The 56,606-nt window shown below is 68.3% G+C and carries 54 protein-coding genes and 1 tRNA gene (2 of these 55 only partly in view); 22 read left to right on the top strand and 33 right to left on the bottom strand.

All coding sequences use genetic code 11. From position 1 onward, the window contains the following. Positions 1-581 carry the 3' end of a thiol reductant ABC exporter subunit CydC gene (gene cydC / locus ACFQZV_RS05280; RefSeq protein WP_378751254.1) on the top strand. Its footprint begins 1,042 nt before the window's first position, so 581 of the gene's 1,623 nt are visible here — the last part of the coding sequence; the start codon falls outside the window, past its left edge; the stop codon is at positions 579-581. On the opposite strand, the gene ACFQZV_RS05275 is transcribed toward cydC, so the two are convergent. From ACFQZV_RS05275 to modA, 4 genes are all read right to left on the bottom strand, one after another. Then, the gene (locus ACFQZV_RS05275) at positions 578-1,186 is read right to left on the bottom strand and encodes a GNAT family N-acetyltransferase (protein WP_378751098.1); all 609 of its coding nucleotides are present in this window, start codon (positions 1,184-1,186) and stop codon (positions 578-580) included. The two genes, cydC and ACFQZV_RS05275, sit on opposite strands and share 4 nt — an antisense overlap. A gap of 109 nt (positions 1,187-1,295) precedes the next feature. Further along, positions 1,296-2,384: a sulfate/molybdate ABC transporter ATP-binding protein gene (locus ACFQZV_RS05270; RefSeq protein ID WP_378751100.1), complete on the bottom strand. Its 1,089-nt coding sequence runs from the start codon at positions 2,382-2,384 to the stop codon at positions 1,296-1,298. Continuing rightward, positions 2,381-3,184: an ABC transporter permease gene (locus tag ACFQZV_RS05265; protein WP_378751102.1), complete on the bottom strand. Its 804-nt coding sequence runs from the start codon at positions 3,182-3,184 to the stop codon at positions 2,381-2,383. The genes ACFQZV_RS05270 and ACFQZV_RS05265 overlap by 4 nt, the downstream gene beginning before the upstream one ends. Then, positions 3,181-3,942, bottom strand: coding sequence for a molybdate ABC transporter substrate-binding protein (gene modA, locus ACFQZV_RS05260; protein ID WP_378751104.1), 762 nt, complete (start codon positions 3,940-3,942; stop codon positions 3,181-3,183). Before modA ends, ACFQZV_RS05265 begins: the two co-directional genes overlap by 4 nt. Positions 3,943-4,063: 121 nt before the next feature. Between modA and ACFQZV_RS05255 the strand changes: the two genes are divergently transcribed. From ACFQZV_RS05255 to ACFQZV_RS05230, 6 genes are read left to right on the top strand one after another with little or no spacing between them, the layout of a single operon-like run. Beyond that, complete coding sequence (locus ACFQZV_RS05255) at positions 4,064-5,170, top strand: ThiF family adenylyltransferase (protein ID WP_378751106.1); 1,107 nt, start codon at positions 4,064-4,066, stop codon at positions 5,168-5,170. After that, positions 5,167-6,399 carry a molybdopterin molybdotransferase MoeA gene (locus ACFQZV_RS05250; protein WP_378751108.1) on the top strand — a complete coding sequence of 411 codons (1,233 nt, stop codon included), beginning with the start codon at positions 5,167-5,169 and terminating at the stop codon, positions 6,397-6,399. Before ACFQZV_RS05255 ends, ACFQZV_RS05250 begins: the two co-directional genes overlap by 4 nt. Then, positions 6,396-6,872, top strand: coding sequence for a cyclic pyranopterin monophosphate synthase MoaC (gene moaC / locus ACFQZV_RS05245; protein ID WP_378751110.1), 477 nt, complete (start codon positions 6,396-6,398; stop codon positions 6,870-6,872). Before ACFQZV_RS05250 ends, moaC begins: the two co-directional genes overlap by 4 nt. Continuing rightward, positions 6,869-7,501 carry a molybdenum cofactor guanylyltransferase gene (gene mobA / locus ACFQZV_RS05240; protein WP_378751112.1) on the top strand — a complete coding sequence of 211 codons (633 nt, stop codon included), beginning with the start codon at positions 6,869-6,871 and terminating at the stop codon, positions 7,499-7,501. The genes moaC and mobA overlap by 4 nt, the downstream gene beginning before the upstream one ends. Next, entirely contained in the window at positions 7,498-7,764 is a 267-nt protein-coding gene (locus tag ACFQZV_RS05235) for a DUF6457 domain-containing protein (RefSeq protein WP_378751114.1), read from the top strand. The genes mobA and ACFQZV_RS05235 overlap by 4 nt, the downstream gene beginning before the upstream one ends. After that, on the top strand, positions 7,764-7,997 hold the full coding sequence (locus tag ACFQZV_RS05230; RefSeq protein ID WP_378751116.1) for a MoaD/ThiS family protein: 234 nt from the start codon (positions 7,764-7,766) through the stop codon (positions 7,995-7,997). Before ACFQZV_RS05235 ends, ACFQZV_RS05230 begins: the two co-directional genes overlap by 1 nt. 57 nt (positions 7,998-8,054) lie before the next feature. Here ACFQZV_RS05230 and ACFQZV_RS05225 read toward each other — a convergent pair whose 3' ends face one another. The 7 genes from ACFQZV_RS05225 to ACFQZV_RS05195 form a co-directional block, all read right to left on the bottom strand. Beyond that, the gene (locus tag ACFQZV_RS05225) at positions 8,055-8,483 is read right to left on the bottom strand and encodes a molybdenum cofactor biosynthesis protein MoaE (protein WP_378751118.1); all 429 of its coding nucleotides are present in this window, start codon (positions 8,481-8,483) and stop codon (positions 8,055-8,057) included. Then, positions 8,480-8,956: a MogA/MoaB family molybdenum cofactor biosynthesis protein gene (locus tag ACFQZV_RS05220; protein ID WP_378751120.1), complete on the bottom strand. Its 477-nt coding sequence runs from the start codon at positions 8,954-8,956 to the stop codon at positions 8,480-8,482. The genes ACFQZV_RS05225 and ACFQZV_RS05220 overlap by 4 nt, the downstream gene beginning before the upstream one ends. A 17-nt stretch (positions 8,957-8,973) precedes the next feature. Then, positions 8,974-11,274, bottom strand: coding sequence for an FdhF/YdeP family oxidoreductase (locus tag ACFQZV_RS05215; RefSeq protein ID WP_378751122.1), 2,301 nt, complete (start codon positions 11,272-11,274; stop codon positions 8,974-8,976). 41 nt (positions 11,275-11,315) lie between these two features. After that, a complete protein-coding gene (locus ACFQZV_RS05210) occupies positions 11,316-12,875 on the bottom strand; it encodes an SDR family oxidoreductase (RefSeq protein ID WP_378751124.1) in 1,560 nt (519 codons plus the stop codon). 75 nt (positions 12,876-12,950) lie between these two features. Further along, on the bottom strand, positions 12,951-14,843 hold the full coding sequence (locus ACFQZV_RS05205; protein ID WP_378751126.1) for a helicase HerA-like domain-containing protein: 1,893 nt from the start codon (positions 14,841-14,843) through the stop codon (positions 12,951-12,953). A 9-nt stretch (positions 14,844-14,852) separates the two neighbouring features. Beyond that, positions 14,853-15,533 (bottom strand): phosphatase PAP2 family protein, encoded by a 681-nt coding sequence (locus ACFQZV_RS05200; RefSeq protein ID WP_378751128.1) that lies wholly within the window; start codon positions 15,531-15,533, stop codon positions 14,853-14,855. Positions 15,534-15,597: 64 nt separating this feature from the next. Beyond that, positions 15,598-16,935 carry a multidrug effflux MFS transporter gene (locus ACFQZV_RS05195; RefSeq protein ID WP_378751130.1) on the bottom strand — a complete coding sequence of 446 codons (1,338 nt, stop codon included), beginning with the start codon at positions 16,933-16,935 and terminating at the stop codon, positions 15,598-15,600. Between the two features lie 130 nt (positions 16,936-17,065). Between ACFQZV_RS05195 and ACFQZV_RS05190 the strand changes: the two genes are divergently transcribed. Beyond that, the gene (locus tag ACFQZV_RS05190) at positions 17,066-17,494 is read left to right on the top strand and encodes a hypothetical protein (RefSeq protein ID WP_378751132.1); all 429 of its coding nucleotides are present in this window, start codon (positions 17,066-17,068) and stop codon (positions 17,492-17,494) included. Here the strand turns inward: ACFQZV_RS05190 and ACFQZV_RS05185 are convergent. The 4 genes from ACFQZV_RS05185 to ACFQZV_RS05170 form a co-directional block, all read right to left on the bottom strand. Further along, positions 17,484-19,877, bottom strand: a complete 2,394-nt coding sequence (locus ACFQZV_RS05185) for an HAD-IC family P-type ATPase (protein WP_378751134.1) — start codon at positions 19,875-19,877, stop codon at positions 17,484-17,486. The genes ACFQZV_RS05190 and ACFQZV_RS05185 overlap by 11 nt on opposite strands. A 79-nt stretch (positions 19,878-19,956) precedes the next feature. Then, entirely contained in the window at positions 19,957-20,895 is a 939-nt protein-coding gene (locus tag ACFQZV_RS05180; RefSeq protein WP_378751136.1) for a carbohydrate ABC transporter permease, read from the bottom strand. Further along, entirely contained in the window at positions 20,895-21,875 is a 981-nt protein-coding gene (locus ACFQZV_RS05175) for a carbohydrate ABC transporter permease (RefSeq protein ID WP_378751138.1), read from the bottom strand. The genes ACFQZV_RS05180 and ACFQZV_RS05175 overlap by 1 nt, the downstream gene beginning before the upstream one ends. A gap of 124 nt (positions 21,876-21,999) precedes the next feature. Continuing rightward, on the bottom strand, positions 22,000-23,364 hold the full coding sequence (locus tag ACFQZV_RS05170) for an ABC transporter substrate-binding protein (protein WP_378751140.1): 1,365 nt from the start codon (positions 23,362-23,364) through the stop codon (positions 22,000-22,002). Between the two features lie 216 nt (positions 23,365-23,580). Here ACFQZV_RS05170 and ACFQZV_RS05165 point away from each other — a divergent pair, with 216 nt between their 5' ends. Next, the gene (locus tag ACFQZV_RS05165) at positions 23,581-24,627 is read left to right on the top strand and encodes a LacI family DNA-binding transcriptional regulator (protein ID WP_378751142.1); all 1,047 of its coding nucleotides are present in this window, start codon (positions 23,581-23,583) and stop codon (positions 24,625-24,627) included. Further along, positions 24,617-27,619 (top strand): alpha-mannosidase, encoded by a 3,003-nt coding sequence (locus ACFQZV_RS05160; protein WP_378751144.1) that lies wholly within the window; start codon positions 24,617-24,619, stop codon positions 27,617-27,619. Before ACFQZV_RS05165 ends, ACFQZV_RS05160 begins: the two co-directional genes overlap by 11 nt. Before the next feature lie 77 nt (positions 27,620-27,696). Here the strand turns inward: ACFQZV_RS05160 and rplL are convergent, their stop codons facing one another. Next, the gene (rplL, locus tag ACFQZV_RS05155; RefSeq protein WP_378751146.1) at positions 27,697-28,089 is read right to left on the bottom strand and encodes a 50S ribosomal protein L7/L12; all 393 of its coding nucleotides are present in this window, start codon (positions 28,087-28,089) and stop codon (positions 27,697-27,699) included. 44 nt (positions 28,090-28,133) lie between these two features. Next, a complete protein-coding gene (rplJ, locus tag ACFQZV_RS05150; RefSeq protein ID WP_378751148.1) occupies positions 28,134-28,649 on the bottom strand; it encodes a 50S ribosomal protein L10 in 516 nt (171 codons plus the stop codon). A gap of 298 nt (positions 28,650-28,947) precedes the next feature. On the opposite strand from rplJ, the gene ACFQZV_RS05145 reads away from it, so the two are divergent. The 3 genes from ACFQZV_RS05145 to ACFQZV_RS05135 all read left to right on the top strand — a co-directional run bounded on the left by ACFQZV_RS05145 (position 28,948) and on the right by ACFQZV_RS05135 (position 31,984). Further along, positions 28,948-29,616, top strand: coding sequence for a YqaJ viral recombinase family protein (locus ACFQZV_RS05145; RefSeq protein WP_378751150.1), 669 nt, complete (start codon positions 28,948-28,950; stop codon positions 29,614-29,616). 216 nt (positions 29,617-29,832) lie between these two features. After that, positions 29,833-31,533 (top strand): MDR family MFS transporter, encoded by a 1,701-nt coding sequence (locus tag ACFQZV_RS05140; RefSeq protein ID WP_378751152.1) that lies wholly within the window; start codon positions 29,833-29,835, stop codon positions 31,531-31,533. Further along, positions 31,517-31,984, top strand: coding sequence for a MarR family winged helix-turn-helix transcriptional regulator (locus tag ACFQZV_RS05135; protein WP_378751154.1), 468 nt, complete (start codon positions 31,517-31,519; stop codon positions 31,982-31,984). The genes ACFQZV_RS05140 and ACFQZV_RS05135 overlap by 17 nt, the downstream gene beginning before the upstream one ends. Before the next feature lies 1 nt (position 31,985). On the opposite strand, the gene ACFQZV_RS05130 is transcribed toward ACFQZV_RS05135, so the two are convergent. After that, a complete protein-coding gene (locus tag ACFQZV_RS05130; RefSeq protein WP_378751156.1) occupies positions 31,986-32,279 on the bottom strand; it encodes a Dabb family protein in 294 nt (97 codons plus the stop codon). Positions 32,280-32,572: 293 nt separating this feature from the next. Here ACFQZV_RS05130 and ACFQZV_RS05125 point away from each other — a divergent pair, with 293 nt between their 5' ends. Next, positions 32,573-33,604 (top strand): NADP-dependent oxidoreductase, encoded by a 1,032-nt coding sequence (locus ACFQZV_RS05125; protein ID WP_378751158.1) that lies wholly within the window; start codon positions 32,573-32,575, stop codon positions 33,602-33,604. Here ACFQZV_RS05125 and ACFQZV_RS05120 read toward each other — a convergent pair. Then, the gene (locus ACFQZV_RS05120; protein WP_378751160.1) at positions 33,591-34,493 is read right to left on the bottom strand and encodes a LysR family transcriptional regulator ArgP; all 903 of its coding nucleotides are present in this window, start codon (positions 34,491-34,493) and stop codon (positions 33,591-33,593) included. The two genes, ACFQZV_RS05125 and ACFQZV_RS05120, sit on opposite strands and share 14 nt — an antisense overlap. A 73-nt stretch (positions 34,494-34,566) precedes the next feature. On the opposite strand from ACFQZV_RS05120, the gene ACFQZV_RS05115 reads away from it, so the two are divergent. Next, the gene (locus tag ACFQZV_RS05115) at positions 34,567-35,223 is read left to right on the top strand and encodes a LysE/ArgO family amino acid transporter (protein ID WP_378751162.1); all 657 of its coding nucleotides are present in this window, start codon (positions 34,567-34,569) and stop codon (positions 35,221-35,223) included. Between the two features lie 134 nt (positions 35,224-35,357). Further along, positions 35,358-35,636: an acylphosphatase gene (locus tag ACFQZV_RS05110; protein WP_378751163.1), complete on the top strand. Its 279-nt coding sequence runs from the start codon at positions 35,358-35,360 to the stop codon at positions 35,634-35,636. A gap of 68 nt (positions 35,637-35,704) precedes the next feature. Here ACFQZV_RS05110 and rplA read toward each other — a convergent pair whose 3' ends face one another. The 6 genes from rplA to ACFQZV_RS05080 all read right to left on the bottom strand — a co-directional run bounded on the left by rplA (position 35,705) and on the right by ACFQZV_RS05080 (position 39,175). Then, entirely contained in the window at positions 35,705-36,394 is a 690-nt protein-coding gene (gene rplA, locus ACFQZV_RS05105) for a 50S ribosomal protein L1 (RefSeq protein WP_378751165.1), read from the bottom strand. Between the two features lie 14 nt (positions 36,395-36,408). Further along, a complete protein-coding gene (gene rplK / locus ACFQZV_RS05100; protein ID WP_378751167.1) occupies positions 36,409-36,840 on the bottom strand; it encodes a 50S ribosomal protein L11 in 432 nt (143 codons plus the stop codon). A 118-nt stretch (positions 36,841-36,958) separates the two neighbouring features. After that, positions 36,959-38,053, bottom strand: coding sequence for a transcription termination/antitermination protein NusG (gene nusG, locus ACFQZV_RS05095; RefSeq protein WP_378751169.1), 1,095 nt, complete (start codon positions 38,051-38,053; stop codon positions 36,959-36,961). Positions 38,054-38,110: 57 nt separating this feature from the next. After that, positions 38,111-38,398: a preprotein translocase subunit SecE gene (secE, locus tag ACFQZV_RS05090; protein WP_378751171.1), complete on the bottom strand. Its 288-nt coding sequence runs from the start codon at positions 38,396-38,398 to the stop codon at positions 38,111-38,113. Positions 38,399-38,439: 41 nt separating this feature from the next. Next, a tRNA-Trp gene (locus ACFQZV_RS05085) sits at positions 38,440-38,512 on the bottom strand. Between the two features lie 171 nt (positions 38,513-38,683). Further along, positions 38,684-39,175 (bottom strand): Lrp/AsnC family transcriptional regulator, encoded by a 492-nt coding sequence (locus ACFQZV_RS05080; RefSeq protein ID WP_378751173.1) that lies wholly within the window; start codon positions 39,173-39,175, stop codon positions 38,684-38,686. Positions 39,176-39,295: 120 nt separating this feature from the next. Between ACFQZV_RS05080 and ald the strand changes: the two genes are divergently transcribed. Next, positions 39,296-40,420: an alanine dehydrogenase gene (ald, locus tag ACFQZV_RS05075; RefSeq protein ID WP_378751175.1), complete on the top strand. Its 1,125-nt coding sequence runs from the start codon at positions 39,296-39,298 to the stop codon at positions 40,418-40,420. 5 nt (positions 40,421-40,425) lie between these two features. Here ald and ACFQZV_RS05070 read toward each other — a convergent pair whose 3' ends face one another. The 6 genes from ACFQZV_RS05070 to gabT form a co-directional block, all read right to left on the bottom strand. Then, on the bottom strand, positions 40,426-40,863 hold the full coding sequence (locus ACFQZV_RS05070; RefSeq protein ID WP_378751177.1) for a pyridoxamine 5'-phosphate oxidase family protein: 438 nt from the start codon (positions 40,861-40,863) through the stop codon (positions 40,426-40,428). A gap of 95 nt (positions 40,864-40,958) precedes the next feature. Next, positions 40,959-42,320: an NAD-dependent succinate-semialdehyde dehydrogenase gene (locus ACFQZV_RS05065; RefSeq protein ID WP_378751179.1), complete on the bottom strand. Its 1,362-nt coding sequence runs from the start codon at positions 42,318-42,320 to the stop codon at positions 40,959-40,961. A 30-nt stretch (positions 42,321-42,350) separates the two neighbouring features. Beyond that, on the bottom strand, positions 42,351-43,916 hold the full coding sequence (locus tag ACFQZV_RS05060) for an APC family permease (RefSeq protein WP_378751180.1): 1,566 nt from the start codon (positions 43,914-43,916) through the stop codon (positions 42,351-42,353). Then, positions 43,913-44,800, bottom strand: a complete 888-nt coding sequence (locus ACFQZV_RS05055) for a universal stress protein (RefSeq protein ID WP_378751182.1) — start codon at positions 44,798-44,800, stop codon at positions 43,913-43,915. Before ACFQZV_RS05055 ends, ACFQZV_RS05060 begins: the two co-directional genes overlap by 4 nt. After that, a complete protein-coding gene (locus ACFQZV_RS05050) occupies positions 44,797-46,158 on the bottom strand; it encodes a flavin monoamine oxidase family protein (RefSeq protein WP_378751184.1) in 1,362 nt (453 codons plus the stop codon). The genes ACFQZV_RS05055 and ACFQZV_RS05050 overlap by 4 nt, the downstream gene beginning before the upstream one ends. 125 nt (positions 46,159-46,283) lie before the next feature. Then, the gene (gene gabT, locus ACFQZV_RS05045) at positions 46,284-47,639 is read right to left on the bottom strand and encodes a 4-aminobutyrate--2-oxoglutarate transaminase (protein WP_378751186.1); all 1,356 of its coding nucleotides are present in this window, start codon (positions 47,637-47,639) and stop codon (positions 46,284-46,286) included. Between the two features lie 98 nt (positions 47,640-47,737). On the opposite strand from gabT, the gene ACFQZV_RS05040 reads away from it, so the two are divergent. The 3 genes from ACFQZV_RS05040 to ACFQZV_RS05030 all read left to right on the top strand — a co-directional run bounded on the left by ACFQZV_RS05040 (position 47,738) and on the right by ACFQZV_RS05030 (position 52,080). Next, positions 47,738-49,249 (top strand): helix-turn-helix domain-containing protein, encoded by a 1,512-nt coding sequence (locus ACFQZV_RS05040; RefSeq protein WP_378751188.1) that lies wholly within the window; start codon positions 47,738-47,740, stop codon positions 49,247-49,249. A gap of 349 nt (positions 49,250-49,598) precedes the next feature. Further along, positions 49,599-50,477, top strand: a complete 879-nt coding sequence (locus ACFQZV_RS05035) for a DUF559 domain-containing protein (RefSeq protein WP_378751190.1) — start codon at positions 49,599-49,601, stop codon at positions 50,475-50,477. 235 nt (positions 50,478-50,712) lie between these two features. After that, complete coding sequence (locus ACFQZV_RS05030; RefSeq protein WP_378751192.1) at positions 50,713-52,080, top strand: NAD(P)/FAD-dependent oxidoreductase; 1,368 nt, start codon at positions 50,713-50,715, stop codon at positions 52,078-52,080. 10 nt (positions 52,081-52,090) lie between these two features. On the opposite strand, the gene ACFQZV_RS05025 is transcribed toward ACFQZV_RS05030, so the two are convergent. Continuing rightward, positions 52,091-52,867 (bottom strand): alpha/beta fold hydrolase, encoded by a 777-nt coding sequence (locus tag ACFQZV_RS05025; protein ID WP_378751194.1) that lies wholly within the window; start codon positions 52,865-52,867, stop codon positions 52,091-52,093. 52 nt (positions 52,868-52,919) lie between these two features. Here ACFQZV_RS05025 and ACFQZV_RS05020 point away from each other — a divergent pair, with 52 nt between their 5' ends. Further along, the gene (locus tag ACFQZV_RS05020; RefSeq protein ID WP_378751196.1) at positions 52,920-54,197 is read left to right on the top strand and encodes a peptide synthetase; all 1,278 of its coding nucleotides are present in this window, start codon (positions 52,920-52,922) and stop codon (positions 54,195-54,197) included. A 17-nt stretch (positions 54,198-54,214) separates the two neighbouring features. Here the strand turns inward: ACFQZV_RS05020 and ACFQZV_RS05015 are convergent, their stop codons facing one another. Then, positions 54,215-55,684 (bottom strand): helix-turn-helix domain-containing protein, encoded by a 1,470-nt coding sequence (locus ACFQZV_RS05015; protein WP_378751198.1) that lies wholly within the window; start codon positions 55,682-55,684, stop codon positions 54,215-54,217. Positions 55,685-55,863: 179 nt separating this feature from the next. On the opposite strand from ACFQZV_RS05015, the gene aceB reads away from it, so the two are divergent. Next, positions 55,864-56,606, top strand: the 5' end (the start) of a protein-coding gene (aceB, locus tag ACFQZV_RS05010) for a malate synthase A (RefSeq protein ID WP_378751200.1). Its footprint extends 925 nt past the window's final position; only the first 743 of its 1,668 coding nucleotides appear in the window; it begins with the start codon at positions 55,864-55,866; its stop codon lies off the right edge, out of view.

Raw genomic sequence — 56,606 nt, 5'->3', positions numbered from 1 at the left:
ACCTCGAGATCTCCCCGGGCGAGCGCCTCCTCGTCGTGGGATCCAGCGGCGCCGGCAAATCCACCCTCGCCCACGCGCTGGTGCGATTCCTCGCCGTGGAGGGCGGCTACGAGATCGGCGGACGATCGGTCGACGACATCGCCGGCGACGACGTCCGCCGCACGGTCGGTCTGTGCGAGCAGCATCCGATGCTCTTCGACGAGGACATCCGACAGAACCTGCTGTTCGCCCGAGACGACGCCACCGACGCCGACCTCGAGGACGTTCTCGAGCAAGTCGGTCTCGGACCATGGCTGCGTGAACGCGGGGGTCTGGACGCCCGCGTCGGCGAGCGCGGATCGCTCGTGTCGGGCGGTCAGGCGCAACGGATCGCGCTGGCGAGGGCGCTGCTGCGCGGGTTCCCGGTGCTCGTGCTCGATGAACCGACGGCCGGGGTCGACCCCGCGGCATCCGACGCGCTCCTCACCGATCTTCTCGGAGCGATCGACGACGCACGGGCCGTCGTGCTGATCTCGCACGTCACCGTCCCCGACGGCCTCGTCGACCGGGTCGTGCGGATCGAAGACGGGCGGATCGCCTAACCCTCGTCGCCCAGACGCATGCCGAAGGACTGCACGCCCGGGTGCCCGCCGATCGGCACGAAACCGAGCCGAGGGTAGAACGCCAGCGCCCCGACGTTGTCGGTCGAGGTCGACAGGTGCAGGCCCTCGACGCCGCGCTCACGCAAGGCCTCGACGAGTGTGGCGATGAGGCGCCGCCCCCACCCCTGCCCTTGCGCCCCGGGCAACAGGTCGATGTGCAGGTGCGCGGGATGGCCGAGACTGTACGGCTCGGCGCCCGCTCGGCGGCCGTACGCATAGATCAGGACGCCGTCCTGCCGGGACGTCTCCCGTTCGGGACGCGGCCACGCCGTGGCGCGACTCGGCCACCACTCCCGCGCGAACCAGTCCTCGAAGGCATCGGTGTCATCGGTGGCGACCACGTAGCCGAGCAGCCGTTCGTCATCGCCTTCGACGACGAACGCGAGGTCGGGGTGGCGCGCGACATACGGCAGCGCGAACACGTCGGCCCAGATGCGGTCGTCATCGAGCACTCCGGTCGCATCACCCCCGGCGTCCGCCGTCCTCAGACAGATGTCGGCGAGCGCGGGCTCATCGCCAGGGCGGAAAGGGCGGATGCGCGGCACGCGGCGAGTCTAGGCGCCCGGGTAGCCTCACGTGCACAACTCCACGGATTCCGCGCCTCGACGCGCCAAGAGCCACCGCAGAGCCCCACCGCCCACCGAATCCGTGGAGTCAGGCCGGTGCGACGAAGCGCACGGCGCCCGGGTCGACGGCGAGTTCGACGGGCTGACCGGCGGCGAGTCCGAGTGCGGCATCGGCGGGAAGGTCGACCGCGACGTCAGGATCGGCTGTGCGCACCCGCACCCCGCCCGGGGTCTGCTCGAGGCGTGTGACGCGCGCGAGCCACTCGCCGGGGGCCGGCGCGGCAGGCGCAAGCCGCAGCGCAGCCGTCCACGTCGCATCGACGACCGACCGGATGCGCACGTCGGTCGGACGGAAGACGGCGGCAGCTGCGCCGGCCGGTTCGCCGGCGGCCGGCAGGGTGATTCCGCCGGCGTGCCAAAACCCGTCGGCCACCTTCCCCTCGACGCGGTTGAGCCCTGTGACCGCCGCGACGAATCGCGTTGCAGGCATCGACAGCACGTCACGGACCGCGCCGGTCTGGACCACCCTTCCGTCCTCAATCACCACCAGACCTGAGGCGAGCGCGACCGCGTCGACGGCGTCGTGGGTGGCCACGAGGGCCGTCGTGTGCGTCGCGCGCAACTGGTCATGCACGAGGGCGCGGATCTCGCCGGAGGTCTCGGGGTCGAGTGAGGTCAACGGCTCGTCCAGGAGGACGAGATCGGGAGCGGTGACGAGAGCGCGAGCGAGCGCAACCCGCTGCTGCTGCCCGCCCGACAGTTCCGCCGGGCGCCGCTCACCGAGACCGTCCAGTCCGACGCGCCACAACCAGTCGTCGGCCTCTGCTGCGGCGACGGCCGTCGACGCGCCTTGCACTCGACGACCGAACGCGATGTTCGCGTGCGCGGTCAGGTGCGGGAACAGCCGCGGTTCCTGACCGAGCAACACCACCCGCCGCTGCGCCGGGGTGATATGTACGCGTGGTCGCGGCGCGGAGTCCAGCACACGCTCGCCGAGGACGATGCGGCCCTCGTGCATCCGCTCGAGTCCCGCCACCGCGGCGAGTAGCGTCGACTTGCCGGCGCCGCTCGGGCCCATCAGCGCAACCGTCTCACCCGCCGGTACGGCGACGTCGACGTCGAGACGAAACGCCCCGCGGTCCACGACGACCCGCGCGGCCAGGCCGCGGGGCGTCATCGGGGGGCCTCCGGTCTCCAGGCCCGCACCAGCAGCAGAACCGTGATCGCGGCGACGAGGAGCAGCAACGACAGCGCCACGGCGGTCCCCTGCGCAACTCCCGCGCCGTTGAAGGCGGAGTAGATCGCGAGGGGCATCGTCTGCGTCACACCCGGCGCGTTGCCCGCGAACAGCGCCGTCGCGCCGAACTCTCCGATGGCCCGCGCAAAACAGAGGACGATACCGGCGATGAGCCCCGGCGCGGCCAACGGCAGGGTGACCCTGCGGAGGATCGTCCAGCGTCCTGCACCGAGCGAGGCCGCCGCCTGCTCGAAACCGACGCCGGTGGTGCGCAGCGAAGCCTCGAGCGCGAGCACCAGGAACGGCAGCGCGACGAAGGTCTGCGCGATCACGACGGCGGCGGTCGTGAAGGGCACGCGCACACCCCATTCGGCCAGGACACCCCCAAGCCAGCTGGAGCGCCCGAAGAGGAACAACAGCGCCACGCCGCCCACCATGGGTGGCAAGACGAGCGGGACGGTCACGACCGCCCGGAGGATCGCCGCGCTGCGCCGGCCGGCGCGAGCGATGACGAGTGCCAACGGAACCCCGAGCACGACGCAGCAGACGGTGGCGATGAGTCCGGTCACCAGCGAGAGTCCGAGTGCCGACAACGCCTCCGTCGACGTGATGTCGCTCCACAGCGTCGACCACTCCACTCTCGCGACGAGCGCGCCGAGCGGCAGGACCAGCAGCGCGAGCCCGAGGACGGCCGGGAGCGCGAGCACCCGCGGAACGAACCCTCCGGTCTGCCTGTTCATGGCCCTCCGAATCCCGCGTCGGCGAGCACCTGCTGTCCTTCGTCGCCGAGGACGAAGTCGACGAAGGCGGCGGCGGCCACGGGGTTCCCGGCGTCGTCCATGACGGTGATCGGGTAGCGGTTGACGACGTCGACGGCGCCCTCCGGTTCGATCACGATGATGTCCGGGATGCCTCGCGCATCCGTCGCGTAGACGAGCCCGGCGTCCGCCTCACCTGCGGTGACCTTCGCGAGCACGGCCGTGACGTTCTGCTCCAGGCTGGCGGGGGCCACTTCGACACCGACCGCGTCGAGCAGCGCGGTGGACGCGGCACCGCACGGCACGTCGGGCGCGCACAGGACGACGGTGAGCGCGGGGTCGGCGAGGTCGGCGAGGGAGGTGACGCCGCTCGTCGCCGGGGCGACGAGCACGAGCGTGTTCGATGCGAACAGCTCGGGCGGAGCGCTCATCTCGGCGACGAGCGTCATCGTGCGCTCGTCGGCGCTCGCGAAGACGTCCGCCGGCGCTCCTTCGAGGATCTGCGTGGCGAGGCTGGTCGACCCGTCGGCGACGATCGGGAGCACGTCGATTCCGGGATGCCGTGCCTCGAACCGAAGCGCGAGGTCGTCGAAGACCGAGCGCAACGATGCTGCGGCGTACACGGTGAGAGTGCCGTCGATCCCGTTGCCGTCGGAGCCCGCCTCGGGATCGGTCGCGCAGGCGGCCAAGAGCGCGGCGAGAGCGGCTGCGGCGCCCACGGAGGCGGCGATCCGGCGCACGTCAGACGCCCGGGATCTCGCCGTTGACGGGGGTGGGCTTCACGGTATCGACGCTATCACCGCCGCCTCACACCGCTTCGGGCCGGGGCGGTCCCGACACCGCGCGGCGTACGCTGAAGTCATGCCTCCCGAGCCCCTCGTGGAACCCGTCGACGCGCTCGACGATGACGAACGCACACGCACCTCACGCCACGCGGTCCTGGCCGGGTTCGGCGACGTCGCCCAGCGCCGGCTGGCTGCCGCGCATGTCGCGGTCGTGGGTGCAGGTGGGCTGGGATCGCCGGTGGTCCTCGCCCTCGCGGCAGCGGGAGTGGGAACCCTCACCGTGATCGACGATGACGAGGTCGATCTGTCGAATCTGCAACGTCAGGTACTCCATCGGGTGGAAGATGTCGGCCACCCCAAGGTCGACTCGGCCGTGCGCGTGGCGCGCGATCTGTCGCCGAACACGACAATTCACCCGATGCGCGAGCGACTCACCGAAGACAACGCCACCGACCTGCTCGGTGACGCCGACCTGGTCCTCGACGGCGCCGATACGTTCGAGACCCGTCAGATCGTGGCGGCGGCCTGCGAGGCCCGTGGGATACCACTGGTGTGGGGCGTCGTGCAGGAGTTCCACGCGCAGGTGACGGTCTTCTGGTCGCACCCACCGGCGGGCCTCGCGCCGGTGGGTCTGGACGACCTCTACCCGGCCTCGTCGACCGGCGAAGTGCCGACCTGCGCCCAGGTCGGGGTACTGGGCGCGCTGTGTCTGCAGACCGGAAGCGTCATGGCGACCGAGGCGATCAAGCTCATCACCGGTGTCGGCGACCCGCTCGTCGGGCGTGTGCTGGTGATCGACGCACTGCGGGGCCGGGTCGACGAGGTCGCCCTGCGCGGCTCGCGTGCGTCGGCGTCGACTCCCCCGGCGGATGAACCGCCGCTCGCCGGCATCGCCGTCGGCGATGTGGCGGCCGCGCTCGCTCGGGGAGCCACGCTCATCGATGTGCGCGAGCCGCACGAGACCGCGGCAGGGGTCGTCGAGGGGTCCCGGACGATTCCGCTCGCGTCGTTGTTGGCGGCGCCGGAACGAGCAGGCTCCGGTCCGGTGATCCTGATCTGCCAGCGCGGCCCGCGCGCGGAACGAGCCGCCGGCACCCTGCGATCTCGGGGAGTGGAGGCGTCGGTGATGATCGGCGGCATCGAGGCGTGGACGGGGCCGCTCGTCGAGGAGGTTCCGGCATGAACGACCTCGTCGAGATCGAGGCTCATCTCGCGCGCGTCCTCGCGGCGGTCACCGTCGTTGAGACCGAAACGCTCGCGACCACGGATGCGGCGGGTCGGGTGGCACGCGAGCCGATTCGGGCGGCGGTCGACATTCCCGTGTTCGACAACTCCGCAATGGACGGTTTCGCGGTTCGGTTCGACGATGTGCGCGATGCGTCCGCGGAGCGTCCGTCGCTCCTGCGTGTGGTCGCCGATCTCCCGGCCGGAACCGACCTGGACCCACCGCTGCGACGCGGCGAGGCGGCTCGCATCATGACGGGATCGCCCGTGCCGTCGGAGGCGACGGCGATCGTGCCCTTCGAAGACACCGCCGGAGGGTTGGCTGATTCGCTCGGCGAGATCGCGGTGACCTCGGCGCCCCGGCGTGTCGGCGCCCACATCCGTCGCGGCGGCGAGGATGCCCGTGCCGGGGACACGATCCTGCCCGCGGGCATCCGCATCGGCTCGCTCGCCACGGCCTCCATCGCGGCCGCCGGTGTGGGCGTCGTCGTCGCCAGCAGGCGCCCGCGCATCGCGGTCGTCTCGACGGGCTCTGAACTCGCCCCTCCCGGCACCCCCCTCGAGCGCGGCCAGATCCCCGAGTCGAACAGTGTGCTCCTGGCGCAGCTCGCCCGTGACGCCGGCGCGGAGGTCGTCGTCTCGACGAGCGTGTCCGACGAGGGTGACGGACCCCGGCACGCGGTCGCCGAGGCTCAGCGACGCGGCGCGGACGCCGTCGTCTTCTCGGGTGGGGTCAGTGCGGGCGCCTATGAGGTCGTGAAGAACACGCTCGGTGATGTCATGGCGTTCTCGCGCGTGCGGATGCAGCCGGGCAAACCCCAGGGGTTCGGGCGCACGCCTGACGGAACGCTCCTGTTCGGGTTGCCGGGCAACCCCGTGAGCGCCGCGGTGTCGTTCGAGGTGTTCGTCCGCCCGGCTCTCCTGGCCATGCAAGGGGCCGGCGACCTCGCCCGTCCGGTGATCGGACTCCCGGCCGCGACCGCATGGCGCACCCCTCCCGGCCGCGTGCAGTATCTGCCCGTCACGATCGATCGCTCCGACCCCCGCGCGTGGCGAGCACGTCCCGCAACGTCGGGCGGCTCCCACCTGGCAGGAGGGCTCGGGCGCGCGGAGGCGTATGCGGTCGTTCCCGCCGAGGTCGAGACGGTCTCGGAGGGCGACGTCGTGGATGTCATGCTGATCTCATGAGCTTCACGCACCTGGATGCCGCGGGCCATGCCCGCATGGTCGACGTCACCGAGAAGCAGCCCACCGTTCGATCCGCGACCGCGCGGGGCTTCGTGCGGTGCGCCCCCATGGTTGTGGCCGCGCTCCGTGATGGCTCCGTACCGAAGGGAGACGTGCTCGCCGTCGCCCGCATCGCGGGAATCCAGGCGGCGAAGAAGACCCCCGAGCTGCTCCCCCTCGCGCACGTGATCGGTGTGCACGGCGCCACAGTGGATCTCACCGTCGACGACGACGGTGTGGCCGTCGAGGCCACCGTCCGCACCGCCGATCGCACAGGGGTGGAGATGGAAGCGCTCACCGCCGTGACGGTCGCCGCGCTGACGATCGTCGACATGGTCAAAGCTCTCGACAAGGCGACCGAGATCGATGACGTGCGCATCGTACGCAAGACCGGCGGCAAGAGTGGCGACTGGGCTCGCCCGGGCGAAGCATGACCGGCGGGGCGCCACCTCCGGTTCACACGATCGGTGCCGTCCTGCTCGCGGGCGGACGTGCCAGCCGCATGGACGGCGTCGCCAAGCCGCTCCTCGATGTCGGAGGACGATCGCTGCTCGTGCGGGCTGTCGACGCGGCGGCATCGTGCGGTGCCGACCCGATCACCGTCGTGGGTCCCGAGCTCGACGCCCACCTGCCGGTGACCTGGGTGCGGGAGGACCCACCCTTCGGTGGCCCGGCCGCGGCGATCGTGGCCGCGGTGAACGCTCTTGCGGACGACGCGGAGGCGCCGGAATGGATGCTGGTCCTCGCGTGTGACCTTCCCACCGTCGACGCCGCTGTGCGCGTTCTCGTGAACGGAATCGCCCTGCAGCCCACCGGTGTCGACGGGCTGTGTCTCACCGACGACACCTCACGCCCGCAGTGGCTCATCGGGATCTACCGCACCGCGGCTCTTCGACGTGGCGTGGCCGGCATCCCCGCACAGGGCCGGGACGCCCCGGTTCGCGCTCTCCTCGATGACCTGGCGATCGCGACCATCACGACCGCCGACTCGCTCACACGCGACGTCGATACGTGGGACGATCTCTCCCGAGCCCGTGATCGAGTGATCGAGGAGACGCCATGACCGAGTCCCGCACACTGCCGCCCGAAGCCCTCGACGCCTGGGCGGCCGCGCTGAGGATCCGTTTCGACCTTGCCCCCGAAGACCTCCCCGTCGCTCTCATCCTCGATCTCGCCCGCGACGTGGCCGTCGGTGTCGCACGCCCCGCGGCGCCGTTCAGCGCGTTCGTCGCGGGGCTGGTCGCGGGTCGTGGGGGCGGCACCCCCGATGAGGTCCGCGAGGCCGTTGCGACCATCACCGCGATGGCGAAGGAGTGGGAGGCCTGATGGCCCGGGTACGATACTTCGCCGCCGCGGAGGAGCTCGCCGGTCGGTCCGAAGAGACCCGCGCAGAAGCCACCCTCGGCGACCTGCGCACCGCTCTGGCCGCCGAGCGACCGGGACTCGGTGGCATCCTGCCCCGGTGCGCCGTCCTCGTCGGAGGGTCGCGCGTCGATGACGACACCCCGCTCGATGCGGACGTGCTCGTCGACGTGCTGCCGCCTTTCGCCGGCGGATGACGTGGAGCGCCGTCGGACACGCCGAGCACCGGCGCGCACGCCCGTGCCCGCGTCGGGTCAGCCGCCGATGCCCTTCCAGGCGGTCGTTCCGTCGGCCTCGACCTGACGCTTCCACACCGGCAGCTCGCGCTTGATCGTCTCGATGACGTCACGACAGACGGCGAAGGCCTCGGCCCGGTGGGCCGAGGAGACGGCGATGACGACGGCGAGATCCCCCACCTCCAGGCGCCCGACGCGGTGCGAGACGGCGACGATCGCGTCGCTTCGGCCGATGCAGTCGGTCGCGATGCGGTGGAGGGTCGCCTCGGCGTCGGGGTGCGCGGAGTACTCGAGGGCGACGACGGAGGTCACCGCATCCGGATCGTGGTCGCGTACCCGGCCGATGAAGGTCGCCGTCGCTCCCGCGTCGCTGTCGTCGACGGCGGCGAGGTGCGTAGCCACGTCGAGGGCGGTGTCCGAGACCCGCGCGATGCGCACGGGGGTCATCGGTGGTCCTCGCCGGCGAGTTGACCCACGACATGGCGGGCGACCGAGAGGATGACGGGCATTCCGGATGCCACCGCCCGGGGTGAACCGGGAAGGTTCACGACGAGAGCCTGCCCCGCGATACCGGCGAGACCGCGCGAGAGCATGCCTCCGGGAGTTTCCGCCGCACCGATGCGCCGGAGTTCTTCCGCGATGCCGGGGACTGCGCGGTCGATGACGCGGGCGGTGCCCTCGGGCGTCTCATCCCGCGGCGCGATGCCCGTGCCGCCGGTGGTCACGACGATCGCCGCTCCGGCGGCGAGCGCCTCCTGCAACGCCGCTTCGACGCTGTCTGCCCCGTCGGGGACCACCGTCGCGTCCTCACAGTCGAACCCCGCGTCGCGCAGAGTCGCGACGGCGACCGGGCCTGCGGCATCCGGTCGTACCCCGGCCGCCGATCGATCGGACACCGTGATGACAGCACTGCGCAGCATGATTCCAGCGTAGGCGGTCACGCCGACGGACGGCGGTCGAGGCGCACGATGACCGACTTCGACGTCGGAGTTCCGCTGACATCGGCGACGGAGTCCAGCGGTACCAAGACGTTCGTCTCGGGATAGTACGCGGCGGCGTTGCCGCGTGGGGTCGGGTATGCGACGAGTCGGAAGGCCTCGGCACGGCGCTCTTCGACCCCGCCTGCGGCACCCGTCCACTCGGAGACGAGATCGACGATGTCGCCGTCGGCGAACCCCCGTTCGACGAGGTCGTCCGGATTCACCAGCACGACGCGACGCCCGCCGCGGATGCCGCGATACCGGTCGTCCTTACCGTAGACAGTGGTGTTGTACTGATCGTGCGATCGCAACGTCTGCAACAGCAGTCGCCCGGGCGGGATGGTCGGGTATTCGAGCGCGTTCGCGGTGAAACGGGCGCGCCCGTCTGAGGTCGCGAAGTGGCGCGCATCGCGGGGGCCGTTGGGGAGCACGAGCGTACGCCCCTTGTCGATCCGGCGCTCGTAGTCGTCGAATCCGGGCACGACGCGCGCGATGGACGCGCGGATGCCGCTGTAGTCGTCGGCGAGCGCCGCCCAGTCCGCGCTCGGCGCGTTCGCGCGTTCTTGGTCGAACACCAGCGCGGCGATCCGCGAGACGATCGCGACTTCGCTCGGCAGGTCGTGGGCGGGAGGGGCGAGCCGGCCGCGCGAGGCGTGCACCGCCCCCATGGAGTCTTCGACGGTCACCCGCTGCTCGATGCCTCCGCGTCGATCGCGATCGGTGCGCCCGAGCGTCGGCAGAATGAGCGCTCGCCGCCCGGTCACCACATGTGACCGGTTGAGCTTCGTCGACACGTGGACCGTCAGGTCGACCTGGGACATCGCCCGCTCGACCACCGCGGTGTCGGGGGTCGCGGAGACGAAGTTCCCTCCCATCGCCATGAAGAACCGCACCCGTCCGTCGCGCATCGCGCGAATCGCTGCGACCGTGTCATAGCCGTGGGCACGAGGCGGTTCGAACCCGAACTCGGTACCGAGCGCATCGAGGAACATCTCGGACGGCTTCTCGTAGATCCCCATCGTGCGGTCGCCCTGAACGTTGGAGTGGCCGCGCACCGGGCACACTCCGGCGCCGGGTCGCCCGATGTCGCCGCGGAGCAGCAGAGCATTGACCACGTCGCGCAGGGTCGCGACCGAGTGCTTGTGCTGGGTGAGCCCCATCGCCCAGCACACGGTCGTCGCCGTCGATGCGCGCACGGCCTCTCCGAGGCGGCGAAGTCGGTCTTCGGCGATGCCCGTCGCGGCGACGAGATCGCTCCAGGCCACGGCGTCCATCTGCGCCCGGTAGGCGTCGAACCCGCTCGTGTGCTCGTCGATGAAGGCACGATCGAGCGCGTCGTGTTCGATGAGGTGTTTGCCGATCGCTTGGAAGAGCGCTTGGTCACCGCCGATGCGGATCTGCACGAACTCGTCGGCGAGCGTGGTACCGCCGAGCATCACGCCGCGAACGGTCTGCGGGTTCTCGAACCGCACCAGCCCCGCTTCGGGCAGCGGATTCACCGCGATGATGGTCGCCCCGCGCTGCTTCGCCTTCTCGAGGGCCGACAGCATGCGGGGATGGTTCGTTCCCGGATTCTGACCGGCGACGATGAGCAGGTCGGCATCGTGGATGTCGTCGATGGTGACCGTGCCCTTGCCGATCCCGATCGTCTCGGTCAGCGCCGATCCCGAGGACTCATGACACATGTTCGAGCAGTCCGGGAGGTTGTTCGTCCCCACTCCGCGCACGAGCAGCTGGTAGAGGAACGCCGCTTCGTTCGAGGTGCGCCCCGAGGTGTAGAACACCGTCTCGTCGGCGGGCGCTGCGCGCAAGGCCTCGGCTATCAGCGCATATGCGGCGTCCCACGTGATCGGTCGATAATGCGTGGCGCCTTCGTCGAGGACCATCGGATGCGTGAGCCGCCCCTGCTGCCCGAGCCACCAGTCATCGTGCCCGGCGAGGTCTTCGATCGAGTGCTCTGCGAAGAACTCAGGTCCCACGCGTCGCAGCGTCGCCTCTTCGGCGACGGCCTTCGCACCGTTCTCGCAGAATTCTGCGACGTGGCGTCGATCCTCTTCTGGCCACGCGCATCCAGGGCAGTCGAAGCCGTCCTTCTGATTGACGCGTGTGAGCGAGCGGATACTGCGGACGACCCCCATCTGCTCGACGGCGATCTTCAGCGCGTGGGCGACCGCGGGCACCCCGACGGCGACGTCGGCCGGAGGCGCGACGCTCACGCGGGATTCATCGATGTCGGATGCGGGGGGCCTCTTCGCCATCTTCCCAGGCTAGATCGTCGCGTCGCCCGGCGGTCGGGTCGCTACGGCGTTGCCCCTGCGGCCGCGGTGGCTTCCACTTCCGCCTCCGCCGTCGCCGTGATCCGCTCGGCCATGCCGCGGAAGATGAACCCGTGGAAGGGAAGCACCGCGAACCAGTACAGCCGGCCGGCGAGGCCCCGGGGAAAGAACACCGCGCGCTGTTCATACCGCGAACCTTCCGCATCCGGTTCGACGCGCAGCTCGAGCCACGCCAATCCAGGCACCTTCATTTCTGCACGTAGCCGTAGCAATCGGCCTCGGTCGAGCTCTTCGACGCGCCAGAAGTCAAGGGCGTCGCCCACGGTCAGCCGGGCACGGCTCCGCCGTCCGCGGGCCAACCCGATGCCGCCGACCAGGCGGTCCATCCAGCCACGAACCGCCCACAGCACGGGAGAGGAGTACCACCCGTTCTCACCGCCGATGCCTTCGACCACCGACCAGAGAGCCTCGGGCGATGCGGTGGTCGTCACGGACCTTTCGTCGGTGAAGACGATCTCTCCCGCCCACTCGGGGTCGCTGGGCAGCGGATCGCTGGGGACACCGAGGACTTCGGCGTCGCGCCAGCTCGTCTCGATGGTGTCCTCCTGCTCCCGACCGAGCGCGAGCCTGACAGCGGAGAGGTACGGCATGAGACCGTCGGCGGGCTGCGGCACGAGGTCGTCGATCGCGTGCTCTTTCACGACGCATTCGTTCTGCAGGGACTCCACGAGCGGCCGCGCGACGGCCGCGGGGATCGGTGTGACGAGATTGACCCAGTGCGAGGCCAAGCGCGGCGTCAGCACCGGCAACGAAGCGATCGCGCGCTGGCGGAGCCCCGCGACCACGGCGTATCCGTTCATCATCTGCCCGTACCGCAGGACATCAGGGCCACCGACGTCGACCGCGCGATTGGTCTCCGCGGGCACGCGCGCCGCTCCGAGCAGGTAGTGGAGAACGTCGCGGACGGCGATCGGCTGGATTCTGTTGCGCACCCACCGCGGAGCGGGCATATACGGCAGCACGTCGGTCAGGTGGCGGATCATCTCGAACGATGCCGACCCCGACCCGATGACGACCCCCGCCTGCAGCACGAGAGTCGGAACCTCCGAGCGCAGGAACACCTCCCCCACCTCGACGCGCGACCGCAGGTGCGGCGAGAGATCGGCGTCTTCGGGGTGGAGTCCGCCGAGGTAGATGATCCGCCCGACGTGTGCGGCCTCGGCGGCGCGGGCGACGTTGCCGGCCGCCGCCCGGTCGGCGGCCTCGAAGTCACGCCCCGCCCCCATGGAATGGATGAGGTAGTAGAGAACATCGACGTCGTCGGATGCGGTGCCCACCGCATCCGCGTCGGTGGCGTCGCCGGTGACAACCTCGACGGCATCGCCCCAGCCGAACGTCGCGACCCTCTCGGGGTTGCGGACGAGAACCCGCACCCGATACCCGGCGGCAAGCAGGCGAGGCACGAGGCGTCCGCCGATGTAGCCGGTGGCCCCCAGCACCAGAGCGCGGGGAGCGTCGCCGTCGGCGCGCGGTGCTGCCGTGAGCTCGGGTTCACGGCCGGTCGGAGCGGTGAGATCTTCCATCACCGCAACGCTAGGTGTCTTCGACGCGGCCGAGCGAGGGGTTGACGGCAGAGGGCCGACCGTGCAGGCGTCGGGTCAGCGTCGGCCGATACCGAAGACTCCGCGGATCACTCCGGTCAGCAGCGCCTCGGTCGAGCGCGAACTGAGGATCTGCTCCAGTCCCGCGGCAGGGGTGCTGCGCGTGCGGGTCGTACCGCCGGTCTTCTTGAGGAGGCGCTCGTACTCCTTCTGCGCCTTCTTCTCGGCATCGGCCTGCGCCTTGTCGATCGCCGCCCGCTGTTTGGCGAGTTCGGCGTCGATCCTCGCCTGCTCGGCGGCGGCTTCGGCGGCGCGCGCGGCTTCGTCGGCCGCCGTCATCTTGGCTGTGAGGATCTCGCGCGCCGACTCCCGGTCGATCGGTGTCCCGTATGTCGCCAGCAGCGGCGAGGCGGCGACAGCGCGCTCGATGTCGGCCTCCGGCGTCGGCGACATCAGGCCCTGCGGCGCGCGCAGACGCGTCCAGGCGACGGGGGTCGGCGCGCCTTTTTCACTCATCACGGTGACGATCGCCTCACCGGTGCCGAGTTCCTGCAACGTGCGCTCGAGGTCGTACCCCGACGTCGGGTACGTGCTCACCGTCGCCCGGAGGGCCTTGGCGTCATCCGGCGTGAAGGCACGCAACGCGTGCTGGACACGCGATCCGAGCTGGCCGAGGACCTCGGAGGGCACGTCCTTCGGGGTCTGAGTCACGAAGAACACCCCGACACCCTTCGAGCGGATGAGCCTCACGGTCTGGACGATCGACGCGAGGAAGTCCTTCGAGGCGTCGCGGAACAGCAGGTGAGCCTCGTCGAAGAAGAAGACGAGTTTCGGTTTGTCGGGGTCGCCGACCTCGGGAAGGATCTCGAACAGTTCGGCGAGAAGATACATCAAGAAGGTCGAGAAGAGGGCCGGTTTGTCGATGACACCCGGCACTTCCAGCAGACTGATGATGCCGCGTCCGTCGGGGGCGACGCGCAGGAAATCGCGCACGTCGAACTCAGGTTCGCCGAAGAACACGTCGGCACCGTCGTCGGCGAAGCGGATGAGCTCGCGCAGGATCACGCCCGCGGTCGACGCGGACAATCCGCCGAGCTGTGTCAGTTCCGCCTTGCCCTCGTCGCTGATCAGGTAGGTCAGCACTGCGCGCAGGTCCGCCAGGTCGACGAGCGCAAGACCGTTGGCGTCGGCATAGTGGAAGACGAGGGCCAGGCTCGACTCCTGCGTTTGGTTGAGCCCCAGCACCTTGCCGAGCAGCAACGGACCGAACCCGCTGACGGTGGCTCGTACCGGGACCCCTGCGCCGACGCCGCCGAGCGCGAAGTACTCGGTGACGGATGCCGCCGGCTTCCACTCCTGGCCGATCGCCCGCGTACGGGCGAGGAGCTTCTCGCTCGGCTCGCCCGGTGTCGCGACGCCGGAGAGGTCGCCCTTGATGTCGGCGGCGAAGACCGGCACGCCCTGGGCTGCCAGTTGTTCGGCGAGCCCCTGGAGGGTGCGGGTCTTGCCGGTTCCGGTGGCGCCCGCGACCAGGCCGTGGCGGTTCATCATCGCCAGCGGAATGCGGATCTGCGCCTGAGGCACCGCCTCGGTGTTCACCAACGCGCCCAGGTCGAGCGTGGGCACGTCGAATGTGTATCCCGAGACGATCGCGGCGACGTCATCCGCGCCGAGGGGTTCCTCGTGGACGATCGCGGCCTTCTCAGGGGTGGCGGCAGGGGTCTCGGGGTCGGCCGCTGCCGCGACGACAGCCTGTGCCGGGCCCGTGGCATCGTGCGGCGTCGCGGTTTCCGGTGCGGGCATCCCCGCTCGTGCTTTCGCGGCATCCGCTTCGGCGGCGGCGAGCGCCGCGCGGGCCTTCGCCGCCTTCGCTTCCGCCTCGGCGGCGGCGGCTTCCGCCCGCAGGCGGGCGAGTTCTGCGTCGGCGGATGCGTGATCCTCGTCGGTCATGCGGTCAGCCTAGCGATCGCCGTCGGCTGCGTGGCCGCGCGGCGACACCCGGCGTTCCCGCTCCAGCGGGCGAACGAACACCGCCGCGACGACGAGCGCCGCACCGACTCCGACCAGCGCGCCGCCGAGCGTGTCGCTCAGCCAATGCGCATGGAGATACGTCCGGCTGAACGCCATGAGGAACACCCAGGCGGCACCGACGACGATCATCCCGACCCGTGGCACCAGCACGAACAGCGCGGTGGCCAAGGTTGCCGCGCCCGCCACATGCCCCGACGGGAATGAACCGTAATCCGACAGGATCGCGATCTCTTCGGGCCGCGCCCGCCCGAACGTGTGCTTGAGGATCTGCACGACGCCCGCCGACACGGCCTGGGCCGCGATGTAATAGGCGGCCGACCAGGGTTTGCGAAGGAGGATGAGGATGATCGCACCACCGATGGGGACGACGAGAACGGCGAACCATCCTCCACCGAGGAAGTTCATCGCCAGCGAGATCGCCTGCAGCGCAGGAAACCATGCATCGACGAGAAGCGAGTTCCACCACACGTCGATCGCGAACGGCTGATCACCCCGCACGAACAGCCACAGTCCGAGTCCCGCCGCGAGGAGCAGGAGAACTCCCCCGGTGACGACCAGAGGAACGACCCGCAGCGCTGCGGCATCCGCCTTCTTCGGTGTGTCGCTCATCGTCCCATTGTGCCCAGTCACGCGGCTGCCCAACGACCGCGCGCTGCGGCGAACGCCGACGCGATCAGGGCGCCAGTCGCTCCACGGTGCGAGGCCGAACGAGGATCCACAGGGCGAGGATGCCGATCACCGCGCATCCGACCATCACCGCCGCCATCGTGGTCGCGGTGATGCCCGACCCGACCGAGAGCCAGCCGACGAGCGGCGAGATGATCCCGGCGACGCCGAAGTTGGCCGCGCCGAGGATCGACTGTGCGGTTCCCGCCGCCTTGCCGTGCCGGTCCAGCGCGAGCACCTGCACGCACGGCATCGTGAAACCGCATGCGGTCATGAAGACGAACAAGGGCGCGACGACACCCCATAACCCGAATCCGAGCATGTCGAACACGATGATCGTGGCGCCTGAGACCAGGAGCACCGCGGTCGAGTATGCGAGCACCCACTGCGGACCGAAACGGGCAGCGAGTCGGGCCGCAACCTGCACCCCCAACACCACGCCGAGCGAGTTGGCAGCGAACAGCAGGCCGTACTGCTGAGCATCGAACCCGTACGTCAACTGGAAGAGGAACGACGACGCCGACAGGTACGAGAACAGCCCGCTGAAGGTCATCCCCCCGATGACCAGCACGCCGAGGAACACGCGGTCGGTGAGAACACTGCGGTAGCGCTGCCAAACGGTGGTACTCCCCTTCTCACCGCGACGCGCCGGCGGCAAGGTCTCGGGGATGTACACGGATGCCGCGATGAGCATCACGACGCCGTAGACAGCGAGAACGACGAAGATGCCGCGCCACGGCATCACCAGCAAGAGAGCCGATCCGACGAGCGGGGCCAGGACGGGAGCGACCCCGGTGACGAGTGCGAGGCGCGACAGCATCACGACGAGCCGGCGCCCACCGAAGAGGTCTCGGACGACCGCCGCGGCGACGACGCCACCCGCAGCCGCTCCGGCTCCCTGCAAGACGCGCGCGGCGGAGAGCAGTTCGAGAGTCGGAGCGAGGGCGGCGGCGACACTGGCGAACACGTGGATGGCGGTGACGGTCAGCAGCGGCCTCCGTCGGCCGACCTTGTCGCTGAGGGGACCGACGATCAGCTGCCCGAGGGCGAACCCGATCATGGTCCCCGTGAGGGTGAGCTGGATGGCCGCCGCCGAGGTCTGGAAGTCGGCCTCGAGCACCGGGAACGCAGGCAGGTAGAGGTCGATCGTGAAAGGACCGAGCGCCGTCAGCGCCCCGAGCAGGATGATGTAGAGCACCCTGCGCCGGGTCGGAATCGCGTCGCCGGGGTGAAGGACGATCGGCGCGGTGGCCGGATTGGACCCGAGCGTGCGGATTGCGCCGGTTGTGGTGCGGTGCGCGGATGTGGAGGACGTGGCGACGGGAACAGAGGCGGTATCGAGCAAGGAATCTTCGTTTCGAGGCGGGGCGGCGCGCGGCGTCGGCGGAGGAAACGGACGAGGCGACAGGGTCGAATCGATTCGACCTTTCGATGCTATCGGACACCGTCACCGGGGCGGGCGGTAGCCTGGTCGCGTGACCGACCCGACGGACGCCCCCACTCCCCGACGACCGATCATCGTCACGGTGGCGATCGTATTGATCTATCTGACCGCGCTCTCCAGCGTGGCAACCGGGATCATCGTGTTGCTCAGCCGATACCAGGTCCCCGACGACGACGTCCTTTCGGTATCCCTCGTGGGTGCCGCCACGATTCTGTTGGGTCTTCTGACGATCGCGTTGGCCTCGGGACTCTCGCGCGGCAGCCGATTCGCTCGCCTCCTCGTGACGATCTATCTCGTGATCGACGTCGTCCTGCACGTACTCGCGATCGCCACCTCCGAAGCCTGGGACTGGTCGCCGCTCGTCCAGGCGATCCTCAACAGCGCGATCGTCGTCGTCCTCTGGGCGCCACCGGGCTCGCGATGGTTCACCGCGACGCAGCCCGTCGTCGTCACCGCGTGAGCGCGGGAGCCTCCAAGGACTTCGCGACATAGCGACGGTGCACGAACCGCACGACCTCGATGCCGCCGATTGCGAGGATCACGATCCCGGTCAACAGCCACGCGACGTCCTCGCCCGGGTCGACGAGTTGGAAGAACTCCGTTGCCAACGGAATCGTGAACACCAGGACGAGCCCGATGAACATCGCGCCGATCACGAGCACCTTGAACCGCGTCACAGGCCGCGACAGCACCGTCAACACCCAGATGCCGACGATCGCGAGAATGATCGTCGCCCCCGTGCGCAGCTCGTCTTCGTGGGCCCCGAGCGCCATGGCGCCGCGGGTGTACAGCGTCAGCGATATCGCGATGATGATGCCCGATGGGATCGCGAAGCTCAGCGAGCGGCGCAAGAACCCCGGCACGTACCGTTGCGTGTTCGGCATGAGGGCGAGGAAGAACGCGGGGATGCCGATGGTCAGTCCGTCGGTGATCGAGAGCTGTCGCGGGAGGAAGGGGAACTCCATCACCAGAAGCCCGAAGAGAATCGCCAGTCCCGTCGCGTAAACGGTCTTGGTCAGGAACAGCATCGAGACCCGCTCGATGTTCGCGATGACCTGCCTTCCCTCGGCGACGACGTCGGGGAGGTGCGAGAACTTCCCGTCGAGCAGAACGAGTCTCGCGACTGCCTTCGTCGCAGGCGAACCCGAGTTCATCGCGATTCCGATATCGGCCGTCTTGATCGCGAGGGCGTCGTTGACTCCGTCGCCGGTCATCGCGACGGTGTGCCCCCGCGCCTGCAGAGCCGTGACCATCCCCTTCTTCTGTTCGGGCGTGACGCGCCCGAACACCTGGTGCTCTTCGAGCGCGCGGCCGAGTTCGGCCTCGTCGGTGGGCAGGTGACGCGCGTCGTACCCCTCGGCGACCTCGAGCCCTACCTCGCGGGCGATCGCGGCCACCGTGCTCGGGTTGTCGCCCGAGATGATCCGCACGCCGACGCCCTGCCGGTGGAAGTAGTCGAGCGTCTGGCGCGCGTCGGGGCGCACCTGCTCGCGGAAGGTGAGAACGACCGCGGGCGTGACCTTCTCGGGCAGCAGCTCGTCCTCGACCTGCCCGGCTGTGAGCGCTGCCGGCGAATACCCGAGCACGAGCGTGCGCCGCCCGCTCGCCGCCAGCTGCGTGACCGTGCGTCCGAGCGCGGTGTCCTGGGTCGTCGCGGCATCCCCGAAGACCATCTCGGGAGCACCGAGCACCCACGTCCCGGCCGGCGACGGCAACGACACCGCGCTCCACTTGCGCTTGGAGGAGAACGGGATGTCGGCCACCGCCTGCACGGGCACTTCGAGCGGATACGGCTCGCGCAAGCAACGGGCCGTCGCGTTCGCATCCGGCGCAGCGCCGTACCAGGCGAGGACACTCTCCCATCCCTGCGGCGCATCGAGGGGATGCACGGCATCGAATGCGATGTCACCCATCGTCAGCGTTCCCGTCTTGTCGAGACAGACGACGTCGACTCGGGCGAGACCTTCCACTGCGGGGAGTTCGTTGACGAGCACCTGCTTTCCGGCGAGCTTCGCCGCACCGACGGCGAACGCGATACTCGTCATCAGCACGAGCCCCAGGGGGATCATCGCGGTGAGCGATGCGATGGTGTTGACGACCGCCTGCACCCACGTGCCCGACTGGATCGCCGTGGCCCAGCCTCCGGCGACCATCATCTGCGCGTTGAGGACGAGAAGCCCGATCGGTCCGATCCCCCACCCGACCCACGTCAACACGCGATTGATCGATGTGCGCAGCTCGCTGGACACCAGCGAGAAGCGCTTCGCCTCGCCTGCGAACCGATTGGCGTACGAGTCCGCCCCGACCCGGGACACCCGTGCGTCGCCTTCTCCGGCGACGACGATCGAGCCGGACAGCACCTCATCGCCCGGACGCTTGTCCACCGCATCCGATTCTCCGGTCAGCATCGACTCATCGACCTGCAGACCCCGCGAATCAAGGATCTCGGCGTCCGCCGGGATCTGGTCGCCCGCGCGTAGCACGAGCACGTCGTCGAGGACGACGTCGCTCGGCGGAACCTCTGCCTCTTCGGCATCACGCCGTACCCGTGCGGGAGCCGTGTTGAGCAGGGCCAACCTGTCCAGTGCGATCTTCGCGCGGAACTCCTGCCAACTTCCGATGATCGAATTGGCGAAGGCCGCGAGGCCGAAGATCGCGTCCTGCCACCGTCCCAGCACGAGCAGGACGAAGAAGCACGCGAAGACGATCCCGTTGAACAACGTGAAGACGTTCGCGCGGATGATGGTCCACACGCTGCGACTGGCATCTGCGGTGAACGCGTTGGTGCGGCCTTCGGCGACACGTTCGGTGACTTGCTCGGTCGTCAATCCGGGGGCGCCCATGGAGCCACCCTAGTGAAAGCGGACGCGTGGAAGCGGGACGACCGGCCCCCGGAGGTCGTCCCGCTTCGCCCCGCTGGAGTCAACCCTTGGTCGACCCCGCAAGCAGTCCCCGAACGAAGTAACGCTGCAACGCGAAGAACACGATGAGCGGCACGATGATCGACACGAACGCGCCGGCGGGAAGCAGGTGCGTGTTTCGCCCGAAGTTTCCGACCATCTCCGCCAGTCGCTGGGTCAGCGGCGCCACATCCGCCGTGCCTCCCGAGAACACCAGCGCGACCAGCAGGTCGTTCCACACCCACAAGAACTGGAAGATCAGCATGCTCGCCAGCGCCGGGACCGACAACGGCAAGATGATGCGGAAGAAGATCTGGGTGTGGTTGGCCCCATCCACCCGCGCCGCCTCGAGCACATCGGCCGGGATCTGCGAGATGAAGTTGTGTAGCAAGAACACCATGAGCGGCAAACCGAAGATGGTGTGGGCGACCCACACCGCGGGGAACGTTCCGCTGATGCCCAGGACCTGATTGAAGATCTGCAGGAGCGGGATGAGCGCCATCTGCAACGGCACGATCTGCAGCGCGAAGATCGCGATGAAGATCCACCCGGCCCCCCGGAACGGAATCCACGCGAGCGCGTACGCCGCCATGCTGCCCAGGACGATCGGGAAAATGGCCGCGGGGATGGCGATGATGAACGAGTTGACGAAGTACGATCCGAGGTTCGCGCTCGATGCTCCCGTGGAGAACAGCACCTCCTGGTAGTTCTCGAGGCTGAACGACGGGTTCGTGAAGATCGTCCACCATCCGGTCGAGCGGATGTCGTCCGCGGGACGGAACGAGTTGACGAACAGCCCGAACGTCGGAATCGTCCACACGACGGCGATCAGGATCGCGATTGCCGTCGCCCATCGGGAGGTCAGGCGCTTCTTGACGCGGCTCGACTTCGTGCCGCGCATCGCCTCTTGATAGGCGTCTTGGTCTTTGTCGACGGGAAGGTCGACCGGTGCGATGCTCATCAGCGCACCTCCTTCTGCTTGCGCATGACTCTCACGTTGTAGATCACGATCGGCAGCACCATGATGAACAGGATCACGGCGAGCGCCGAGCCCTGGCCGAACTCACCGCGGTTGAACGCCTGCGTGTACATCTCGTTCGCGATGACGCTCGTGTTGAAGTTGCCGCCGGTCATCGCCCGCACGATGTCGAAGACCTTCAGCGTCGCGATCGTGATGGTCGTCACGACGACGACGAGAGTCGGGCGGATCTCGGGGATCGTCACGTTCGTGAACTGCTGCCATGCGTTGGCGCCGTCGAGTTTGGCCGCCTCGATCCGCTCGACGGGAACCGCCTTGATCGCCGCCGACAGCAGGATCATCGAGAAACCGGTCTGGATCCAGATCATGACGATGATGAGGAAGACGTTGTTCCATGGCGAGTTGATGAGCCATTGCTGCGGCTCACCGCCGAACCACACGACGACTTGATTCAGGATGCCGATCTGGTCGAACCCTTCCGCGCGGTACTCGTAGACGAATCGCCAGATGACACCGGCGCCGACGAACGAAATCGCCATCGGCAGGAACACCAGCGACTTCAGCACCTTCTCACCGCGAGACTTGTCGATGAAGACGGCGTAGGCGAGGCCGACGATGGTCGAGACGGTGGGAACGAGCACAACCCACAACAGGGTGTTCCCGAGGACGATCAGAGTGCCCGGCTGTGTGAACGTCCAGACGAAATTGTCGATGCCGACCCACTCACCGCGCCGGTCGGTGAAGGCGAGGTAGCCGGTGCGGATGGCGGGGTACACAAGCCCGACGAGCAGCAGGATGACCGCCGGCGCGAGGAAGGCGATCAGTTGGACGACGTCGCGCCCCTTCTTCGGCGCCTTGTCGGCCAGAAAAAGCACGAGGCCGACGACGGCGGCGAAAGCCACGAGACCGACGACCAGAACGACGGCCTTGTCACCGAAGGACCCCCAGAAGTCATCTCTCACCGGTCAGCCCTCTCTCGCGAATGATTGTTGCGAACACGAATCCCCCCATTGAGATAGTCGCGGATGCGAGTCGGGATCGCCCGGTGCCCACCACCCCGGGAGGTGGCGGACACCGGGCGCTCTATCACGGCCAGGTGCTGTCGATGAACGAGAGCAGCTCGTCGGTATTGACGGTGCCGACGACCCAGTCGTTCATGCCGGTCCAGAACGAACTGGTACCGACCGCGGCGGGCATCAGGTCCGAACCGTCGAAGCGGAAGACGGTGTCCTCGCCCTGGAGGATCTCGATGGCCGCGCGTCCCAGATCACTCTGGGCGTTGGCCGGGTCGAGACCCTTGTTCGCGCTGATCACTCCGCCGAGCGAGACACGGGCGTTCGCCCAGGTGTCGCTGGAGAGGTACTGCTGGACGGCGTCTGCCGCCGGGGAGTCGACGAACTTGGCGACGAACTCGCCGCCACCGGTGACCGCGTCGCCGGAGTTCGGGTCGACCTTCGGCGTCAGGAACGCCCAGATGTCGCCGTCCGGCGCCACGACGGTGCCCTCGGGCCACTGCGCCTCGTAGAAGGACGCCTGGTGGTGCATCGAGCAGTTGCCATCGAGGATGGGCAGACCGCCGTCGTTGAACGTCGTCGAGACGATCGACTCGACGCCACCGAATCCGCCGTTGACGTAGTCGGGGTTGAGGAGGATCTTCTCGACCTCTTCGAACGCTTCGCGGATCTGAGGGTCGGAGAACTCGACCTCTCCGGTCACCCACTGGTCGTAGACATCCGGGCCTGCCGTTCGCAACACCAGGTCCTCGACCCAGTCGGTGCCCGGCCAGCCGGTTGCATCACCGGAACCGAATCCGACGCACCACGGACGATACGTCGCCGAGTCGTCCTCGGCGAGCGTGGCCGTGAGTTCGAGCAGGTCGTCCCACGTCTCGGGAACGTCGACGCCACGCGCCTCGAAGTCAGCGGGTGAGTACCACACCCACCCCTTGACACTGGCCATCAGCGGCGCGGCGACGAAGGTCTCGTCGATGGTTCCGTACCCCTTCCACGACTCGGACCAGAACTCGTCGACGTTGGCTTCGACATCCGCAGATGCCGGGATGACGTATCCGTCGTCGTACAGACGGTTCAGCAGACCGGGCTGCGGGATGATCATGAGTTCGGGGGCGTCGCCGGCCGCCGCGCGGACGTTGATCTGCGTCTCGGCCTCCTGCGTTCCCACGACGTCGACGAAGATGCCCGTGCAGGCCTCGAAGTCGTAGAACGTCTCGACCATCTGGTCGAGTTCGACGCCCTGAATGGTGGTGTACAACTCGACGCTCTCGCCGTCGAAGGTGCCGTACTGCTCGTACTCGGTGCAGTCGACGTCAGAGGCGTCTCCGCCACCGCCCCCGCTGTCACCGCCACCGCCGGTACAACCGGCGAGGGCAAGCCCGGCGACCCCGATGGCCGCAAGCGAGACAACGAACTTGCCTCGGCGCATGCTCTTCATGTGATCCTCCTCTTCGAGTGATGCAAGGACAGTTCTGGACCGGCATGTGGTCGATCCGCAACCGCTTCCAGTAAAAGGTATGTGATCCGTACCGGTTGCACAATGATGACGAACTGACGGCGTGAACCTGACGAATCGGCAAGACCTCTGCGCCTGGAACCGGTTACATTCCGCGGGATGATGAGGGTATGGTCGACGTGTTCGAGGAGGAACTCCATGGTGCGGATCGCCGACGTCGCCGAACTCGCGGGCGTGTCGAAAGCGACGGCGAGCCGAGCCCTCAGCGGTCGCGATCACGTCGCCGAAGCCACGAGGAAGCGTGTCGTCGAGGCAGCGGAGTCGCTCCAATACGCGCCGTCGACGGCAGCTGTCGGGCTGGCGACCGGGCGAACGCGGCGGATCGGTGTGCTCATGCCGACCGTGAGCCGATGGTTCTTCTCGCAAGTGCTCGAAGGCGTGCAGGCGGCGCTCGTCAAGCACGGCCTCGATCTGATGCTCTATTGCGCGCTGCCCGGCACGCCGGCGCGCGAACGTATCTTCCGCGACTTCATGCGTCGAAAACGGATGGACGGCCTCATCGCCATCGGCATCGAGTCGTCCGACCCCGAATGGGAGCGCCTGCGGCAGATCGATGCACCGATCGTGGGGGTGGTCGGGACCACCCCCGGTTCAAGCCTCGTCGCCATCGATGACACCCATGCGGCAATGCGTGCCACCGAACACCTTCTGGCCCTCGGGCACCGAGAGGTCGTGTTCCTCGGAGGCGAGGCGCGCGATCCCGGCGCCGCGAACGTGCACCGCGACCGCTTCACGGGCTACACCCGTGCAATGACCGCAGCGGGGCTGGGCGCTTCTGTGCGTCACGTCCCCGCGCCCTCGACGGTGCCCGGTGGGTACGCGGCTGCCGTGGACGCCCTCGGTTCGCAGGATCGCCCGACCGGCATCGTCGGGGTCTGCGATGAGGTCGCGATCGGAGCGATCATCGCCGCCCGACGGCTCGGACTTCTCGTACCCGGCCATGTCAGCGTGACCGGCATAGACGACCACGAGTATGCCGAGATGTTCTCGCTGACCACCCTTTCGCAGAAGCCTCGCGCCCAGGGGCGCGCGGCCGTCGATCTGCTTCTGGCACGCATAGAGGACCCCTCCCTCGCTCCCTCGACGACCTCTCTCAAGGCTCGACTCATCGTGCGCAGCTCCACCCTCGCGCTCGACGCCTCCGTCGCAGCGCCCGGCACCCGGGACGGGTCACATGGGCCGTGACCTCGAGCCGGGCCGCGTCACGGCGCGGGTCGACCGCGCGCTCAGCGAATGGATCGAGCCGGCGGTCACGGCACGCAGCGTCGACATGACGACGTGGATCCTGGCGCTGCCCGGCGAACCCGTCCCGTTCGCCGACCTCCCCGATACGGGGTATCGACGGCTGATCCCGGGCGATCGGTGGGGTCCCCCGTGGTCGACGGCCTGGATCCGCGTGACGGGACGGGTCCCACACGATTGGCCGCGCGGCCAGGTCGAAGCCCATATCGATCTGGGTTTCGACGGCGCGTGGCCGGGCTTTCAGGCCGAAGGACTCGCGTACGCCACCGACGGGCGGATCTTGAAGGGCCTCGAGCCGCGCAACACGCACGTACGGCTGGACGCGCGGCCCGGCGACGAAATCGCGTTCTTCGTCGAGGCAGCCGCCAACCCCGACATCCTCCGAAAGGAGACCTTCTCCCCGACCCCGCTCGGCCACCGCTCCACCGCCGGCGACGTGCCGCTTTACACCTTCGGCGGTGCGAGGCTGGTGCATCCCGATCAGATCGCACAGGAACTCCTCGACGATGTGCGGATGCTGCGCGACCTGGTCGAGATCCTGCCCGCTGATCGGCCTCGTTCAATCCGTGTTCGAGCGGCCCTCTACGACATGCTCACGGTCCTCGACCCGCACGACGTCGCCGGAACGGCCGCGGAGGCTCGGAGCACTCTCGCGGATGCGCTCGCGCAGCCGTCTGCGGCATCCGCCCATCGCGTTGCCGCTGTCGGGCACGCACACATCGACTCCGCGTGGCTGTGGCCTCTGCGCGAAACCGTCCGCAAGTGTGCCCGCACGTTCGCGAACGTGCTCGATCTCATGGACGAGGACCCCGACCTCGTCTTCGCCTGCTCGTCGGCCCAGCAGTACGACTGGATCCAGGAGCACTATCCCGACCTGTTCCGACGTATCGCCGAGCGCGTGGCGGATGGGCGATGGGTGGTCACCGGCGGCATGTGGGTCGAATCCGACACCATGATGCCGGGCGGCGAGGCGCTTGCACGTCAGTTCATCGAAGGAGGCGCGTACTTCCGGCGGGAGTTCGGCATCGCCTGTGACGGCGTCTGGCTTCCGGACTCCTTCGGATACTCCGCTGGGATGCCGCAGATCGCCGTGGGGGCGGGCGCGCGCTGGTTCCTCACCCAGAAGTTGTCGTGGAACGACACCAACCGCATGCCCCATCACACCTTCTGGTGGCGGGGGCTCGACGGCACACGGATCTTCACGCACTTCCCGCCGTCGGACACGTATTCGGCACAGGTCACACCTCGCGAACTCGACCTCGCCGAGCGGCAGTTCACCGAGCACGCGGATGCCACGTCGTCCCTGATGTTGTTCGGTCACGGCGACGGAGGTGGCGGCCCCACACGCCGGATGCTCGCCGCGGCCCGCCGAGCCGCAGACCTCGAGGGTCTCCCCCGCGTGCAGATCGTGTCACCTGATGTGTTCTTCGCCCGGGCCGAGGCCCAGCAGCCCGACGCCTCGGTGTGGAGCGGTGAAATCCCGCTCGAACTGCACCGCGGCACGCTGACGTCGCAGGCGCGGACGAAAGCGGCAAACCGCCGCAATGAGCGGCTCCTGCATGAGGCGGAACTGTGGGCGACGACCGCGAGTGTGCGCGCCGGCGCGGCGTACCCTTCGGCTGCGCTCCGCGGCGCGTGGCGGACCGTGTTGCTCCTGCAATTCCACGACATCCTGCCCGGCTCGTCGATCGCGTGGGTGCACGAGGAGGCCGAGCGTCTGCACGCTGAGGTCTCGGCGTCCCTCACCGCGATCATCGACGATGCGTTGCGCGCGATCGTCGGAGACGGGGACCTCGAGCTCGCCGCGAACGCGGGCGCCTTCGCGCAAGACGGTGTCGACCCGGGAGCGGTGGCCGCTCCCGTCGCGGCGATACGCGCGAACGCCGAGGCAGTCGACGGATGTCATGTGCTCGAAGATCATCTCGCCCGGGTTGTGATCGACTCCGCGGGCGACGTGCGCTCGTTCACGGATAGACGCACCGGGCGCGAGCTCGTGACAGTCGGTGGTCGGTGGGGCGATCTGCGCCTGCACCCGGATCACCCCGCGCGATGGGACGCGTGGGACATCGAACGTCCCTACGCCGATGTGACGCTCCGTCCCGACGGCGGCGCGCAGATCTCGGTCGACGACGGGATCGTACGGGTGAGGCGGCGGGCGGGCGCCTCGACGTTCACGCAGGAATGGTGGCTCACGGCGGGCCGGCTTGAGACCACGCTCGTGGTCGATTGGCGCGAGCGTGACCGGCTGCTCAAGATCGGCTTTCCTCTCGCGGTGCACGCGGATACCTTCACCACCGAGACACAGTTCGGACACGTGGCGCGGCCCGTCCATCGCAACACCTCGTGGGATGAGGCGCGATTCGAGGTCTGTCAGCATCGGTGGATGCACATCGGAGAACCGGGCTTCGGCGTCGCCATCGCGAACGACACCGCCTACGGCGTGGCCGTCACCGCAGACGAGGGCGTCGACGTGGGGATCAGCGTGCTGCGGGGAACGTCGTTCCCCGATCCCGCGGCCGATCTCGGCCAACATCGCTTCCGGTTCTCGATCGCCGCGACGAGCGACGTGACGGATGCGGTGCGCCTCGGACGAACACTCGACGCCCCTCCCACGGCGGTGCGCGGAGGCGCGACGGTGGAGCCGCTCGTACGGGTCGAAGCGTCGACCATGGTGCTGGAGACGCTCAAGCTCACCGAAGACGGCAGCGGTGATGTGATCATCCGTTTGTCCGAGACGCGCGGTGACATCGCAAGAGCCGTCGTGCACACCGACTTCGGTTGGCGAGAAGCGGTGGTCACCGACCTCCATGAGATCGACGCGACCGAAGACTCGCCGCTCCGGCGGGGCGTGAACGTCACGGCCGATCCCTCCGCCAGGACGATAGCGGTCACCGACCGACCCTTCGGGCTGATCACGCTCCGCCTCCGCCGCTGACCGTGCCGCTCGCGGGCACAGCACAACGGGTCCCGGATGCACGTGGCATCCGGGACCCGTTGTCTGCTGCGCAGGTCTTACTTGAGGGTGACCGTGGCGCCGGCCTCTTCGAGCGAAGCCTTGGCCTTGTCGGCGGTCTCCTTGTTGGCGCCCTCGAGGACAGCCTTGGGAGCACCGTCGACGACGGCCTTCGCGTCGCCGAGACCGAGCGAGGTCAGCTCGCGGACGACCTTGATGACCTGGATCTTCTTGTCACCGGCAGCCTCGAGGATGACGTCGAACGAGTCCTTCTCCTCTTCGGCGGCGGCCTCACCGGCACCACCGGCGGGCGCGCCCGCAGCGGCGACCGCGACGGGGGCGGCAGCGGTGACGTCGAAGGTCTCCTCGAACGCCTTGACGAACTCCGAGAGCTCGATGAGCGTGAGCTCCTTGAACGCGTCGAGCAGCTCCTCAGTGCTGAGCTTTGCCATGATGTTTCTCCTTATGTGGGGTTCTTCTTCGCCGGAGCCCGATGTCAGGCCGCGGACTCCTGCTTCTCACGCAGCGCGTCGACCGTGCGAACGGCCTTGGACGGCAGTGCGTTGAAGACGAATGCCGCCTTCGTCATCGAGGCCTTCATCGCACCGGCGAGCTTCGCCAGCAGGACTTCACGGCTCTCGAGGTCGGCGAGCTTGTTGACCTCATCTGCGGTCAGCGCGGAACCGTCGAAGTATCCGCCCTTGATCACCAGGTGAGGGTGTGCCTTGGCGAAGGCGCGCAGACCCTTCGCGACGGCGACCGGGTCACCGTGCACGAAGGCGATGGCCGACGGACCCTTGAGTTCGTCGTCCAGTCCCGTCACGCCGGCGTTGTTCGCGGCGATCTTGGTCAGCGTGTTCTTCACCACGGCGTATTCCGCGTCCTGACGAATGCTGTTGCGCAGCTCCTTGAGCTGGGCAACCGTCAGACCGCGGTACTCGGTCAGCAGAACGGCAGTCGAGTCCTCGAAGTTCTTCGTGAGCTCGGCGACCGATGCGTCCTTCTGCGCCATGGCCACTCCTTGTGTCTCGTTCATCATCCGCGGAGGCGGATGACGGCCTCAGAATCCACGCGGACATGAAGAAAGCTCCGGCGCAAGCGCACGGAGCTTCAAGAAGTTCGTGTCACCTGCGCGGGCCCCTGCGAATTCGCAGTGCTTCGATCGTTGTGCTTGCGCACGCGGATGACCGGCGGTCTTCGGCTCCATCAGATTACCTCGACGCCACGGCATCACCAAATCGACGCGGGCGGCGCCGACGCCGTGCGCGTCGCGCCCCTCGGGCGTCGACAGGGCGTCGTAGGGTCGAAGGGTGTCTCCCGAACTCGCCGCCCGTTCACCGCAGCTCACGGCACGGGTCGTTGCCGACTCGAGGGACCGCGTGGCGTGGGTGCGCGCTCGATCCCGAGGCATCACCGCAACCGACGTCGCCACGCTCACCGGAGAACGCGCGATCCTCCGCGCGGCCGACGCGAAGCTCATGGGTTCCGGCTTCTCGGGCAACGCCTTCACGGCGCACGGGCGCGAGCGCGAACCCGAGATCGCACGATGGGTCGCCGCAACACACGGCATCCTTCCGTCGTCCGCCCTGTTCCACGCCGAGATCGAGAAGCGGCACCTGGCGACCCCCGACGGGATCGCGGTGGACATCGACGGACGAGTGACCCTCGCTGAGATCAAGACGACCAACAAGGCCTGGCGCAGCATCCCGCGCACCTACATGCGGCAGGTGTGGTGGCAGCAGCACGTGCTCGGCGCCGAACGGACACTCGTGGCCTGGGAGCAACACGATGACTTCGTGCCCGTCGGCGACGAGCCGCGCTGCGCCTGGGTCGATCGTGACGAGGCAGAGATCGCCAAGCTCGTGACCCTCGCGACGGCCCTCATCGACGAGCTCCACCGTCGCCATCTTCGGTCTCGTGGTCCGGCGCGCCCGGCGCCTGAGCCTCGGTCGTTCCAGGCGCTCGCCCTCGCCGACTGACACCACCCGGCACCCGCCCCCCTATCTCGGCTCATCTGCCGCTCCTCGGCTCAGCAGATCAGCCGACGCGAGGCAGATGGGCCGACGAGATGGGTGTGGGGCGGGGCGGGGCGGGGCGGGGGTGTTGTTGACGCGGGTCAACGATTACCATATGGTTGATCTTCGTCAACTTCTCCGCGTCAGCGTCGTCGCGTCTCCTCACCCGAAAGGATGCCGATGGCAACCTCCTCCTCCGACCTCACCGAGTCGGGCATGACCCGGCGCCAGGTCCTCGAAGCCCTCTCGGGCCTGCTGCTCGGCATGTTCGTCTCGATGCTCGCGGCCACGGTCGTTTCGACATCCCTCCCGGTCATCGTCCATGACCTCGGCGGAGATCAGGCCGCGTTCACCTGGGTCGTCACCGCGACCCTGCTGACGACCGCGATCTCCACCCCCATCTGGGGCAAACTCGCCGACCTGTTCAACCGCAAGGTGCTCATCCAACTGGCGATCGTGATCTTCGTGCTCGCCACGGCAGCCGCGGGCTTCGCGCAGGATCCCGGCACGCTGATCGCGTTCCGCGCCGTCCAGGGCATCGGCGCCGGAGGCCTTGCGGCGCTCAGCCAGATCATCATGGCCGACATCATCAGCCCCCGTGAGCGCGGCCGCTACATGGGACTGTTCGGCGCGGTGATGGCGGTCGCCACGATCGGTGGGCCTCTGCTGGGCGGTGTCGTCACCGACTCGCTCGGCTGGCGCTGGAACTTCTACATCGCCCTGCCGTTCGCCGTCCTCGCACTCATCCTTCTGCAGACGACGCTCCACGTGAAGACGGTCACCCGCAAGGTCCGCATCGACTATCTCGGCATCGTGCTCCTCGCCGCGGCGGTGTCACTGCTTCTCGTCTGGGTCACGAACGCCGGCACGGACTATGACTGGTGGAGCCTCACCACCCTGCTCATGGTCGGCGGCGCACTCGTCGCCACCGCGCTTTTCATCTTGGTCGAGCTCCGCTCGCGCGAGCCGCTCATCCCCCTGCGCATGTTCCGTGATCGCACCTTCACACTCGCCGTCGTCGCGTCGATCGCCACCGGCATCGCGATGTTCGGCGCCTCGGTGTTCCTCAGCCAGTACATGCAGATGGCCCGTGGCGCGACACCGACCGAAGCCGGACTCATGACGATCCCGATGATCGTCGGCCTGCTCATCGCGTCGGTGGGGGTCGGACAGCTCATCAGCCGCTTCGGGGCATGGAAGCCGTATCTCATCGTCGGAGCGATCCTCCTGACCGCCGGCCTGGCGTTGCTCACGACATTGCACTACGACACACCGTTCGTGCTCGTCTCGATCTACATGTTCCTCATGGGCGCCGGAGTCGGCATGACGATGCAGAACCTCGTGCTGGTCGTGCAGAACACCGCACGCCCCGAGGAGATCGGTGTCGCCTCGTCCGGGGTGACGTTCTTCCGCAGCCTCGGCGGGACGGTCGGGGTCTCGGTCATGGGTGCCGCGCTCGCCTCGAGCGTGACCGATCTCTTCGCCGACCAGCGGGAAGCGCTCGGCCGGGCCATCGCAGCGCTCGGAGAGCAGGGCGCAGACGTCGCCGCCCAACTCGAGTCGGGGGCGCTCCCGGCCGTGCGGTCGCTCCCCGAGTCCGTTCAGGTGATCGTCGAGGACATCTACGCGCAGGGAATCGCCCACTCGTTCCTCATCGCCGTTCCCTTCGCCGTTCTGAGCTTCGTCGCGATCTTGTTCCTGCCGAACGTCCCACTGCACCGGATGACGACGCAGCAGCGCCTGAACGCCGGCGAGGCGGATCTCGCGACGGTATCCACATCCGAGGGGATGGATGCGGTCGCTTCGCCGACTGACATCGACGCAACGGATGCGGAGCCCTCGGTGCGCCGCGACAGCAGCCCGGATGACCATGACTCCTGATGCACGAGAGTCGGACCGCACCCGCGCCGTCCGGAACCTCGAGAACGAGTTCGGCGAGCTCATCCACCTGGTGCGTCGAGTGCTGGCAGAGAACGCGGAGCGGATGAGCCCGGGCATGCTGCCCGGCGCCTACAAGATCTTCACGACGATCGTGCGTCGGGAGAGTGTGACGCTTTCGGCGCTTGCGGAGTCGCTCGTCGCCGATAAAGGCCTCGTGAGCCGCACGGTGCGCGATCTCGAAGCTCTTGGTTTCATCACGCGGACGCCGGACCCCGACGACGGGCGGTCGAGTCTCATTTCACCGACGGAGCGGGGGCTGGAACGCCTCGCGATCGCCCGCGCGCCGCAGGAGAGTTCGCTCCTGGCCGTGCTGGACGAGTGGCCGGTCGACGACATCGATCGTCTCTCCCTGCTGTTGCACTCGCTGCGCACCGGTCAGAGACCCTCCTGAGTCAGGCGACGAAGTCGAGCTCCTGGAACTCGGCGACCTGGGGGACCCATTGCCCCTGGACGAAGTCGACGTGGCGCGGGTGGGCGTTGTAGGCGTCATAAGCGGCCTGGTCCGCGAACACCATGCTGAAGCCGTGCGTGAACGTGCTCTTCGGGCTCACCTGCCGACGCACGGTGAAGTCGGTCACTCCCGGGATGGCCGCGAGGGTCGTGCGCGCCGAGTCGAGGAAGTCGGCCTCCTCCGCAGATCCCGGTGCGTGGATGAGGCGGAAGACCACGGTGTGCTGAATCGTCATGAACGCTCCTAGGTCGTGTTGATCGAGAGTCGCCCGTTCGGCGGGCCGGGCGAAACCGCAGCCGCGACTCAAGGACCCGCGCGGAGCGATCCACGCTATCTCACCGTTCGCGCGTCCGTCATGAACGGTGCGCGCGGGTCGTCCGCGGGCGGGTCGACGTATCGGTGCGCACCCGACCCGGCACCGCGTAGCCCGTCGTTATTGCCGATGTAACACGATCGTGATCCGGACGGGGTTGACTGTCATCGACACTGCACCACTTAGCCGATGACGGCACGCGGAAAGGACGAGCGATGAGATTCCGCCCGCTGCGCACCGGCGCCGCCCCGACGAGCGACCCGACACCCGTACCCGATCCGCCGGAGACCATGCACGCCGTCGTCTTCGATGAGCCAGGTCCTGCGTCTGTGCTCCGTGACGCCTCGTATCCGACGCCCGTCCCGGCGTTGAGCGAACTCCTCGTGCGGGTCGTCGCCGCCGGGGTCAACCCGATCGACGCCAAGACCCGCGCGGGAGCCGGCGTCTCTGGCCTCATCCCCGGGTTCCCGTCCACGCTGGGCTTTGATTTCAGCGGTGTCGTCGCGCACGCGCCATACGAATCCCACCCGCTCCCCCCTGGAACCCCCGTCTTCGGAATGGCATCCTTCCCGCGGTCACCGGGCACCTATTCCGAGTACGCAGTGGTCCCGACGTTGTCGGTCGCCCGCAAACCGGCGACGCTGTCGCATGTCGAGGCGGCCGGCGTCCCGCTCGCCGCCCTCACCGCGTGGGGTCTGGTCGTCGAGACGGCCCGCGCCCACGAGGGACAGCGCATCCTGATCCATGCGGGAAGTGGCGGGGTCGGTCACTTCGCAGTCCAGTTCGCGGCGTACTTCGGTGCGCACGTGACCGCGACGACCTCCGCGCGCAACGGGGCGTGGTTGCGCGAGTTGGGCGCATCCGTCGTCATCGACTACCGCTCGACTCGGTTCGATGAGGTGGTCGGCGACGTGGACGTCGTCATCGACCTGGTCGGAAACATGAACGACGACACGGGCTCGCGGTCGTTGCGCGTCCTGCGCCCCGGCGGGCTGTACGTGCTCGTCCCGACCGGCGCCTGGCCCGGCTACGCCGAAGCCGCCGCCGCGGCGGGGGTGCGGGCCACCTCGTACAAGGTCATCCCCGATGGCACCGCTCTGGCGACGATCGCCCGCCTGTTGGATTCGCAGGCGGTGCAGGTGTACGTCGATCGTGTCTTCGATCTCGCGGATGCCGCAGACGCACATCGCACGCTCGAAGAAGGACACACGCGCGGCAAGATCGTCCTTCGCGTCAGCGACGATTGACAGGAGCCAGGGCGCGTCTCGCCTCACCGATGATCTCGTCGGCGATGTCGCCGAGCAGCGGCGAGTGCAGGTTCCACTGCTGCCAAAACAACGGAACCTCGACAGACGGCCCACCGAGCCGCACCAGGGCGCCGGATGCGACAGCGTCGGCTGCCTGGAGCGTGGGAAGCAACGCCCACCCCATGCCCAGTTGCGCGGCGTGCGCGAAGTCGCTGGATGACGGAACATGATGCCGCGGCGGCTGCGCGTCCCCTGCACCGACGGCGGTCAACCATCTACTCTGCAGGTCGTCGCGACGGTCGAAATCGATGAGTGGCGCGAGCGCGAGGGTCGTCGCATCCACGCCGGTGGTGAACCACCGCGAGACGAACACCGGCGATGCGACCGCGTCGTAGCGCATGGCTCCCAACGGGCTGACACGGCATCCGGAGACCGCGATGTCGCGTGACGTGACCGCTCCCATGACCGTCCCGGATTCGAGCAGGGCTGCAGTGAATTCCTGGTCGTCGCGGTGCACCTCGAAGACGACCGCGTGACGTTCACCGAGCCGGGCGAGCGGCTGCAGGAACCACGTGGCAAGGGAATCGGCGTTGACGGCGAGCGGAACCGACGTATGACGGCCGGCATCGACGTCGACGCCCAGCGCGAGGGCCGTGTCGTGTTCGAGCAGGGCAGCCTGTCGCGCGAGTCGCACGATCGCTGCGCCGTCAGGCGTGGCGCGGGCGGGCTTGGAACGAATGAGCAGGACCCGCCCGATGATCTCTTCGAGCGCCTTGATCCGCTGGCTCACGGCGGACGGTGTGATGTGCATCCTCCGCGCGGCGCCGTCGAGTGTGCCCTCGTCGACGACCAGCGCAAGCGTCTCTGCCAGGTCGAAGGGTATGCGCATGATGAAGTCATGCTAATGGTTCATTAGCAGCCTTAGCTGTGCTGGATACCAGGTGCGCCCTACGCTCGATCCCGTGCTCACCTCCGTCCTTGCCGGCTTCGGGCTTGGCCTGTCGCTCATCGTCGCCATCGGCGCGCAGAACCTCTTCGTCCTCCGCCAGGGTTTGCGTCGCGAGCATCTCGTCGCGGTCGTCGTGATCTGCGCCGCCTCCGACGCCGCGCTCATCGCTCTCGGCGTCTCGGGCGTCGGCTTGGCCCTGCAGGCCCTCCCGTGGCTCGTCACGGTCGTGCGCTGGGTCGGGTTCGCGTTCCTGATCGGCTACGGGCTGCTCGCCGCCCGTCGTGCGTGGCGGCCGAGCGGAGAGGCACTCGAGGTTCACGAGGTTGAAGCCTCCGTCGATGCGCCACCGTCGGCGATGGCGATGGCGACGGTGACGCGCACGCGCCTGGCCCCCGTCGCCCTCACCGCGCTCGCGTTGACGTGGCTGAATCCTCACGTCTATCTCGACACGGTGTTCCTGCTCGGGTCGATCGCGAGCACACACGGCGATCTGCGTTGGTGGTTCGCCGCGGGTGCCATGGCGGCGAGCGTGGTCTGGTTCGTCGGGTTGGCGTTCGGCGCGCGCCTCCTCGGCCGCTGGCTGTCATCACCTCGCGCCTGGCGCATCCTCGACGGCATCATCGCGGTCATCATGATCGCGCTGGGGATCTCGCTCGTCCTTCCCCACTGACTCCGCAGCCTCTCCCCTGACCGATCTGCACAACTCCACGGACGTGTGCGCAACACGGTGGTTCGACCAGGTTCGGGCCCGGATCGGACCAGGATCTGTGGAGTTGTGCAGACCAGTCGGGGCACGATGGACGCATGAGGCGTGTACACGTGGTCGTCGGCGGCATGGTCCAGGGCGTGGGGTATCGCTACACACTCCGCATGGTCGCCCGTGACTGCGGCGTGAACGGCTGGGTGCGCAATCGCCGCGATGGCACGGTCGAAGCCGAGGTCGAAGGCGACGACTCCCGCGTCGACGAGACTCTCGCGTGGATGGCCGAAGGCCCTCCGGGTGCGCGCGTCGATCACGCGCTGGTCACCGACGTGCGTCCCGTCGGAACCGAGTCGACGTTCGACGTCCGTGAGACCGTCTGACCGACGACGAAGGGCCCCACCCGAAGGTGAGGCCCTTGTGCCCGGTAGCGGGCAAATCGTCGTCGACGTCAGATGGCGTTGACGTCGAGCGGGATGCCGGGACCGAAGGTCGTCGAAACGGCGCCCTTCTGGATGTAGCGACCCTTGGCGCTCGACGGCTTCAGGCGCACGATCTCTTCGAGCGCAGCCTGGAGGTTCTGGTCGAGCTGCTCCGCCGAGAACGACGCCTTGCCCACGATGAAGTGCACGTTGGCGTGCTTGTCGACGCGGAACTCGATCTTTCCGCCCTTGATCTCCTCGACGGCCTTGGCCGGGTTCGGAGTGACGGTGCCGGTCTTCGGGTTCGGCATGAGCCCTCGGGGTCCGAGGACCTTACCGAGGCGCCCGACCTGGCCCATGAGCTCCGGCGTCGAGACGGCAGCGTCGAAGTCGGTCCACCCGCCGGCGACCTTCTCGATGAGCTCGGAGCCGCCGACCTCATCCGCACCCGCGGCGATCGCCGCTTCGGCGGCGGGACCGGTCGCGAACACGATGACGCGGGCGGTCTTGCCGGTGCCGTGCGGCAACATGACGGTGCCGCGCACCATCTGGTCAGCCTTGCGCGGGTCGACGGCGAGCTTCAGCGCGACCTCGACGGTCGAGTCGAACTTCGACGACCCCGTCTCTTTGGCCAGCGCGACGGCTTCGGCCGGCGTGTAGAACTTGTCGGCCGCGATCTTCGCAGCGGCGGCCTGATATGCCTTGGACTTGGTAGCCATGATTCCTATCCCCCTCAGTCCTCGACCGTGATGCCCATGGAACGGGCGGTGCCGGCGATGATCTTCGAGGCGGCCTCGATGTCATTGGCGTTCAGGTCGGGCTGCTTCGTCTCGGCGATCTGCCGGACCTGCTCCTTCGAGATCTTTCCGACCTTGACCGTGTGCGGCGTCGCCGACCCCTTCTGCAGGCCTGCGGCCTTCTTGATGAGCTCCGCCGCGGGCGGGGTCTTCAGGACGAACGTGAAGCTGCGGTCCTCGTAGACGGTGATCTCAACGGGGATGACGTTTCCGCGCTGCGACTCGGTCGCGGCGTTGTACGCCTTGCAGAACTCCATGATGTTGACGCCGTGCTGACCGAGCGCGGGCCCGATCGGCGGCGCCGGGTTGGCTGCACCGGCACTGATCTGGAGTTTGATCAGTCCGGTCACCTTCTTCTTCGGTGCCATTGTTTTTCCTTTCAGCGAATCGGATGCCGGGGCATCCGTTCTCCCGCGGTCTCAGGCGAGTCCTGAGTGCGGTGTCTTGTGCACGTTGAATCGGACGGCCCGATTCCACGTGTGAATCTCAGAGCTTGGTGACCTGGTCGAACGAGAGCTCGACCGGGGTCTCGCGTTCGAACAGCGACACGAGCACCGTGAGCTTGCCGCTCTCGGGCTTGATCTCGCTGATCGAACCGGGCAGACCCGCGAACGAGCCTTCTTTGATCGTGATCGTCTCGCCGATCTCGAAGTCGACTTCGGCGGGCAGAACGCGGGCCGCAGTCGTGGCCGCACCCTTGGCCGCGCCTGCCGTCTTCGCGGGAGCAGTCTCCTTCACCTCGACGAGACTCTTCAACATGTTGAAGGCTTCCTCGAAGCGCAGCGGCGTCGGGTTGTGGGCGTTGCCCACGAATCCGGTGACGCCGGGAGTGTGGCGAACGACCGACCAGGTGTCTTCGTTGAGCTCCATGCGCACGAGTACATAGCCGGGGATCCGGACGCGCGTGACCATCTTGCGCTGGCCGTTCTTGATCTCGACGACGTCCTCCATGGGGACCTCGATCTGGTAGATGTCGTCTTCCACCTCGAGCGTCGACTTGCGCTGCTCGATGTTGGCCTTCACCTTGCGCTCGAAGCCGGCGTAGGAATGGATGACGTACCACTTGCCGGGGAGCATGCGCAGGTCGGCGCGGAACTCTTCGTAGGGGTCGAGCTCGGCGTCGTCGTCGCCGGCTTCCGCCTCGTCGACGACGGAGGCCGCGGCATCAACGTCGGCGATGAGCTCCTGGTCGAGGACCGGTGCATCCTCGTCACCGTTGATATCGGGGCCGTCGTACGGCGCGACGTCGTCCGCGTGCTCGGCCGCGTCTTCCGCAGCCTCTTCCGCCGTCGATTCGGTAAGAACCTCTGCGGCGGCCTCCGCCTCGGCGGTCTCGTCGATGTTGAGGGCGTCGTTCACGATCGCGTCTGCCTCCGGGTCGGTGATCTCGATGTCGTCGAGGTCGGAATCGCTCGAGTCGTCGTCCGCATCCTCGTCGACGACATGGATCGCAACGTGCTCGGCGGCCTCGACCGACCGCTCTTCATACTCGAGCTGGTTGCCTTCCTGGGCCTCGTCGTCTTCGGACGACTGCTCAGCGGCCGTCGCCCAATCGACGTCGTCGTTGTATCTCTCAGACACTTGCGTTTCTTCCGTTCGTGGGCGGGGTCTCCCCCGAACCCGCGTGATGGCTCAGGGTCAGGCAGGGATGCCGAACACGATGCCGGCGAGGAATGTGAACAGCAGGTCGAGCCCGTAGACGACCGCCATCATGACGACGACGAAGCCGAGCACGACACCGGTGTACTTCAGCAGCTCCTGGCGCGTCGGGGTGACGACCTTGCGAAGCTCGGCGAAGACCTGACGGATGAACAACGCGATGCGCGCGAAGACGTTCGGTTTCTTCTCGCGCGTCCCGCCGCTGGACGGGACGATCTCGCCGTTCGGCTCGTCCTGGACCATCGATGCCACCTGAATACCTTCCATGCGCCGACGCCCACCGACGGTGTGTCGATGACGCCGACTCGCAGGGCGGACAGGAATCGAACCTGCAACCTGCGGTTTTGGAGACCGCTGCTCTGCCAATTGAGCTACCGCCCTAGAGATTCTGAGAATCCCGAGGTGCCTACATGCGTCAGCCGTGACCAGGTTCGGGAACGCCCGGACGGTGGGCACGGCGAAAGAATGCAGACTACAACTGCATCGTCCAGTGTACGGCATGGCCACAGGCCGGGCGAACCGAGCCGACGGCGCCGAGAAGAGAGGGTCGGATCAGCTGAACGATTCGACGACCGCACTGCGGTGGTAATCGAAGATGATGTTCGTGCGGGTCGACGCCACCCGCGGATGACCTGAGATGTGTTCGACCACGAAGCGTCGCAACTCGGACGAATCCGCCACCGCGACGTGCACCATGAAGTCGTCGACGCCGCCGAGAAAGAAGACCTGCACGACCTCCGCGAACCCTCGCGCGTGGTCGGCGAACTCCGTGATGCTTGCCTGCCGAGCGCCCACACGCAGCGTGACCCCGATGAGCGCCTGGAGTTTCAGGCCCAGCTTCGCCTGATTCAGGCTCGCGGTGAACCCCGAGATGACGCCGCGCGCAAGCAACGATTGCACTCTGGCGTGCGCCGTCGACGGGGCGACGCCCACCCGCGCTGCAAGCTCGGCGTTCGTGATGCGCCCGTCGGAGACGAGTAGCCCGATCAGACGCTCATCGATGTCGTCCAGTTCCGACCGCAGATCCTTCTGCACCTCCGGCACGATCGACCCCTTTCCGCGATTGTTTCATCTGATTTCGGCTGTTGTGCGAACGATTATTCGGCAGTACGCAGCTTTACCGAGTATTCCTCCATACTGGCCGCAGTCAGAGAGGAGTCTGCCATGGACATCGGAGTTCCCACCGAGATCAAGGTCAGAGAGAACCGGGTCGCCATCACCCCGCCGATGGTGCACGCGTTGACCCAACGCGGCCACCGGGTGATCATCCAGAACGGTGCCGGCGATGGCTCCCGCATCTCCGACCTCGACTTCACCGCCGCGGGCGCCGAGATGGTCGCGACCGCGGACGAGGTGTGGTCGCGCGCCGACCTCCTGTTGAAGGTCAAGGAGCCGATCGCGCCCGAGTATGCACGGCTTCGGCGGGGGCAGGTGCTCTTCACCTACCTGCATCTCGCCGCATCCCGTGAGTGCACCCACGCGTTGCTGGGCTCCGGGACGACATCGATCGCCTATGAAACCGTCCAGCTGGCCGATCGGAGCCTTCCCCTCCTCGCGCCGATGAGCGAAGTGGCCGGTCGCCTTTCCATCCAGGCCGGCGCCCATCACCTGCTGAGCCCCTCGGGTGGGCGTGGGGTGTTGCTCGGCGGCGTGCCGGGCACTCGCAAAGCGAAGGTCGTCGTCATCGGCGGTGGTGTCGCCGGCGAGCACGCCGCACGAAACGCCGTCGGCCTCGGTGCCGACGTGACCGTCGTCGACCTGTCACTGCCCCGATTGCGGCAGCTCGAGTCGGCCTTCGGTGGGACCATCCAGACCCGGCACTCCTCGCCCCTGGAGATCGCCCACCAGGTACGCGACGCCGATCTGGTGATCGGCTCCGTCCTCATCCCCGGCGCCGCCGCACCGAAGCTCGTCACAGATGCCATGGTGGCCGAGATGAAGCCCGGCGCGGTCCTCGTCGACATCGCGATCGACCAGGGCGGCTGCTTCGAAGGCTCGCGGCCGACGACGTACGACGACCCGACGTTCCGCGTGCACGAGACGACCTACTACTGCGTGGCGAACATGCCGGGCGCCGTGCCCGAGACGTCGACCGTCGCCCTGACGAACGCGACGGCGCCGTATGTTCTCGCGCTCGCTGACAAGGGCTGGCGTCGGGCCCTGCGCGAAGACGATGCGCTCGCGCGCGGTCTCAGTACGCACGACGGCGAGCTGACCAACCGCAGCGTCGCCGACGCGCATGGGCTGACGGCGACGTCGGCAGAGACCGTGATCGCCGCCGCACCCTGACCCCGTCAGTACTGCTGTATGCCGTAGCGTTCGGGTTCGGGACCGAACGCGAACGCACGTCCGGTGACCGCCCGCGCGACGACGCGCACCCACGTGTACTTGAGTGTCGGAACCCACGGGCGAAGGCCCAAGCCGTCGGCGCGTTCAACGTCTTCTGACGTGTCGAGCGTTTCGGCATGACCCCGGATCACGACGCTCCAGGCATCCGTGTCCGTGTGGTCGTCGACCTCGAACAGCACCTCGTCGTTCACCGTGAGCTCGAACAGCTTCGACCCGGCAGCGGTGCGGAAGAGGACGCTCTCGCCGTCGACGACGTAGTTCACGGGAAAGATGTCCATGACGTCCTGCACCCGTGTCACGAGCCTCCCGAGCTCCTGAGCTCGCAGACGCTCCCAGCACTCGGAATCGGTGAGGATGTCGACAGGGTCGTTGGTGTCGCTCATACCGCCATTCTCGCGCGATCACCGCCCGGATGACACCCCTCACGCACGAGCGCGCGGGGCCGGTGGATTCCGACCCCGCGCGCTCACAAGAGCCCTCAGGCCCCGACGCGGATGAGCTTCTTGTTCACGAACTCGTCTGCAGCGAGCAGCCCCATCTCACGCGAGGTCCCCGAACGCTTCACGCCACCGAACGGCAGGCCCGCCTCGTCGGCGAGCACGACGTTGACGAACACCATGCCGGCGTCGATCTTGTCGGCGATGCGCGCGGCCTGCTCTTCATCGGTTGTGAAGACGTACGAGCCCAACCCGAAGGAGGTGTCGTTGGCGAGAGTTACCGCCTCATCTTCGCTCGCGACCTTGTAGATGACGCCGACAGGTCCGAAGAACTCCTCGCTGTAGGCGTCCATGTCGCTCGTGACATCCGTGAGGACAGTGCCGGGGTAGTACGCGCCGTCGCGCGTGCCGCCGGCGACCAGCGTCGCGCCCTGCGCGACCGCACGGTCGACCTGGTTCGCGAGGCGCTCGGCGGCGGCGAGGGACGAAAGCGGACCGATCACGGTGTCCTCGGCGAACGGGTCGCCGACGGTGGCCCCGGCCATCCGCGCGGTGAACTTCTCGACGAAGCCGTCATAGAGGTCCTCGTGCACGATGAAGCGTTTCGCCGCGTTGCACGACTGCCCGTTGTTGTCCAGACGCGCCTCGACGGCGGCGTCCACCGCCGCGTCGAGGTCGTCAGTCGACAGAAGGATGAACGGGTCCGAACCGCCGAGCTCAAGGGCGACCTTCTTCAGGTGCTGTCCGGCGAGGGCTGCCACGGCCGAACCCGCCCGCTCCGAACCGGTCACCGAGACACCCTGCACCCGCGGGTCGGCGATGACGGTCGCCGCCTGCTCGTTCGTGGCATAGATGTTCTCGTAGACGCCGGCCAGACCCGCGTCGGCGTACATCTGCGCGATCGCGGCCGCCGACTCGGGGCACTGTGGTGCGTGCTTGAGGAGGATCGCGTTGCCGACGACGATGTTCGGGGCGGCGAACCGCGCCACCTGGTAGTACGGGAAATTCCACGGCATGATGCCCAGCAGCACACCGAGCGGCGAGCGGCGGATGACGGCAGTTCCGTCACCCTCGATGTCGATCGGCTGGTCCCCGGTGATCTTGTCGGCGTGATCGGCGTAGTACTCGGTGATGTCGGCGGCGAAATCGACCTCGCCTTCGGCTGCGGCGAGCGGCTTGCCCATCTCGCGCACGATGATCGCTGCAAGTTCGTCCTTGCGCTCGCGGTGCAGCTCGGCGACGCGACGGATCTTCGCAGCGCGCTCGGCGACGGGAACGTTCCGCCACGCGCGGTAGGCGGCATCCGCTTCACCGATCACCGCGTCGAGCGCATCGTCGGTGATGGTCGGGTAGGTGGCAAGGGTCTCCCCCGTGGCGGGGTTGACGACGGCGTAATCGGTCATTTGCGTTGTCTCCGATCGGATGGGTTGGACTCAGTCTGCCTGTCGACGCCGCGGACGTCGAAGGCTTTCGGGTGCATCGAGAGCGAGTGTCTCGCCGCGGAAGAATGCCGGACGCTTGATCCGTTGCCAGATCATGACGACCAGACCGAGGCCGATGATCACGACCCCGAGCACGAACACACTCCCGACACCGAACCATTCGGTCCCGCTGCCGTAGTCGGGGTCGAGGCTCTCGACCAGGGTGATCACGAAGAGCACGGACAGCACGAGGCCCCCGACGAGCGGGAACAGCAGGGTGAAGAAGAACGTGCGGGCCGAATCGAACCACTGCTTGCGGAAGTACCAGACGCACGCGAACGCGGTGATCCCGTAGTAGAAGCAGATCATCATGCCGAGCGTCGTGATCGTGTCCCACAGCACGTTCTCGTTGACGAATCGCATCACCGCATAGAAGACGGATGCCACGACCGCCGACACGATCGTCGCGTACCCGGGTGTGAAGAACCGCGGCGACACCTTCGCGAACGCGGGCGGCAGCGCTCCGTAATGGCCCATTGCCAGGAGGGTTCGGGCGGGGCCGACGAACGTCGACTGCAAGGACGAAGCTGAACTGGTGAGAACCGCGAGCGAGACGAGGAATGCGACCGGACCGAGGATCGGACCGGACAGGTAGAAGAAGACGTTCGCCTGGATCTCGGGGTTGCCGAGCCCGAGGCCCTCTTCTCCCGTGCCCGCGAAGGCAAGCAAGGCGACCGAGATCAACAGGTAGAGCGACACGATCGTGACGACCGTGACCGTCGCGGCGCGCCCCGGGGTCTTCTCGGGGTCCTTGGTCTCCTCATTCATCGTGAGGGTGACATCCCACCCCCAGAAGATGAAGATCGACAGTGACAGCCCCGCGACGATCGCGATCGCCGGAGTCACCACGAACGGGTTGAACCACGACAGGTCGATCGCGCTCGCGTCGAAGGCAGTGCCGCCGGCCACGTGGACGAACGCGGTGATCGAGAAGATGAGCAGCACCAGCACCTGGAAGGTGACCAAGACGTACTGCAGCTTCTGCGTGGTCTGCATATCCCGGTACGAGATGTATGTCGCTGCGAGCATGAACAGCAGGCAGACCGCGACGTTGATGAACGGGTTGAACGCCAACTCGGCGATCGTGCCGGGGCTTCCGATGATCTGGTCGATCAACAGGAAGAGGAACTCGACGGCGATCCCCGCGAGGTTCGACAGCACCAGGATGGTCGCTGCGACGAGCCCCCACCCGGCCATCCACCCGACGTACGGCCCGAAGGCGCGCGCCGCCCAGGTGAAGGACGTCCCCGAGTCGGGCATGAGGCGGTTGAGCTCGCGGTAGCCGAAGGCCACCAGCAACATCGGGATGAACCCGAGCAGGATGATGCCCGGGACCTGGAATCCCACCTCCGACACGGTCGGACCGAGAGCGGCGGTGAGCGTATATGCGGGCGCGATGCACGAGATGCCGATGACGACGGCGCCGATGAGGCCGACCGTGCCGGCACTGAGGCCCTTCTTCGACAGCCCCCCGGTCTCCGGCTCAGCCGGTCCGATGGTGCGTTGGTCAGTGGTCATCGTGCCCCTCCATCGTGGCGACGCGTCCGGGGCACGACGATCATCGGCACCGGCAGTTCGTGCAGCATCTTCGCTGCGGTCGAGCCGAGGAAGAGCCTCCGCGGCTGTGCGAGGCGACTTGATCCGACGAGCGCGAGCTCGCCCGGCTGCCAGTCGAGGTGGGCGATGGCATCCTCGATGCTCTCGCCGCGACCCTTGACGACCTGAGCGTCGAATCCCGGCGGAAGGCCCTGCTTCGCCGTGGTCAGGACCTCGTCCGCGTGCGCAGCCCCGGCGACGCGGATGACGCCGGTGTCGACGCTTGTCGGGAGGTCGACGGTGACGAGCGAGAGCAGGCGCAGGTCGGCGCCGGTCGAGGAGGAGAGTGCCACGGCCTCGTCCATGAGTGCGTCTGCGCCGGGACGATTGCCGATCGCCGCGGTGATGCGCGTCACGCCCGTCCCGATGGCGACGTCGCGCGCCCCCTCGGGAGCGAGGACGACCGGGACGTGCGACGAGTGCAGGAGCTCGTTGGCCACGGTGCCGAGGCGGTGCCGTCCACGCAGCCCGCCGTTGGCGGCACCGACGACGATGTGCGAGGCGTCGAGGTCGGACGCGGTCGCGAGGAGGCCTTCGGCGAACGACTCGCCATATCGCACGTGCGTCTCGCGCGGGATCTCGGCCGGAACCGACTCCACGGCGTCGCCCAACCACTCGGCGGCCTGTCCGCGCAGATAGCGGTCATATCCGGCATCGGGCGGCGTGATGACACTGCGGTCCTCTCCGGGGAGGATGACGACGACATGCAGCGTCGCGCCGGAGGCCGCGGCCAGCCGCGCCCCGAGCGCGACGGCGTCGGCTCCCGCGTTGGTCGCCGTGTAGCCGACGACGATCGCGGCGCTCATGCGCGGTCTTCTTCGAGGATGGCGTCGGCCACCAGGCGGCCCATGCGGATCGCGCCGTCGACATGCTGGTATCCCGCACCGGCCATGTCCGAGCAGGCGAAGTGGATGGGACCGACCGGCGTGCGAAGGTCGGCGCCGTAGCGGTGCAGTCCACCGAGATCGAAGCTCGCGGCGTAGGCGCCGCGAGTCCACTCCTCTGCGCCCCAGTCGCTCTCGTAGTACACCTCGGGATGCATCGCTTCCTCGCCGAAGTAGTGCGACAACGATTCGAGGATGCGGTGCTTGCGCTCCTCGGCCGACACGCGGAAGAGGTCGTCGGCGTTGCGGTCCGACACGAAGCCGACGAGCGTGCCGCGCCGGTCGCCGTGGTTCGTGTTGTCGTAGGCCTCGTGCGAGATCTCATACGGACTGAAGGCCGTTCCGGACAGTCCCTTGTCCCGCCAGAACGGGCGGTCGTAGACGGCGTGCACCTTGATGACGAAACCCATCGAGATGTGCTGGTGCAGTTGCTGCTTCAGTCGCGGAAGCGGCGGGTCGAACTCGATCCATGGGTAGAGGATCGGCGCGTGGGCGAGGATCACATAGCGCCCGTGGACCGTCATACCGGCGTCCGTGACCACGGTCACCCCGCTGTCGGTTCTCTTCACTTCGTTGACCGGCTGCTCGAGGAACACATCGGCCCCGAGGCGTTCGGCCAGGAGGAGTGGCACCTGCTGGAGCCCGCCGACGACCCGCTCGTCGAGGATGTAGTCCGCGTCGACGAGGTGGGTGAAGCTGCCCGCGCTCGCTGCCATCAGCAGCGCCTGGAGCGCCGAGAACGCGTACGCGGGCTTGGTGAGCATGGCGCCGGCGATGAACAGGGCGATGTTGTCCCGCGCCTCTTGGTCCGTGGTCTCGTGCTCGAGCCATGCCTCGAACGACACGCGGTCGAGCTCTTCGGCGTCGGGGTGGGCCCAGGGCGCGTCCGGATCGATCTCGGCGACGAGCGCGTCGAGCTTGTCGATCAGTCGCACCATCTCCTTCTCGGTCGCGGGGGCGACGGGGAAGATCTCACCGGTGAACCGGGTGAGCTCGCCCTGGGCGTCGATGTAGACCGAGTCACCCTCGCGGTAGCGCGAGAACGTCTCGAGGCCGAGCTCGGCGATGGTCTCCTTGAGCGCCTCCTGATCGGGCGAGACCCACTGGCCGCCGATCTCGAGCATCGCCCCATCGACGACGTCGGTCCACAACCGGCCTCCCACGCGGTCACGCGCTTCGAGGACGACGACCGACAGCCCCGCCTTCTTCAGTTCGTTCGCCGCGGTGAGGCCTGCGGCCCCTGCGCCGACGATGATGACATCCCGAGTGATCTCGGTCATCTGGACTCCTTCGTCTGATCGCCGAATGCCTGGTGTGGACGCGCGCGTGGATACGCGTCGCGGAGGGCCGGTGCGCGACGACGTGGTGCATTCGGTGGCACGCCGTCGCCCGGCGAGGATGGCGCCTAGGCTGCGGCGAGCGCGGCCGCGACGACGTCCATCCCCTCGTGGAGCAGATCATCGGGGATCGACAGCGGCGGCAGGAAACGGATGACGTTGCCGTACGTGCCGCACGTGAGGACGATGACCCCCTCGGCGATGCAGGCCTTCGCGACGGCGGCCGTGAGTGCAGCATCGGGTTCACCGGTTTCGGCATCGACGAACTCGGCGGCGATCATGCCGCCGTGTCCGCGAACGTCTCCGATCCGCGGGTCCGACTGCTGGAGGGCGGTCAGACGGTCGGTCAGGATCGTGCCGACCTCGCGTGCACGCTCGATGAGACCGTCGTTCTCGAACGCGTCGATGGCGGCGAGAGCGGCGGCGCACGCGATCGGGTTGCCGCCATAGGTACCGCCGAGACCGCCGGTGTGTGCAGCATCCATGATCTCTGCGCGGCCGGTCACGGCTGCCAGCGGTAGCCCGCCGGCGATGCCCTTGGCGGTGGTGATGAGGTCGGGCACGACGCCGAACAGGTCGCACGCGAACATCTCGCCGGTGCGGGCGAATCCGGTCTGGATCTCGTCGGCGATGAAGACGACGCCGTTGACCCGGCACCACTCGACGATCGCGGGCAAGAACCCTTCGGCGGGCACGATGAACCCGCCCTCACCCTGAATCGGTTCGATGATCACGGCGGCCAGGTTGTCGGCGCCGACCTGCTTCTCGATGATCGAGATCGCCTTCTTCGCCGCTTCGGGGCCGGTGAGGCCGTCGCGGTACGGGTAGGACATCGGCGCGCGGTACACCTCGCCTGCGAACGGTCCGAAGCCGCTCTTGTACGGCATCGACTTGGCCGTCAGCGCCATCGTCAGGTTGGTGCGGCCGTGGTAGCCGTGGTCGAACGCGACGACCGCCTGCTTGCCAGTGGCCTTGCGTGCGATCTTGATGGCGTTCTCGACGGCTTCGGCGCCCGAGTTGAACAGCGCGCTCTTCTTGACGTGGTCGCCGGGGGTGACGCGGTTGAGCGCCTCGGCGACAGCGACGTACGACTCGTACGGAGACACCATGAAGCACGTGTGGGTGAACTGCGCGACCTGCGCCTGAACGGCCTCGACGACCGCGGGATGCGCGTTGCCGAGCGTCGTCACCGCGATGCCCGATCCGAGGTCGATGAGCGAGTTGCCGTCGGCATCGACGATGACGCCGCCCCCGGCCGCCACGGCCTCGATCGGTGCGGTGTGACCGACGCCCGCGGCGACGGCGGCCGCCTTGCGTTCGAGCAGCTGCTGCGAGCGGGGTCCGGGGATGCTGGTGACGAGGCGACGTTCCTGCACGAGGGTGGGGCCGCCGAGTGTGGTGGGGAGGGTGTCAGACGCGGTCATGTCGCGAGCGTATGGCGCGAGGCGCGAACACAGCACCGGACGTCATGTACATTCTGTTGTGCTCGATGTACAAGTGGTACATCTGCACAGGAGATGCCATGGAACAGTCTGACGCGCCTACGCTCCGGGCGCTGCTCGCTCGCCGCGATCTGCACCTTCGCCTGGCCTCCTCCGACGACGTCGCCGTCGACGAACCCGTGCGCTGGGTGCATTCCAGCGATCTCGGCGACCCGACTCCCTTCCTTTCCGAAGGCCTGGTGTTGCTCACGACGGGGACCCAGTTCCAGGGGCCGGATGCCGTGACCGCCCGCGACTACGTCGACCGGCTCACCGCGCGCGGCGTGGTCGGTCTCGGGTTCGGCACCGAAGTGGTGCGCGACGGCATCCCCCCGGAACTCCTCGCCGCGTGCGCGGAGGCGGCGATGCCCCTGTTCGAGGTGCCGTACCGCACGCCGTTCATCGCCATCGCCCGCGCGAACGCCGAAGCCACCGCCGCCGAGGCGTATGCGCGGCGCAGCTGGGCGCTGTCGGCGCAACGCGCGATCTCGCTCGCCGCGCTTCGCCCCGACGGGCTGGGTGCGACCCTGAGCGAACTGGCGAAACAGCTCGGAGCCTGGGTCGGCCTCTTCGACGCCGCCGGCGAGCTGGTGCGTGAACACCCGGCGGCGCTCGCGGCCGACGTCGCCGAGGCTCTCGGAACAGAGGTGGACAACGTCCTGCGACGTGGCGCACTCGCCGGCTCGGCGATGATGATCGGCGACGCGCCTTTCACCCTGCAGACCCTCGGTCGGGGCGGCCACCTGCGCGGCGTCATCGCGATTGCGAGGGGCGACCTCGATCAAGAGGGGCGCGGCGTCGTCACGGCCGTGATCGCCATCGCGGGTCTCGCCCTCGAACAGCACCAGGGTCTCGCCCGCGCACGCGGCGCGCTCCGCGCGGGCTTGGTGCAAACCCTCGTCGGCGGCGATGCCGAGCTGGCGAGGCGAACGGCGCGCGAGGTGTGGGGCGGGCTGCCCGAAGAACCCGTGCGCGTGGCCTTGACGGATACCGCATCCGCCGATGCCGAACCACTCACCGAACTGCTCGAACTTCGCGCGGACGAGCGACACGGCGGAGTGTTCTTCGGCCGCGGCGCCGACGGTCTGATCCTCGTCGTACCCGCCTCCGACCGACGCGTCATCGATGAAGCCGCCGACCGGTTCGGGGCCGCCGTCGGACTGTCGGATCCGACGGACTATGACGGGTTCGCCGCCGCGCTGGACCAGGCCCGCGTGGCGCGCGATCGCGGCCGCGACGCGGTGACCGAGTTCGCCGATGTGGCGAGTGTCGGCGTGCTGTCTGCGCTCACCGGCGAAGCCCGCGCTCTCGCGGCGGCCGAACTGGCACCTTTGACCGGGCACGATGCCGCAGAGGGCACGCGTCTCGTCGAGACCTTGCGTGGCTGGCTCGACAACAATTGCTCCCACGAGGCGACGGCGATCTCGCTCGGCGTGCACCGGCACACCGTGCGCACCCGACTCTCGCTCGCCGAGCGGGTGCTCGGGCAGGATCTGTCGTCGTTCGCGACCCGGGCATCGTTGTGGACTGCCCTTCAGGTCGTCGATTCCTGACGCCGGCGCCTCGCCGCGGTGGCGAGCACGAACTCGGGCCGAACTCCCCTGCCGCCGGTCGTGCCGCGGGCAGTGCACAAACGCGGACCGAACCGACGACGCGCCGGCCCGCGGGCATCCGATCTCGGCGTGTCACTCCACGTCCCCGCAGCCGTGCCCACCGTCGACCGTCGTGCACGATATCCGCCCCGAGCGCCAGCCGGTGGTCGCGGGCGGTGCACAAACGCGGATCGAACCGACGACACGCCGGCCCGCGGGCATCCGATCTCGGCGTGTCACTCCACGTCCCCGCAGTCGTGCCCACCATCGCCGATTCCTCCCCAGGGGGCGGCCGTGAGGAGTCGTTCCGATGGGCGGGGGCGATCACGGGATGCCGGGGGCCCGGGCCGCCACGATGGTCGCCGTGTGCGGCGCCGACGACGAGATTCACCTGTTCGATGAACTGCGCCGCGGAGGGATGTCGCGGCGCGCCATCGCCCGGCACGTGTCGGAAGGGCATCTGATCAGGGCTGCACGCGGGCTCTACGCGGACCGGAGGGTGTGCGCACCTCGTCGCACCGCGGCCGCGCACGGCGGCGCGCTCGCCTGTGTCTCCGCGGCCCGCCACCTCGGGCTGTGGGTGCTCTCGCCCGACGACGAACTCCACGTCGGCGTGGGTGGGCACCGTCATCCTCGCGTCCATGACGGATGCCGCTGCGTCACCCACTGGGACGATGGCCCTGGCGCAGCGTTCGCCCCTGTCTCAGTGCCGCGCGTCCTGCGGCAGGTCCTCCGCTGTCGCGGAGTCGAGGAGTTCTTCGTCGTGCTCGAATCAGCCCTGCGCACCGGGCAGATCACCCGCGCGGGAGTCGCCTGGTTGCGGGCGACCGGCGGTCCCGCAGCCCGGGAGGCGATCGCCTACGCGCGAGACGATGCCGACAGCGGGCTCGAGTCGCTCGTACGATGGCGCTTGCGCGACCGCGGGCTTCGACTGCGGACGCAGATGTCGATCGTGTCGGTGGGGCGCGTCGACATTCTGATCGGCGAACGGCTGCTGGTCGAGGTCGATGGGGTCGAGAATCACGACGGGACGAGCCACCGCCATAAGGACCTGGTGCGCGACGCGCACGCCGTGATCTGGGGGTATGTGACCCTGCGGTTCGACTACGCCATGGTCGTCCACGATTGGGAGACCGTCGAGGCCGCCATCCTGGCCGCCGTCGACCGGGGGCTCCACCGGACCGACTGACGGGCACCGCCGGGTGACGGTACCGGGTGACGGGTGAGGGCCGGGTTGCGGGCAGCGTACACAACTGCGGGGCGGCGCACCGACACGCCGGTTGACCCCGACAAGCCCCGGCGCGCCACCGGGTTCACCCGCAGTTGTGCACGTCCGCCGACCGCCCGCCCCGGCGAGTCGCTGGACTCACCGCAGTTGTGCCCGCCCGCCGACGGCCGCCCCGGCGAGGAGTACGGTGAGCGTCGTGAGTGTTCCGAACGGCCAGGTGTCGTGGTGGTGGCGCGACGTCGGCGGCGCGCCCGAGCCCCGGCATCCGCTCGCGGGAGACACCGACGTCGATGTCGCCATCGTCGGCGCCGGCTACACCGGACTCTGGACGGCCTACGCCCTCAAGACCCGCCAGCCCGACCTTCGTATCGCCGTGCTCGAGCAGCGCTTCGCCGGTTTCGGAGCGTCGGGTCGCAACGGCGGATGGCTGACGAACTCGGTCACCGGCGGGCGCGCCCGCTACGGCCGGACAGCTGGCGCCGCGCAGCAGCGTGCGCTGAACGACACCGTCGACGAAGTGATCGCCGTCGCCGCGCGGGAGGGCATCGATGCCGACATCGTCAAGGGCGGCGAGGTGGAGGTCGCCCGCTCTCCCGCCCAACTCGCTCGCCTCCGCGCCGCGGCCGACGACGAGCGCACATGGCCGCACACCGACATCGAAGAGTGGGATGCCGCGACCACCGCCTCCCGCATCCGGATCGACGGCGCGATGGGTGCCCTGTGGCATCCGCACTGCGCCCGCGTGCACCCGGTCAAGCTCGTCACCGGCCTCGCCCGCGCGGTCGAGGGCCTCGGAGTGAGGATCTACGAGCAGACCCGCGTGATCGAGATCACCCCGGGGCAGGCCCGGACCGAGCACGGCACGGTGCGCGCGGACGCCGTCCTGCGAGCGACCGAGGGGTTCACTCCCGATCTGCGCGGTCAGCACCGCACCTGGCTGCCGATGAATTCCTCGATGATCGTGACCGATCCGCTGCCGGCTTCGTTCTGGGATGCGGTGGGCTGGAGCGGATGCGAGACGCTCGGCGACTTCGCGCATGTATACATGTACGCGCAGCGCACCGCCGATGACCGGATCGCCTTCGGCGGGCGCGGCGTGCCCTACCGCTACGGCTCGCGGGTCGACACCGACGGGGCCACGCAGGAGCGAACGATCGAGTCGCTCACGAGGCTGTTGCGGGCGTTCTTTCCCGCGGCGACCGACATCCCCATCGCCCACGCGTGGTCGGGCGTGCTCGGCGTTCCGCGCGACTGGGCGGCCACGGTCGGCTTCGATCGATCGACGGGCCTCGGGTGGGCCGGCGGCTACGTCGGCACGGGTGTGACGGCGACCAATCTCGCGGGGCGCACCCTCGCCGACCTCGTGCTGCAGCGCGACACCGACCTCGCCCGTCTGCCGTGGGTCGGGCGGCGTGCGCGTCGATGGGAGCCCGAACCGCTGCGGTGGACGGCGGTGCAGGGGATCCACGCCGCCTACCGCACCGCCGACCGTTTCGAGGCCCGCGGCAGGTCCGCACGCACGGCGTGGCCGGCCACAGTCGCCGACCGCATCGCGGGTCGATGACCGGCGGCGGTCAGTGCGTCGTGACGTGCTCGGCGAACAGTCCCGGCCACGCCATGATCCCGTACGGGGTGCGCGCGACGACGAGGCGGCTGCCGCGGATCTGAGCGTTGAGCTTCTTGGCGGTGCTGATCGGATGCCCGCGGTCGCCCGTCCACGCGAGGATCAGGGTGGGGATGTCGATCCGGAGGATGCTCTTGCGGTGGGGAAGGTCGGTCGCCGCGGCACCGCGCAGGACTGTCGGGAGCAGCTCTGGGGAGACTTCCGGCAGCGTCTCCGGCGCCTCGGCGAGCGCAGGCGGCGTGGGCGCTGCCGACCCGAGTGCGACCCACGCACCGATGCCGTCACGCTCGACCATGTCAGCCCCGGCACGATACCCCTCTGCCTGGGCGCGTCGGGTCTTCCCCGCTGTCGGCGGCACCACGAGGGTGAGACTGCGGAATCGATGGGGCGCGCGCGCCGCGGCGTGGAGCAGCGTTCCGGTGCCCATCGAAGGCCCGACCCCGTGTACCTGCTCGCCGGGCGCAACGTGGTCGAGAAGCGCGAGCAGGTCGAGCGACAGCCGGTCCCACCCATAGTCGGCGGGATCCGGTGTGCCGGTGGAGTGGCCGTGCCCTCGCGCGTCGTAGCGCAGCACCCGATGTCGGCGCAGGGCACGTGGCAGATCCAGGCCGAGCTGCACATCACGCTCGCGGCTGGAGGTGAGTCCGTGCAGTTGCACGACGAGCGGGCCTTCGTCACCGACGAGCTCGTAGTCGATGTCGGCAGCGTTCGCGTGCAGAGTGGGCACGGCGCCTCCGGTCTGTAACAGTGCTGTCTTTCAGGGCATCTACACTACGGCGATGCGCCTCACCAACATCGCCCGCGTGACCGTACCCGAGGGATCACTCCACATCCTCGGGACGACGGTGCGTGCTGAGCCGGGCGCCGAGCTGCCGATCTCGTTCGACCAGCGACGGCATGTCGGTGAGGGTGACCGGGACGGATCGTGGATGGCCCTGGCCTTCGACGCGCCGCCCGGGACGACGCTCGATGCCCTCGCCGACGGCTGGGCCCGCGTGGTGCGGCGTCATGGAGCGCTCCGCACCGTGTTCGCCCGCGACGCCACCGGTCGCGTGCGGCTGCGAGCCGCCGACGTGGCGGTGGAGAAGTGGGTGACTGAGCCGGTCGAGGCAGGCTCGACGGTGCGTGAGACCCTCCACCGCGTTCTCGATGCGCGGTGTCGTCCGTTCGCGGAACCTTCGCATGTGCTTGCCGCTGTGCGCACTCCGGACGGCTCCACAACGGTGGTCATCGCGTCGGATCACTCCCATGTCGACATGTGGTCGCTGCTGGTCGCCGCGCGCGACCTATTGTCCGAGCCCGCCTCTCCCCCACCGGCCGACTTCGCCATGCACAGCGCGGCGTTGGAGACCAAGCCGCTCGCGCCGACGTCGGTCACCGATCGCTGGGCAGCGATCCTCGCCGCGGGAGGCGGGGTGCTCCCTGTGTTCCCGTTGCCCCTCGGTGATCTGTCGAGTCCCCGACCCGAGGTCGTCGACGTGCGTGACCTGCTCGATGCCGATGAGGTGAGGCGGTTCGAGGCCGAGGCGCAGCGTCACGGGGTGCGACCCACCTCGCTCGCGTTGTCGGCAATGGCCGAGGTGACACGCACCGTCGCCGGAGAGCCGCTGCGCGCGGTTTTCCCCGTACACAGTCGCCACGAGCCGCGATGGCACGAGAGCGTCGGCTGGTTCATCACCAACTCGGTGATCGAGTGCACGGATGCCGATCCCGCCGCCTGTGCGCGCGCGCTGAAGGAGGCACTCACGCTCGGGTCGCATCCGCTCGCCCCGATCCTCGGGCGCGAGGGCGCTCCTGCCAACCCCGGCATGTTCGCGATCTCGTGGCTGGACACGCGGCGCCTGCCCGATGTCGCGCCCGCGCGCGGCATCCGATTCATCTCGGCGCAGGTGCGCACCGACGGGGTGATGGTCTGGTTCATCTTGAACGAGACCGGCATGCACCTGCGGTGCCGCTACCCTGACACCCCCGAGGCCCGCGAGCACGTGGGCGGATGGCTGGATGCGGTGTCCGCCGCGCTTCGTGACAGGGCGCGCGTGGCGGTGGAGGTGCCGTAGACCCGCGACCGCGGGGATCAGGCCGGCGCGTGAGCCTCGAGGAACTCGTACAGTTCGGTCGTGTCAACGCCCGGAAAGTTTCCGGTCGGAAGCGTCGCGAGGAGCGTGCGGGGCGTGCGGACGTTGGGCCACGAGTGCTGCCGCCACGTCGATTCGAGGTCGGCGGGTGCGCGTCGGCAACACACTTCGACCGAGTGCTTGGAGACTCCCCGGTTGGTGGTGTCACGCCCGAGGAACCACTTGGTGTCGTCGAATCGCACCCCGACCGAGACCGAATGGGCGCCTTCGCTCGACATCTCCACGCGCGCCGTGCACCAGTAGGTGCCGTTGCCGGTGTCGGTGTACTGGTAGTACGGGTTGAAGTGGTCGTCTTCGTCGAACACAACCCGTGACGTCCACTTGCGACAGCACATCTGTCCTTCGATGGCGCCGAGGCGGTCGGTGGGAAAGTTCACGTCGTCGTTCTCATACGCCTTCGTGATCGTGCCCGATTCGTGGACCTTCAAGAAGTGCACCGGGATCCCGAGATGTGTCGTGGCGAGATTGGTGAATCGGTGGGCGGCCGTCTCATACGACACCGAGTAGGCGTCGCGAAGATCCTCGATCGAGATGGCGCGATCCTTCTTGGCGTCTTGCAGGAAGGATGCCGCGTGCCGCTCGGGGATGAGCAAGGCACCGGTGAGGTAGTTCGTCTCGACCCGTTGTCGGAGGAACTCGGCGTAGGAGGTCGGTTCCTCGTGGCCGAGGATGCGGCTCGACAGCGCCTGGAGGACCGCCGTGCGCGGGTCGCCTTTCGTGGTGACCCTGCTCGAGAGGTAGAGGCGGCCGTGCTTCATGTCGGCGACGCTGCGCGTGGTCTGCGGCAGGTCGGGGACGTAGTGGAGGGTGAAACCGAGGTGCGCGGCGATATCGGACGCGGTGCGCTGGGTGAGCGGCCCCCCGGGGTGGTCGACGGCTTCGAGGATGCGTCCGGCGTGCTCCTCGAGGTCGGCGAAGTAGTTGTTCTGCGTGCGCATGAGGTGGCGCAGGTCGACGTTCGCGCGACGTGCCTCTTCGGGGGTCGCCGCACGCTCGTCGCGAAGGCGTTCGATCTCACCTTGGAGGGCCATGATCGTCTTCAGGGCCTCGGTCGGCACGGACTTGCCCACGCGGAAGGGCGGGATGCCGAGGGCTTGGAACGTGTGGCCCCGCATCGCCCGCTCGAGCGAGATCTCGAGGGTGGCGCGTTCGTCGAGCGGTTCTGATTCGAGCAGCTGATCGAGGCTCGCTCCGAGGGCGCGGGCGATCGACTGCAGGAGCGTCAGCTTCGGTTCACGGCGACCGTTCTCGATCATCGAAAGCTGACTGGGAACACGGTCGACCGCGCCGGCGAGATCTTCGAGGGTCATCCCTCGCTCGGTGCGCAGTTGACGAATGCGGCGCCCGATGGTGAGAGCGTCGACGTCGCTTCCGCTCTCGGTTTCCACCCCCGCGGCGATCACTGTCATGGCTACTGCTCTCTCGGTTTCGTGGGTATTCGACGTCCGATCCGACGTCGACACCCCCAAGAATCTCATGAAAGACGAAATTTCGCGAAACTTCACAGCGTGATTTGTCGGTTTCGGGCCTGAACTTCACCGGATAGTGGTCTCACGACGACCACCGCTCACACAGGAAGGCAGGAACCATGACACCTGCAACCGCGACCCCGATGCCCACGCGTACCGGAGCCACCCGCGCCGCCTCGACCCACGAGCCGTCGATCTCGGTCGTCGGCCCGCTCCGTCCGCGCTACGACGAGATCCTCACCCCTGAGGCCCTCGCATTCCTCACCGAACTGCACCAGCGGTTCAGCGCGCGACGCCACGACCGTCTCGCCGACCGTATGCGTCGCCGCTTCGAGATCGGCAACGGCCACGACCCGCAGTTCCGTGCCGACACCGCGCACATCCGCAACGACCCCGACTGGCGCGTTGCCGGCGCCGGCCCGGGTCTCGAGGACCGCCGCGTCGAGATCACCGGCCCCACCGACCCGAAGATGACCATCAACGCCCTCAACTCGGGAGCGAAGGTGTGGCTGGCCGACCAGGAGGACGCCACCAGCCCGACCTGGAAGAACGTCATCGAAGGTCAGCTGAGCCTGCGGGACGCGATCCGCGGCGAGCTGAGGTTCACCAGCCCCGAGGGCAAGAGCTACGAGGTGACCGCCACCGAAACGCCGACGATCGTGATGCGGCCGCGCGGATGGCACCTGGTCGAGCAGCACATGCAGTTCACCGACCGCACCGGGCGCACCATGGCGGCGTCGGGCTCGCTCGTGGACTTCGGGCTGTACTTCTTCCACAACGCCACGCAGCTGATCGAGAACGGTCGCGGACCGTACTTCTACATCGCCAAGCTCGAATCGAGCGAAGAGGCGAAGCTGTGGGA

The sequence above is a fragment of the Microbacterium koreense genome, from assembly GCF_042677105.1.
GTDB classification, from domain to species: Bacteria; Actinomycetota; Actinomycetes; order Actinomycetales; family Microbacteriaceae; genus Microbacterium; species Microbacterium koreense.
The sequence above is the reverse complement of the archived record's forward strand: the minus strand, read 5'-3'. Positions and strand labels throughout refer to the sequence as shown.

Coding starts and splice junctions, on each gene's coding strand:
- ACFQZV_RS05225 (WP_378751118.1), bottom strand. CDS start 8,483: ATGACCCCCGTGCGCATCGCGCGGGTCTCGGACACCGCCCTCGACGTG.
- ACFQZV_RS05205 (WP_378751126.1), bottom strand. CDS start 14,843: ATGACCGACGAGGATCACGCATCCGCCGACGCAGAACTCGCCCGCCTG.
- ACFQZV_RS05170 (WP_378751140.1), bottom strand. CDS start 23,364: ATGAAGAGCATGCGCCGAGGCAAGTTCGTTGTCTCGCTTGCGGCCATC.
- ACFQZV_RS05250 (WP_378751108.1), top strand. CDS start 5,167: ATGAACGACCTCGTCGAGATCGAGGCTCATCTCGCGCGCGTCCTCGCG.
- ACFQZV_RS05270 (WP_378751100.1), bottom strand. CDS start 2,384: ATGACGCCCCGCGGCCTGGCCGCGCGGGTCGTCGTGGACCGCGGGGCG.
- ACFQZV_RS05200 (WP_378751128.1), bottom strand. CDS start 15,533: ATGAGCGACACACCGAAGAAGGCGGATGCCGCAGCGCTGCGGGTCGTT.
- mobA (WP_378751112.1), top strand. CDS start 6,869: ATGACCGGCGGGGCGCCACCTCCGGTTCACACGATCGGTGCCGTCCTG.
- rplA (WP_378751165.1), bottom strand. CDS start 36,394: ATGGCTACCAAGTCCAAGGCATATCAGGCCGCCGCTGCGAAGATCGCG.
- ACFQZV_RS05015 (WP_378751198.1), bottom strand. CDS start 55,684: ATGACAGTGATCGCCGCGGGGGTGGAAACCGAGAGCGGAAGCGACGTC.
- ACFQZV_RS05210 (WP_378751124.1), bottom strand. CDS start 12,875: ATGGAAGATCTCACCGCTCCGACCGGCCGTGAACCCGAGCTCACGGCA.
- ACFQZV_RS05120 (WP_378751160.1), bottom strand. CDS start 34,493: ATGCGCATACCCTTCGACCTGGCAGAGACGCTTGCGCTGGTCGTCGAC.
- ACFQZV_RS05050 (WP_378751184.1), bottom strand. CDS start 46,158: ATGACCGAGATCACTCGGGATGTCATCATCGTCGGCGCAGGGGCCGCA.
- ACFQZV_RS05040 (WP_378751188.1), top strand. CDS start 47,738: ATGGAACAGTCTGACGCGCCTACGCTCCGGGCGCTGCTCGCTCGCCGC.
- ACFQZV_RS05065 (WP_378751179.1), bottom strand. CDS start 42,320: ATGACCGATTACGCCGTCGTCAACCCCGCCACGGGGGAGACCCTTGCC.
- ACFQZV_RS05165 (WP_378751142.1), top strand. CDS start 23,581: ATGGTGCGGATCGCCGACGTCGCCGAACTCGCGGGCGTGTCGAAAGCG.
- rplL (WP_378751146.1), bottom strand. CDS start 28,089: ATGGCAAAGCTCAGCACTGAGGAGCTGCTCGACGCGTTCAAGGAGCTC.
- secE (WP_378751171.1), bottom strand. CDS start 38,398: ATGGAAGGTATTCAGGTGGCATCGATGGTCCAGGACGAGCCGAACGGC.
- moaC (WP_378751110.1), top strand. CDS start 6,396: ATGAGCTTCACGCACCTGGATGCCGCGGGCCATGCCCGCATGGTCGAC.
- ACFQZV_RS05220 (WP_378751120.1), bottom strand. CDS start 8,956: ATGCTGCGCAGTGCTGTCATCACGGTGTCCGATCGATCGGCGGCCGGG.
- ald (WP_378751175.1), top strand. CDS start 39,296: ATGGACATCGGAGTTCCCACCGAGATCAAGGTCAGAGAGAACCGGGTC.
- ACFQZV_RS05020 (WP_378751196.1), top strand. CDS start 52,920: ATGCGCCTCACCAACATCGCCCGCGTGACCGTACCCGAGGGATCACTC.
- rplJ (WP_378751148.1), bottom strand. CDS start 28,649: ATGGCGCAGAAGGACGCATCGGTCGCCGAGCTCACGAAGAACTTCGAG.
- ACFQZV_RS05255 (WP_378751106.1), top strand. CDS start 4,064: ATGCCTCCCGAGCCCCTCGTGGAACCCGTCGACGCGCTCGACGATGAC.
- gabT (WP_378751186.1), bottom strand. CDS start 47,639: ATGACCGCGTCTGACACCCTCCCCACCACACTCGGCGGCCCCACCCTC.
- ACFQZV_RS05125 (WP_378751158.1), top strand. CDS start 32,573: ATGAGATTCCGCCCGCTGCGCACCGGCGCCGCCCCGACGAGCGACCCG.
- ACFQZV_RS05185 (WP_378751134.1), bottom strand. CDS start 19,877: ATGGGCGCCCCCGGATTGACGACCGAGCAAGTCACCGAACGTGTCGCC.
- ACFQZV_RS05160 (WP_378751144.1), top strand. CDS start 24,617: ATGGGCCGTGACCTCGAGCCGGGCCGCGTCACGGCGCGGGTCGACCGC.
- ACFQZV_RS05110 (WP_378751163.1), top strand. CDS start 35,358: ATGAGGCGTGTACACGTGGTCGTCGGCGGCATGGTCCAGGGCGTGGGG.
- ACFQZV_RS05235 (WP_378751114.1), top strand. CDS start 7,498: ATGACCGAGTCCCGCACACTGCCGCCCGAAGCCCTCGACGCCTGGGCG.
- ACFQZV_RS05135 (WP_378751154.1), top strand. CDS start 31,517: ATGACCATGACTCCTGATGCACGAGAGTCGGACCGCACCCGCGCCGTC.
- ACFQZV_RS05140 (WP_378751152.1), top strand. CDS start 29,833: ATGGCAACCTCCTCCTCCGACCTCACCGAGTCGGGCATGACCCGGCGC.
- ACFQZV_RS05180 (WP_378751136.1), bottom strand. CDS start 20,895: ATGAGCATCGCACCGGTCGACCTTCCCGTCGACAAAGACCAAGACGCC.
- ACFQZV_RS05060 (WP_378751180.1), bottom strand. CDS start 43,916: ATGACCACTGACCAACGCACCATCGGACCGGCTGAGCCGGAGACCGGG.
- ACFQZV_RS05035 (WP_378751190.1), top strand. CDS start 49,599: ATGGGCGGGGGCGATCACGGGATGCCGGGGGCCCGGGCCGCCACGATG.
- ACFQZV_RS05265 (WP_378751102.1), bottom strand. CDS start 3,184: ATGAACAGGCAGACCGGAGGGTTCGTTCCGCGGGTGCTCGCGCTCCCG.
- ACFQZV_RS05055 (WP_378751182.1), bottom strand. CDS start 44,800: ATGAGCGCCGCGATCGTCGTCGGCTACACGGCGACCAACGCGGGAGCC.
- rplK (WP_378751167.1), bottom strand. CDS start 36,840: ATGGCACCGAAGAAGAAGGTGACCGGACTGATCAAACTCCAGATCAGT.
- ACFQZV_RS05230 (WP_378751116.1), top strand. CDS start 7,764: ATGGCCCGGGTACGATACTTCGCCGCCGCGGAGGAGCTCGCCGGTCGG.
- ACFQZV_RS05070 (WP_378751177.1), bottom strand. CDS start 40,863: ATGAGCGACACCAACGACCCTGTCGACATCCTCACCGATTCCGAGTGC.
- ACFQZV_RS05215 (WP_378751122.1), bottom strand. CDS start 11,274: ATGGCGAAGAGGCCCCCCGCATCCGACATCGATGAATCCCGCGTGAGC.
- ACFQZV_RS05130 (WP_378751156.1), bottom strand. CDS start 32,279: ATGACGATTCAGCACACCGTGGTCTTCCGCCTCATCCACGCACCGGGA.